The sequence below is a fragment of the Amycolatopsis sp. NPDC114504 genome (assembly GCF_055633595.1).
Genome location: NZ_JBVKDU010000006.1, coordinates 55,409 through 110,849 on the forward strand (window position 1 = coordinate 55,409; position 55,441 = coordinate 110,849).

57 protein-coding genes and 1 tRNA gene (1 of these 58 only partly in view) are annotated in these 55,441 nt (G+C 69.6%); 26 read left to right on the forward strand and 32 right to left on the reverse strand.

Annotated features, from left to right (window positions below; all coding sequences use genetic code 11):
* Positions 1-55 precede the first annotated feature (55 nt).
* Both ACZ7PG_RS41955 and ACZ7PG_RS41960 read left to right on the forward strand, forming a co-directional pair.
* Complete coding sequence (locus tag ACZ7PG_RS41955; RefSeq protein WP_470244786.1) at positions 56-268, forward strand: helix-turn-helix domain-containing protein; 213 nt, start codon at positions 56-58, stop codon at positions 266-268.
* On the forward strand, positions 268-1,428 hold the full coding sequence (locus ACZ7PG_RS41960; RefSeq protein WP_470244787.1) for a tyrosine-type recombinase/integrase: 1,161 nt from the start codon (positions 268-270) through the stop codon (positions 1,426-1,428). Before ACZ7PG_RS41955 ends, ACZ7PG_RS41960 begins: the two co-directional genes overlap by 1 nt.
* 58 nt (positions 1,429-1,486) lie before the next feature.
* Here ACZ7PG_RS41960 and ACZ7PG_RS41965 read toward each other — a convergent pair.
* The 3 genes from ACZ7PG_RS41965 to ACZ7PG_RS41975 all read right to left on the reverse strand — a co-directional run bounded on the left by ACZ7PG_RS41965 (position 1,487) and on the right by ACZ7PG_RS41975 (position 2,567).
* Positions 1,487-1,558, reverse strand: a tRNA-Val gene (locus tag ACZ7PG_RS41965).
* Positions 1,559-1,601: 43 nt separating this feature from the next.
* Entirely contained in the window at positions 1,602-2,063 is a 462-nt protein-coding gene (locus ACZ7PG_RS41970) for a peroxiredoxin (RefSeq protein WP_470244788.1), read from the reverse strand.
* Between the two features lie 72 nt (positions 2,064-2,135).
* The gene (locus ACZ7PG_RS41975) at positions 2,136-2,567 is read right to left on the reverse strand and encodes a DUF3052 domain-containing protein (RefSeq protein ID WP_470244789.1); all 432 of its coding nucleotides are present in this window, start codon (positions 2,565-2,567) and stop codon (positions 2,136-2,138) included.
* A 416-nt stretch (positions 2,568-2,983) separates the two neighbouring features.
* Here ACZ7PG_RS41975 and aceE point away from each other — a divergent pair, with 416 nt between their 5' ends.
* The gene (gene aceE / locus ACZ7PG_RS41980) at positions 2,984-5,779 is read left to right on the forward strand and encodes a pyruvate dehydrogenase (acetyl-transferring), homodimeric type (RefSeq protein WP_470244790.1); all 2,796 of its coding nucleotides are present in this window, start codon (positions 2,984-2,986) and stop codon (positions 5,777-5,779) included.
* 86 nt (positions 5,780-5,865) lie between these two features.
* Positions 5,866-7,077 (forward strand): alpha-hydroxy acid oxidase, encoded by a 1,212-nt coding sequence (locus ACZ7PG_RS41985; protein WP_470244791.1) that lies wholly within the window; start codon positions 5,866-5,868, stop codon positions 7,075-7,077.
* A gap of 4 nt (positions 7,078-7,081) precedes the next feature.
* Here the strand turns inward: ACZ7PG_RS41985 and ACZ7PG_RS41990 are convergent, their stop codons facing one another.
* Positions 7,082-7,825 carry an SDR family oxidoreductase gene (locus ACZ7PG_RS41990; RefSeq protein WP_470244792.1) on the reverse strand — a complete coding sequence of 248 codons (744 nt, stop codon included), beginning with the start codon at positions 7,823-7,825 and terminating at the stop codon, positions 7,082-7,084.
* An 82-nt stretch (positions 7,826-7,907) separates the two neighbouring features.
* On the opposite strand from ACZ7PG_RS41990, the gene ACZ7PG_RS41995 reads away from it, so the two are divergent.
* Entirely contained in the window at positions 7,908-8,498 is a 591-nt protein-coding gene (locus ACZ7PG_RS41995) for a TetR/AcrR family transcriptional regulator (protein ID WP_470244793.1), read from the forward strand.
* Between the two features lie 283 nt (positions 8,499-8,781).
* Positions 8,782-10,398: an L-lactate permease gene (locus ACZ7PG_RS42000; protein ID WP_470244794.1), complete on the forward strand. Its 1,617-nt coding sequence runs from the start codon at positions 8,782-8,784 to the stop codon at positions 10,396-10,398.
* Here the strand turns inward: ACZ7PG_RS42000 and ACZ7PG_RS42005 are convergent.
* From ACZ7PG_RS42005 to ACZ7PG_RS42025, 5 genes are all read right to left on the reverse strand, one after another.
* Positions 10,379-11,014: a nicotinamide mononucleotide transporter family protein gene (locus tag ACZ7PG_RS42005; RefSeq protein ID WP_470244795.1), complete on the reverse strand. Its 636-nt coding sequence runs from the start codon at positions 11,012-11,014 to the stop codon at positions 10,379-10,381. The genes ACZ7PG_RS42000 and ACZ7PG_RS42005 overlap by 20 nt on opposite strands.
* Positions 11,015-11,068: 54 nt before the next feature.
* Positions 11,069-11,785 carry an MOSC domain-containing protein gene (locus ACZ7PG_RS42010; RefSeq protein ID WP_470244796.1) on the reverse strand — a complete coding sequence of 239 codons (717 nt, stop codon included), beginning with the start codon at positions 11,783-11,785 and terminating at the stop codon, positions 11,069-11,071.
* Between the two features lie 71 nt (positions 11,786-11,856).
* Complete coding sequence (locus ACZ7PG_RS42015) at positions 11,857-12,633, reverse strand: mechanosensitive ion channel family protein (protein WP_470244797.1); 777 nt, start codon at positions 12,631-12,633, stop codon at positions 11,857-11,859.
* A gap of 317 nt (positions 12,634-12,950) precedes the next feature.
* Entirely contained in the window at positions 12,951-14,171 is a 1,221-nt protein-coding gene (locus ACZ7PG_RS42020) for an ABC transporter permease (RefSeq protein WP_470244798.1), read from the reverse strand.
* 73 nt (positions 14,172-14,244) lie between these two features.
* Positions 14,245-15,153: an ABC transporter ATP-binding protein gene (locus ACZ7PG_RS42025; protein WP_470244799.1), complete on the reverse strand. Its 909-nt coding sequence runs from the start codon at positions 15,151-15,153 to the stop codon at positions 14,245-14,247.
* A gap of 128 nt (positions 15,154-15,281) precedes the next feature.
* On the opposite strand from ACZ7PG_RS42025, the gene ACZ7PG_RS42030 reads away from it, so the two are divergent.
* From ACZ7PG_RS42030 to ACZ7PG_RS42050, 5 genes are all read left to right on the forward strand, one after another.
* Positions 15,282-16,496, forward strand: coding sequence for a PucR family transcriptional regulator (locus ACZ7PG_RS42030; protein ID WP_470244800.1), 1,215 nt, complete (start codon positions 15,282-15,284; stop codon positions 16,494-16,496).
* A gap of 183 nt (positions 16,497-16,679) precedes the next feature.
* Entirely contained in the window at positions 16,680-17,603 is a 924-nt protein-coding gene (locus ACZ7PG_RS42035; RefSeq protein ID WP_470244801.1) for an ACP S-malonyltransferase, read from the forward strand.
* Positions 17,600-18,583, forward strand: coding sequence for a beta-ketoacyl-ACP synthase III (locus tag ACZ7PG_RS42040; protein ID WP_470244802.1), 984 nt, complete (start codon positions 17,600-17,602; stop codon positions 18,581-18,583). Before ACZ7PG_RS42035 ends, ACZ7PG_RS42040 begins: the two co-directional genes overlap by 4 nt.
* Before the next feature lie 74 nt (positions 18,584-18,657).
* Entirely contained in the window at positions 18,658-18,903 is a 246-nt protein-coding gene (locus ACZ7PG_RS42045) for an acyl carrier protein (protein ID WP_004559006.1), read from the forward strand.
* Positions 18,904-18,930: 27 nt separating this feature from the next.
* Positions 18,931-20,181 carry a beta-ketoacyl-[acyl-carrier-protein] synthase family protein gene (locus ACZ7PG_RS42050; protein WP_470244803.1) on the forward strand — a complete coding sequence of 417 codons (1,251 nt, stop codon included), beginning with the start codon at positions 18,931-18,933 and terminating at the stop codon, positions 20,179-20,181.
* A gap of 59 nt (positions 20,182-20,240) precedes the next feature.
* Here ACZ7PG_RS42050 and ACZ7PG_RS42055 read toward each other — a convergent pair whose 3' ends face one another.
* A complete protein-coding gene (locus ACZ7PG_RS42055) occupies positions 20,241-20,834 on the reverse strand; it encodes a hypothetical protein (RefSeq protein ID WP_470244804.1) in 594 nt (197 codons plus the stop codon).
* Positions 20,835-20,939: 105 nt separating this feature from the next.
* Positions 20,940-21,443 carry a DUF3145 domain-containing protein gene (locus tag ACZ7PG_RS42060; RefSeq protein ID WP_155545434.1) on the reverse strand — a complete coding sequence of 168 codons (504 nt, stop codon included), beginning with the start codon at positions 21,441-21,443 and terminating at the stop codon, positions 20,940-20,942.
* Between the two features lie 272 nt (positions 21,444-21,715).
* Between ACZ7PG_RS42060 and ACZ7PG_RS42065 the strand changes: the two genes are divergently transcribed.
* Positions 21,716-23,866, forward strand: a complete 2,151-nt coding sequence (locus tag ACZ7PG_RS42065) for a hypothetical protein (protein ID WP_470245678.1) — start codon at positions 21,716-21,718, stop codon at positions 23,864-23,866.
* Position 23,867: 1 nt separating this feature from the next.
* Here ACZ7PG_RS42065 and ACZ7PG_RS42070 read toward each other — a convergent pair whose 3' ends face one another.
* Positions 23,868-25,262: a dihydrolipoyl dehydrogenase family protein gene (locus tag ACZ7PG_RS42070; RefSeq protein ID WP_470244805.1), complete on the reverse strand. Its 1,395-nt coding sequence runs from the start codon at positions 25,260-25,262 to the stop codon at positions 23,868-23,870.
* A 136-nt stretch (positions 25,263-25,398) separates the two neighbouring features.
* On the opposite strand from ACZ7PG_RS42070, the gene ACZ7PG_RS42075 reads away from it, so the two are divergent.
* Positions 25,399-25,857 (forward strand): Lsr2 dimerization domain-containing protein, encoded by a 459-nt coding sequence (locus ACZ7PG_RS42075; RefSeq protein WP_470244806.1) that lies wholly within the window; start codon positions 25,399-25,401, stop codon positions 25,855-25,857.
* Between the two features lie 54 nt (positions 25,858-25,911).
* Here the strand turns inward: ACZ7PG_RS42075 and ACZ7PG_RS42080 are convergent, their stop codons facing one another.
* The 5 genes from ACZ7PG_RS42080 to ACZ7PG_RS42100 form a co-directional block, all read right to left on the reverse strand.
* Entirely contained in the window at positions 25,912-26,643 is a 732-nt protein-coding gene (locus ACZ7PG_RS42080) for a lipoate--protein ligase family protein (protein WP_470244807.1), read from the reverse strand.
* Positions 26,640-28,028 carry an NAD(P)(+) transhydrogenase (Re/Si-specific) subunit beta gene (locus ACZ7PG_RS42085; protein WP_470244808.1) on the reverse strand — a complete coding sequence of 463 codons (1,389 nt, stop codon included), beginning with the start codon at positions 28,026-28,028 and terminating at the stop codon, positions 26,640-26,642. The genes ACZ7PG_RS42080 and ACZ7PG_RS42085 overlap by 4 nt, the downstream gene beginning before the upstream one ends.
* Complete coding sequence (locus tag ACZ7PG_RS42090; protein WP_470244809.1) at positions 28,025-28,339, reverse strand: NAD(P) transhydrogenase subunit alpha part 2; 315 nt, start codon at positions 28,337-28,339, stop codon at positions 28,025-28,027. Before ACZ7PG_RS42090 ends, ACZ7PG_RS42085 begins: the two co-directional genes overlap by 4 nt.
* On the reverse strand, positions 28,336-29,448 hold the full coding sequence (locus ACZ7PG_RS42095; RefSeq protein ID WP_470244810.1) for a Re/Si-specific NAD(P)(+) transhydrogenase subunit alpha: 1,113 nt from the start codon (positions 29,446-29,448) through the stop codon (positions 28,336-28,338). The genes ACZ7PG_RS42090 and ACZ7PG_RS42095 overlap by 4 nt, the downstream gene beginning before the upstream one ends.
* Positions 29,449-29,571: 123 nt before the next feature.
* Complete coding sequence (locus ACZ7PG_RS42100) at positions 29,572-30,234, reverse strand: TetR family transcriptional regulator (RefSeq protein ID WP_470244811.1); 663 nt, start codon at positions 30,232-30,234, stop codon at positions 29,572-29,574.
* A 93-nt stretch (positions 30,235-30,327) separates the two neighbouring features.
* Here ACZ7PG_RS42100 and ACZ7PG_RS42105 point away from each other — a divergent pair, with 93 nt between their 5' ends.
* The 3 genes from ACZ7PG_RS42105 to ACZ7PG_RS42115 are packed head-to-tail and all read left to right on the forward strand — an operon-like array spanning position 30,328 to position 32,723.
* Positions 30,328-31,395 carry a ferredoxin reductase gene (locus tag ACZ7PG_RS42105; protein ID WP_470244812.1) on the forward strand — a complete coding sequence of 356 codons (1,068 nt, stop codon included), beginning with the start codon at positions 30,328-30,330 and terminating at the stop codon, positions 31,393-31,395.
* A 10-nt stretch (positions 31,396-31,405) separates the two neighbouring features.
* A complete protein-coding gene (locus tag ACZ7PG_RS42110; RefSeq protein ID WP_470244813.1) occupies positions 31,406-32,515 on the forward strand; it encodes a fatty acid desaturase family protein in 1,110 nt (369 codons plus the stop codon).
* A gap of 7 nt (positions 32,516-32,522) precedes the next feature.
* Positions 32,523-32,723 carry a hypothetical protein gene (locus tag ACZ7PG_RS42115; RefSeq protein WP_470244814.1) on the forward strand — a complete coding sequence of 67 codons (201 nt, stop codon included), beginning with the start codon at positions 32,523-32,525 and terminating at the stop codon, positions 32,721-32,723.
* Positions 32,724-32,758: 35 nt separating this feature from the next.
* On the opposite strand, the gene ACZ7PG_RS42120 is transcribed toward ACZ7PG_RS42115, so the two are convergent.
* Entirely contained in the window at positions 32,759-33,139 is a 381-nt protein-coding gene (locus ACZ7PG_RS42120; protein ID WP_470244815.1) for a hypothetical protein, read from the reverse strand.
* A complete protein-coding gene (locus ACZ7PG_RS42125) occupies positions 33,136-33,483 on the reverse strand; it encodes a hypothetical protein (RefSeq protein ID WP_470244816.1) in 348 nt (115 codons plus the stop codon). The genes ACZ7PG_RS42120 and ACZ7PG_RS42125 overlap by 4 nt, the downstream gene beginning before the upstream one ends.
* 86 nt (positions 33,484-33,569) lie before the next feature.
* Between ACZ7PG_RS42125 and ACZ7PG_RS42130 the strand changes: the two genes are divergently transcribed.
* From ACZ7PG_RS42130 to ACZ7PG_RS42140, 3 genes are all read left to right on the forward strand, one after another.
* Positions 33,570-34,877: a sensor histidine kinase gene (locus ACZ7PG_RS42130; RefSeq protein ID WP_470245679.1), complete on the forward strand. Its 1,308-nt coding sequence runs from the start codon at positions 33,570-33,572 to the stop codon at positions 34,875-34,877.
* A 55-nt stretch (positions 34,878-34,932) separates the two neighbouring features.
* A complete protein-coding gene (locus ACZ7PG_RS42135; RefSeq protein WP_470244817.1) occupies positions 34,933-35,577 on the forward strand; it encodes a response regulator transcription factor in 645 nt (214 codons plus the stop codon).
* 87 nt (positions 35,578-35,664) lie between these two features.
* Positions 35,665-36,075, forward strand: coding sequence for a secondary thiamine-phosphate synthase enzyme YjbQ (locus ACZ7PG_RS42140; protein WP_364380539.1), 411 nt, complete (start codon positions 35,665-35,667; stop codon positions 36,073-36,075).
* On the opposite strand, the gene ACZ7PG_RS42145 is transcribed toward ACZ7PG_RS42140, so the two are convergent.
* Positions 36,013-37,017, reverse strand: coding sequence for a YhgE/Pip domain-containing protein (locus ACZ7PG_RS42145; RefSeq protein ID WP_470244818.1), 1,005 nt, complete (start codon positions 37,015-37,017; stop codon positions 36,013-36,015). The two genes, ACZ7PG_RS42140 and ACZ7PG_RS42145, sit on opposite strands and share 63 nt — an antisense overlap.
* A 105-nt stretch (positions 37,018-37,122) precedes the next feature.
* Here ACZ7PG_RS42145 and ACZ7PG_RS42150 point away from each other — a divergent pair, with 105 nt between their 5' ends.
* A complete protein-coding gene (locus tag ACZ7PG_RS42150) occupies positions 37,123-37,818 on the forward strand; it encodes a haloacid dehalogenase-like hydrolase (RefSeq protein ID WP_470244819.1) in 696 nt (231 codons plus the stop codon).
* A 111-nt stretch (positions 37,819-37,929) separates the two neighbouring features.
* A complete protein-coding gene (locus ACZ7PG_RS42155; protein WP_470244820.1) occupies positions 37,930-40,044 on the forward strand; it encodes a bifunctional lysylphosphatidylglycerol flippase/synthetase MprF in 2,115 nt (704 codons plus the stop codon).
* Between the two features lie 87 nt (positions 40,045-40,131).
* Here ACZ7PG_RS42155 and ACZ7PG_RS42160 read toward each other — a convergent pair whose 3' ends face one another.
* The 8 genes from ACZ7PG_RS42160 to ACZ7PG_RS42195 all read right to left on the reverse strand — a co-directional run bounded on the left by ACZ7PG_RS42160 (position 40,132) and on the right by ACZ7PG_RS42195 (position 48,253).
* On the reverse strand, positions 40,132-41,664 hold the full coding sequence (locus tag ACZ7PG_RS42160; protein WP_470244821.1) for a hypothetical protein: 1,533 nt from the start codon (positions 41,662-41,664) through the stop codon (positions 40,132-40,134).
* Position 41,665: 1 nt separating this feature from the next.
* Positions 41,666-42,538 carry a DNA adenine methylase gene (locus tag ACZ7PG_RS42165; RefSeq protein ID WP_470244822.1) on the reverse strand — a complete coding sequence of 291 codons (873 nt, stop codon included), beginning with the start codon at positions 42,536-42,538 and terminating at the stop codon, positions 41,666-41,668.
* A gap of 20 nt (positions 42,539-42,558) precedes the next feature.
* Positions 42,559-43,203, reverse strand: coding sequence for a non-canonical purine NTP pyrophosphatase (locus tag ACZ7PG_RS42170; RefSeq protein ID WP_470244823.1), 645 nt, complete (start codon positions 43,201-43,203; stop codon positions 42,559-42,561).
* The gene (locus ACZ7PG_RS42175) at positions 43,196-43,984 is read right to left on the reverse strand and encodes an SIR2 family NAD-dependent protein deacylase (protein ID WP_470244824.1); all 789 of its coding nucleotides are present in this window, start codon (positions 43,982-43,984) and stop codon (positions 43,196-43,198) included. Before ACZ7PG_RS42175 ends, ACZ7PG_RS42170 begins: the two co-directional genes overlap by 8 nt.
* A 73-nt stretch (positions 43,985-44,057) precedes the next feature.
* On the reverse strand, positions 44,058-44,699 hold the full coding sequence (locus ACZ7PG_RS42180; protein ID WP_470244825.1) for a class I SAM-dependent methyltransferase: 642 nt from the start codon (positions 44,697-44,699) through the stop codon (positions 44,058-44,060).
* Between the two features lie 232 nt (positions 44,700-44,931).
* Entirely contained in the window at positions 44,932-45,597 is a 666-nt protein-coding gene (locus ACZ7PG_RS42185) for a hypothetical protein (RefSeq protein WP_470244826.1), read from the reverse strand.
* 26 nt (positions 45,598-45,623) lie between these two features.
* A complete protein-coding gene (locus ACZ7PG_RS42190; protein WP_470244827.1) occupies positions 45,624-46,505 on the reverse strand; it encodes a DUF8017 domain-containing protein in 882 nt (293 codons plus the stop codon).
* Positions 46,505-48,253 (reverse strand): proline--tRNA ligase, encoded by a 1,749-nt coding sequence (locus ACZ7PG_RS42195; RefSeq protein WP_470244828.1) that lies wholly within the window; start codon positions 48,251-48,253, stop codon positions 46,505-46,507. The genes ACZ7PG_RS42190 and ACZ7PG_RS42195 overlap by 1 nt, the downstream gene beginning before the upstream one ends.
* 122 nt (positions 48,254-48,375) lie before the next feature.
* Between ACZ7PG_RS42195 and ACZ7PG_RS42200 the strand changes: the two genes are divergently transcribed.
* Positions 48,376-48,720: a VOC family protein gene (locus ACZ7PG_RS42200; RefSeq protein ID WP_470244829.1), complete on the forward strand. Its 345-nt coding sequence runs from the start codon at positions 48,376-48,378 to the stop codon at positions 48,718-48,720.
* Positions 48,721-48,769: 49 nt separating this feature from the next.
* Complete coding sequence (locus tag ACZ7PG_RS42205; RefSeq protein ID WP_470244830.1) at positions 48,770-49,672, forward strand: 2-hydroxyacid dehydrogenase; 903 nt, start codon at positions 48,770-48,772, stop codon at positions 49,670-49,672.
* Here the strand turns inward: ACZ7PG_RS42205 and ACZ7PG_RS42210 are convergent.
* A complete protein-coding gene (locus ACZ7PG_RS42210; protein WP_470244831.1) occupies positions 49,653-50,618 on the reverse strand; it encodes a GNAT family N-acetyltransferase in 966 nt (321 codons plus the stop codon). The genes ACZ7PG_RS42205 and ACZ7PG_RS42210 overlap by 20 nt on opposite strands.
* A gap of 157 nt (positions 50,619-50,775) precedes the next feature.
* Here ACZ7PG_RS42210 and yaaA point away from each other — a divergent pair, with 157 nt between their 5' ends.
* Complete coding sequence (gene yaaA / locus ACZ7PG_RS42215; RefSeq protein ID WP_470244832.1) at positions 50,776-51,522, forward strand: peroxide stress protein YaaA; 747 nt, start codon at positions 50,776-50,778, stop codon at positions 51,520-51,522.
* Between the two features lie 3 nt (positions 51,523-51,525).
* Here the strand turns inward: yaaA and ACZ7PG_RS42220 are convergent, their stop codons facing one another.
* A complete protein-coding gene (locus ACZ7PG_RS42220; RefSeq protein ID WP_470244833.1) occupies positions 51,526-52,596 on the reverse strand; it encodes an NAD(P)/FAD-dependent oxidoreductase in 1,071 nt (356 codons plus the stop codon).
* Between the two features lie 84 nt (positions 52,597-52,680).
* Between ACZ7PG_RS42220 and ACZ7PG_RS42225 the strand changes: the two genes are divergently transcribed.
* The gene (locus tag ACZ7PG_RS42225; RefSeq protein WP_470244834.1) at positions 52,681-53,235 is read left to right on the forward strand and encodes a suppressor of fused domain protein; all 555 of its coding nucleotides are present in this window, start codon (positions 52,681-52,683) and stop codon (positions 53,233-53,235) included.
* Here ACZ7PG_RS42225 and ACZ7PG_RS42230 read toward each other — a convergent pair.
* The gene (locus ACZ7PG_RS42230) at positions 53,205-54,062 is read right to left on the reverse strand and encodes a LysR family transcriptional regulator (protein WP_470244835.1); all 858 of its coding nucleotides are present in this window, start codon (positions 54,060-54,062) and stop codon (positions 53,205-53,207) included. The two genes, ACZ7PG_RS42225 and ACZ7PG_RS42230, sit on opposite strands and share 31 nt — an antisense overlap.
* Position 54,063: 1 nt before the next feature.
* The gene (locus tag ACZ7PG_RS42235; RefSeq protein ID WP_470244836.1) at positions 54,064-54,507 is read right to left on the reverse strand and encodes a cytidine deaminase; all 444 of its coding nucleotides are present in this window, start codon (positions 54,505-54,507) and stop codon (positions 54,064-54,066) included.
* Positions 54,508-54,607: 100 nt separating this feature from the next.
* Between ACZ7PG_RS42235 and ACZ7PG_RS42240 the strand changes: the two genes are divergently transcribed.
* Positions 54,608-55,441, forward strand: partial view of an MBL fold metallo-hydrolase gene (locus tag ACZ7PG_RS42240; protein ID WP_470244837.1) — the 5' portion only. It continues 63 nt past the right edge of the window; the window shows 834 of its 897 coding nt (coding positions 1-834); its start codon is at positions 54,608-54,610; the stop codon falls past the right edge of the window.

Sequence of the window (55,441 nt, forward strand, 5' to 3'; positions counted from 1 at the left end):
GCCGCCCCGTTCCGGCCATCTCGTCATGCCCGCACGATCCGAAAGGCCCATCACCATGAACACCGCGCCCTCACCCTCCGACAGCGACACCGTGCTGGTGCGTGTGGAAGAAGCCGCACGCCTGCTCAGCATTGGTCGAACACGGGTCTACGACCTGGTCCGCACCGGAGCGCTGGAGTCCGTGAAGATCTTCGGTGCACGGCGAATCCCACGCGCCTCAATCGACCACTTCGTCACCGCGCTAATGCAGGAATCGGAGGCTGCCTGATGCCACGCCGCGCCGCCAACGGCCTCGGAACCATCGTCAAGCGCGCGGACGGCCGCTACCAGGCCGCCGTGTACGTCTTGACCACCGCGGGGGACCGCAAACGCAAGTTCGTCTACGGGAAGACGTGGGACGAGGTCAACGACAAGCGGGTGGAGATGCTCGACAACAACCGCAAGGGCGTCCCGTCTGTCTCCTCGAATATGAAGCTCGCGGATTACCTCGACTACTGGCTTGAGGAGATCATCAAGGTCGACCGGGGGCCGTCGACCTACTCCGGATACGAGATCGTCGTCCGCCGCTACATCAAGAAGCACCTGGGCACCAAGCGGCTCAATGCGCTGACCCCGGCGCACGTTCGGGCGTTCGTGGCGAAGCTGCGGAAGGAGAAGACGGTCCTCGGCAAGCCGCTCTCGGACCGGTACGTGCAGAACGTGTTCGAGACGCTGCGCAGCGCGCTGAGCACCGCGGTGCGCGAGGAGCTGATCGGGCGCAACGTCGCCCGCCTGGTCGAGACTCCTGCTCGGGGGGACTTCGACGTCGAGCCGCTGTCCGAAGCCCAGGCGAAGGCGTTCGTGAAGGCGGCGGCGGAGCACTGGCTGTACGCGATGTGGCTGACCCTCATCACGACGGGGTTGAGGAAGGGGGAAGTGCTGGGACTGGCCTGGTCGGACATCGACATGGAGACGGGGGCGTTCCGTGTCCGGCGGACTGTGCAGCGGGTGCGCGGCCGGCTGGAGTTCGGGAAGACGAAGACGAAGAAGTCCACCCGTTCGCTCTACCTCGGCCGGGTGTGTCTCGCCGCGCTGGCCCGCCACCGAGAGGAGACCGCCAAGCGACTCAGCTCGCCGCTGAACCCCGCGCCAGGTCAGCCGGATGACCTGATCTTCGTGACCAGCTCCGGGCGCGTGGTCGAGCCGAGGAACGTCAACACGATGCTGCGGCGGCTGCTGCGACGGGCCGGACTCGGCCAAGCGCGAGTGCATGACCTGCGTCACACTGCGGCCACGCTGCTGCTGATGGACGGCGCCACGATGCGGGAGGTGATGGAGCAGCTGGGACACGCGTCGTACGGGACGACCGCCAACATCTATGGGCACGTCCTGGACGAGGCCAAGCAGCGGATGGCGGCCCGAATGGACCGGCTGGCGGACGACGACTGATGTCAATCGGTGATGTCAGCGGGGCCCCTAATGATCTTGGGGGCCCCGTTTCCGCAGGTGGGCGCAGCAGGGTTCGAACCTGCGACCGCTCGGGTGTAAGCCGAGTGCTCTTCCGCTGAGCTATGCGCCCCTCGGGCGGCGGCCCCCTGACCAGGAGCCGCCGTCCGGGGAAATCAAGCCAGTTCGGCCACAGCCTTCTTCCAGGCCTGCTGGTCGCGGGCCTCGCCCGGGGCGTTGACCTCGGCGAACTTGACCACGCCGGTGGTGTCGATCAGGAACGTGCCGCGGACCGCCAGGCCGGCCTGCTCGTTGAACACGCCGTACGCCTTCGCCACCTCGCCGTGCGGCCAGAAGTCGGACAGCAGCGGGAACTGGTAGCCCTCCTTCTCGGCCCACGCCTTCAGCGAGAACGGCGTGTCGACCGAGACGCCCAGTACCTGGACGCCCTTGTTGTCGTAGTCGGCGAACTCGTCGCGGAGCTGGCACAGCTCGCCGGTGCAGATCCCGCTGAACGCGAACGGGTAGAAGACCACCAGCACCGGCTTGTCGCCCCGGAAGGACGACAGCTGCACCGGCTGCTTGTTGTAGTCGTTGAGCGTGAAGTCAGGGGCCTCAGAACCGACCTCGACGGTCATACCGCGTTTCCTCTCCCGTACGGACACGTGCCTGCGACGACAACCCTATCGTGTCAGCCGGGCGGGACCTGTTCAGCGCTGCTTCGACTTCGACTTCGGAGACACCAGGCGCGTGCCGATCCAGTTCGCGCCCACACTCATGTTGGCGGTCTGGGCCAGCCCGACGACGGGCACCGCTTCGGCGATCTCGCTCGGCTCGACGTGCCCGGGCTGTCCCGTCTTCGGGGTCAGCACCCAGATCACGCCGGTCTCTTCCAGGGGGCCTCGGGCATCGATGAGCGCGTCTCCCAGGTCACCGTCGTCCTGGCGCCACCACAGCAGCACCACGTCGATGACCTCGTCGGCGTCCTCGTCGAGGATGTCCCCGCCGATCTGCTCCTCGATCGCCGCGCGGACGTCGTCGTCGACGTCCTCGTCCCAGCCGATCTCCTGGACCACCATCTCGGGCTTGATGCCGAGCCTCTCGGCGACGCTTGACTGATCAGCGTCTCCCGCGGCGACCACTGCTTTCACTCCTCCAACTACGACGGAGCGTGGCGTCCGACCCCCTTCGCGAGGGTACGGCCGCGCCACACTCGGCGACCCGGTTGCCGATAGCGAACACTGGTAGGGCCTCGCGCGCAACCGTCCACACCGGATCTTTGACAACTCGTGTCGCAGGATACGGCCCGCCACCGGCCTCCCGCGACGTCGTTTCGGGTGCCTCCCGGTACCGGTCCGCCACCCCTTCGGGGGGCGTCCCCTAGGGTGGGGAGGAAGAAAACGCGCGCGCGATACACCGCGCACGGGGAGTGGCTCGACCGGGTCGGCTGATGTTACCGCTCAGTAGCGGTGCGGAAGCCGGGACGGAAGACGACGATGGAGAGTCACACACCCCGAGTACGAGCACCACCGGCTGCAACTTTTCGCAAGGAGACCCCTTGGCCCCGCAGAACGACGGCGCCTCCGGCAAGGAGACCCCGGCACGCGTACGCGTCATCCGTGACGGATTGGCGGCGCACCTGCCCGACATCGACCCGGAGGAGACCGCCGAGTGGCTGGACTCCTTCGACGAGGCGCTGGCCAGGGGAGGTCAGCAGCGGGCGCGGTACCTGATGCTGCGCATCCTGGAGCGCGCTCGTGAACGCAACGTCGGGGTGCCCGCGCTGACCTCGACGGACTACGTCAACACCATCCCCACCGAGAACGAGCCGTGGTTCCCCGGTGACGAGGAGATCGAGCGCCGCTACCGGGCCTACATCCGGTGGAACGCCGCGATCATGGTGCACCGCGCGCAGCGCCCGGGAGTCGGTGTCGGCGGGCACATCTCGACCTACGCCTCCTCGGCCGCGCTCTACGAAGTCGGGTTCAACCACTTCTTCCGCGGCAAGGACCACTCCGGCGGCGGCGACCAGATCTACATCCAGGGCCACGCCTCCCCCGGCGTCTACGCCCGCGCGTTCCTCGAGGGCCGCCTGTCCGAGCAGCAGCTCGACGGCTTCCGCCAGGAGTACTCGCACGCCGGCGAGGGCGGCGGCCTGCCGTCGTACCCGCACCCGCGGCTGATGCCGGAGTTCTGGGAGAACCCGACGGTGTCGATGGGCCTCGGCCCGATGAACGCGATCTACCAGGCGCGGTTCAACCGCTACCTGCGCGACCGCGGCATCAAGGACACGGACGACCAGCACGTCTGGGCGTTCCTCGGCGACGGCGAGATGGACGAGGCCGAATCGCGCGGCCTGATCCACATCGCGGCCGGCGAAGGTCTCGACAACCTGACCTTCGTGATCAACTGCAACCTGCAGCGGCTCGACGGCCCGGTGCGCGGCAACGGCAAGATCATCCAGGAGCTGGAGTCGTACTTCCGCGGCGCCGGCTGGAACGTCATCAAGGTCATCTGGGGCCGCGAGTGGGACTCGCTGCTGCACGCCGACCGCGACGGCGCGCTGGTCAACCTGATGAACGTGACGCCGGACGGCGACTACCAGACGTACAAGGCCAACGACGGCGCCTTCGTCCGGGAGCACTTCTTCGGCCGCGACCCGCGGACGAAGGACCTGGTCAAGGACCTCTCCGACGCCGACATCTGGAACCTCAAGCGCGGCGGCCACGACTACCGCAAGGTGTACGCGGCGTACAAGTCGGCGCTGGAGCACCACGGCCAGCCGACGGTGATCCTGGCCCACACGATCAAGGGCTACGGCCTGGGCCCGGCGTTCGAGGGCCGCAACGCCACGCACCAGATGAAGAAGCTCACCCTCGACGACCTCAAGCTGTTCCGCGACTCGCAGCGGATCCCGATCAGCGACGAGGAGCTCGAGCGCGACCCGAAGCTGCCGCCGTACTACCACCCGGGCGCGAACTCGCCCGAGATCGAGTACCTGATCGGCCGCCGCAAGGCGCTCGGCGGCTTCCTGCCGGAACGCCGCCCGAAGGCCTCGAAGGCGCTCGTGCTGCCCGGCGACAAGGTCTACGAGGGCATCCGGAAGGGCTCCGGCAAGCAGGAGGTCGCCACGACGATGGCGTTCGTCCGGCTGGTCCGCGAGCTGGCGAAGGACTCCGAGATCGGCAAGCGCGTCGTCCCGATCATCCCGGACGAGGCCCGCACGTTCGGCCTCGACTCGATGTTCCCGACGGCCAAGATCTACAACCCGCACGGCCAGACGTACACGTCGGTCGACGCGAGCCTGATGCTGGCCTACAAGGAGTCCGAGAAGGGCCAGCTGCTCCACGAGGGCATCAACGAGGCGGGCTCGACCGCGTCGTTCACCGCCGTCGGCACGTCGTACGCGACGCACGGCGAGCCGATGATCCCGATCTACATCTTCTACTCGATGTTCGGGTTCCAGCGGACCGGTGACGGCCTCTACGCCGCCGCCGACCAGATGGCCCGCGGGTTCGTCATCGGCGCCACCGCCGGGCGCACCACGCTGACCGGTGAGGGCCTGCAGCACGCCGACGGGCACTCGCTGCTGCTGGCGGCGACCAACCCGGCGGCCGTGGCGTACGACCCGTCGTGGTCGTTCGAGATCGCGCACATCGTGAAGGACGGCCTGCGCCGGATGTACGGCGAGACCGGCCCGGACGGCAACGGCGAGAACGTCTTCTACTACATGACGATCTACAACGAGCCGTACCAGCAGCCCGCCGAGCCGGAGAACCTCGACGTCGACGGCCTGCTGAAGGGTCTGTACAAGTACGCCGGCGCGCCCGAGGGCGACGGCCCGGAGGTGCAGATCCTGGTCTCGGGCGTCACGATGCCGGACGCGCTCAAGGCGCAGCGGATGCTGGCCGAGGAGTGGGGCGTGCGGGCGTCGGTGTGGTCGGCCACGTCGTGGACCGAGCTGCGGCGCGAGGCCGTCGAGATCGACCACGACAACCTGCTCTACCCGGGCAGCGAGCCGCGCGTGCCGTACGTCACCGAGGCGCTGCTGGGCTCGAACGGCCCGGTCGTGGCGGTGTCGGACTGGATGCGCGCGGTGCCGGACCTGATCCGCCCGTACGTGCCGACCGACATGCTGACGCTGGGCACCGACGGGTTCGGGTTCTCCGACACCCGGCCGGCGGCGCGGCGGAAGTTCCTGGTCGACGCCGAGTCGATCACCGTCGGCGCGCTGTCGATCCTGGCCAAGCGCGGCGAGGTCGAGCAGGCGAAGGTCCTCGAAGCGGCCACGAAGTACCGGCTCGACGACATCGCGGCCGCCGGGCCGCAGACGTCGGAAGCCGGTAACGCGTGACCTGGTGCTAGAGACACCGTGCTAGAAAGGGACCCGGCAGACATCCGATGTCTGCCGGGTCCCGCTTGCTCAGGGAGTTGATGAAGGTGACGAAGCGCCGACTGCCCAAGCCGGACGAGCTGAAGCAGATCCTGCGGCCGAAGCCGATCGTGCTGAACCCGACCGACCGGCGGCTGGCGAACGCCCACACCATCGCCGACCTGCGGATGATCGCCCGCAAGCGGACCCCGCGGGCGGCGTTCGACTACACCGACGGCGCGGCCGAGCTGGAAGACAGCCTGCTGCGCGCCCGCCAGGCCTACCGGCGGATCGAGTTCCACCCGAACGTGCTGCGCGGTGTGTCCGATGTGGACACCACCCGCGAGATCCTCGGCAAGACGTCGGCGCTGCCGTTCGCCTTCGCCCCCACCGGGTTCACGCGGATGATGCAGCACGAGGGCGAAGCCGCCGTGGGCCGGGTGGCCCAGCGCAACGGCATCCCGATGGGCCTCTCGACGATGGCGACGACGTCGATCGAGGACCTCGCCGAGGCCGCGCCCGAAGCCCGCAAGTGGTTCCAGCTCTACGTCTGGCGCGACCACGGCGCGGGCGAAGATCTGATGAATCGCGCGTGGGCGGCGGGCTACGACACGCTGATGCTGACCGTGGACACCCCGGTCGGCGGCGCGCGCCTGCGCGACGTCCGCAACGGCCTGACCATCCCGCCGGCGCTGACGCTCAAGACGTTCCTCGACGGCGCGACGCACCCGGCGTGGTGGTTCAACCTGCTCACCACCGAGCCCCTGCAGTTCGCCTCGCTCAACCACTTCGGCGGCACGGTCGCCGAGCTGCTGAACAAGCTCTTCGACCCGACGCTGAACTTCGACGACCTGGACTGGGTCCGCCGGACCTGGCCCGGGAAGCTCGTGGTCAAGGGCGTGCAGAACGTCGACGACGCGCGGGACGTCGTCAAGCACGGCGCCGACGCGGTCCTGATCTCGAACCACGGCGGCCGCCAGCTCGACCGCGCCCCGACGCCCCTGGAGCTGCTGCCGGCGGTGCTGGACGAGCTCCAGGGCGGCGCCGAGGTCTGGATCGACACGGGCATCCTCTCGGGCGGCGACATCGTGGCGGCCATCGCCCGCGGCGCCGACGCGGTGCTGGTCGGCCGCGCGTTCCTGTACGGCCTGATGGCCGGCGGCGAGCGCGGGGTCCAGCGGTGCGTCGACATCCTGCGCACGGAGATGGTGCGCACGATGCAGCTGCTGGGCGTCCGGACCCTGAAGGACCTGACGCCCTCGCACGCCACCCTGCGCTAGACGCTCAGACCTGCGCCTGGCCGCCGTCGACGAAGAACTCGACGCCGTTGACGAAGCTCGCCTCGTCGGTGGCCAGGAACAGCGCCGCCGCGGCGATCTCCGACGGGTCGCCGAGGCGGCCCAGCGGGACCTGAGCCGCCATCCCGTCCACGAGCTGCTGCCGCGCGTCCGGCTCGGCTAGGCCGAGGAGGCCGGGGGTGAGCGTCGGCCCCGGGCTGAGGACGTTCACGCGGATTCCCTTGCCCTGCAGGTCGAGCGCCCAGGTGCGGGCGAAGCTGCGCACGGCGGCCTTCGTCGAGGCGTAGATGCTCATGCCCGGCGCCACGCGCGTCGAGGTCGTCGAGCCGGTGATGACGACCGACGCCTTCTCGTTCAGCAGCGGCAAGGCTTTCTGCACGGTGAAGAGGACGCCCTTGACGTTCGTGCCGAAGGTCGTGTCGAACTGCTCCTCGGTGATCTCGCCGAGCGGGGCCGAAATCCCGCCGCCGGAGTTGGCGACCACGACGTCGAGCCCGCGGCCGCGCTCGGCGATCACGCGGTAGACCTCGTCCAGGTCGGCGAGGTTCGAGGAGTCGGCGCGGATCGCCTGCACGCTTCCGCCGATCTCGGCGACGGCGTCGTCGAGGACCTCCTTGCGGCGGCCCGTGATCACCACGTGCGCGCCCTCCGCGGCGAACCGCTTCGCGATCCCCAAGCCGATGCCGGTCCCGCCGCCGGTCACCAGCGCTGTCTTGTCCTTCAGGTTCACGGTGCCCTCCGAGTTCTTGACTATCTCGTCCAGAACCTACGCAGTTCTGGACGAGATAGTCAAGAATGGATATCCTGAGCCCATGGCGAGACCCCGGAGCTTCGACGAGCGCGCGGTGCTGCGCACGGCCCGGGACCGGTTCTGGTCGACGGGCTACGCGGGCACGAAGATCGACGACCTCGCCGCGGCCACCGGCCTGGGCAAAGGCAGCCTCTACGGCGCCTTCGGGGACAAGCACGCGCTGTTCCTGCGCGTCTTCGACGACTACTGCACCGAAGCCGTCGAAGCGACGCGTCACAAGCTCGACGGCCCCGACGAAACCGCCTACCAGCGGCTGCGCGACTACGTCCTGGCCGACGCCGAAGCCGTCATCGCGGACGACATCCACCGGGGCTGCCTGATCGCGAAGTCCGCGGCCGAATGCGCCGAACACGACCCGGAGGTCGCGACGCGGGCCCGGCAGGCGTTCAGCGAGCTGAACGTCATGCTGACCGCCTGCGTCGCCGGAGCCCAGCGAGCGGGCGACCTCGCCCCCGGCCCCGACCCGGCCCGCCTGGCCGGCCTCCTGCTGGCGACCCTGCGCGGCATCGAAGCCCTCGGCAAGGGCAGCTGCGACCAGGCCGACCTCCGCGGCATCGCCGAAACCGTCCTCGCCGTGCTCCCGCGGCCGTAACCCGCGTGACCAGCGGGGCATCACACGTGACCAGCGGGGCATCACGCGTGATCCGGGAGGCATCACGCGTGATCAGACGGGCATCACGCCGATGCCCCTCCAGTCACGCGTGATGCCCGCCCAGTCACGCGTGATGCCTCTTTCCGCACGCGGCCGCGGCCGTGAAGCGCTGACTCGTTGGGCCAACCGGTCTCAAGTTCTTGACGGACCGACTGGTTTGTGACGAAGATCTCGGGCACTCGCCGAAAGGCCGTTTTCGCATCGTGGAAAACGGAGGTCGCCCGTGTTCGTGCAAGACGTGACTCCCCTCGGTTCGCTGGGCCTGTCGGCGCTCGTCGCCGTGCTGCCCCTCGCCACCGTTCTCGTGCTCCTCGGTGTCGTCCGGATGAAGGCGCACCACGCCGCCCTGATCGGGTTGGTCGTCGCGCTCGTCGTCGGGGTCGCCGCTTATGGCATGCCGATCGTCCAGGCCGTCTCCGGGGCGCTGTCGGGCGCCGCGTTCGGGCTGTGGCCGATCATGTGGATCGTCGTCAACGCGCTGTGGATCTACCGGCTCACCGTGCGGACCGGGCACTTCGACGTCCTGCGCCGCTCGTTCGGCCGGATCTCCGACGACCCGCGCATCCAGGCCCTGATCATCGCCTTCTGCTTCGGCGCGCTCATGGAGGCCCTCGCGGGCTTCGGCGCGCCGGTCGCGATCAGCGCCGTGATGCTGGTGGCCGTCGGCTTCCACCCGGTCAAGGCGGCGGTCGTCGCGCTGGTCGCGAACACCGCGCCGGTCGCGTTCGGCGCGATGGGCACGCCCGTCGTCACGCTGGCCCAGGTCACCGGGCTGCCGCTGCAGGACGTCTCCTCGATCGTCGGCCGCCAGACGCCGCTGCTCGCGCTGGTCGTGCCGCTGTTGCTGGTGATCATCGTCGACGGCAAGCGCGGACTGAAGGACACCTGGCTGCCCGCGCTGGTCTGCGGGGTCGCGTTCGGGCTCGTGCAGTTCCTCGCCTCGAACTACGTCTCACCGCAGCTGGCCGACATCGGTGCCGCGCTCGCCGGTGCCGCCGCGCTGGTCGCGCTCCCGCAGACCCGCCGCGCGGTGCCCGAAGCCGTCCGGACCAGCATCGGCACCGGCGGGACGACGACCGAGGAAGCGCCGCCGGAGGACTCGCGCAACGACGTCGTCAAGGCGTACCTGCCGTACGCGCTGATCATCGTGATCTTCTCCCTGGCCGTGCTGCCGCCGATCAAGAAGCTCTTGGACAAGGCGACCTGGAAGTTCCACTGGCCGGGCCTGAACGTCGCCGCGCCGAACGGGAAACCGGTGTCCGGCAACACGTTCTCGCTGCCGTTCCTCAACACCGGCGGCACGCTCGTGCTGCTGGCCGGCATCATCACGGCCGCGGTCCTGGCCGTGTCGGCGAGCGGCACCGTGCAGGAGTGGCTCGCGACGGTCAAGGAGCTGCGGTTCGCGATCCTGACCGTCACCGGGGTGCTCGCGCTGGCCTACGTGATGAACCTGTCCGGCCAGACCACGACGATCGGCACGTTCATCGCGGCCGCCGGCGCCGGCCTGGCGTTCCTGTCCCCGGTGTTGGGCTGGTTCGGCGTCGCCGTCTCGGGCTCGGACACGTCGGCGAACGCGTTGTTCGGCGCGTTGCAGGTGACGGCGGCGAACAAGACGGGCCTGGCCGCGGACCTCCTGGCCGCGGCCAACAGCTCCGGCGGCGTCCTCGGCAAAATGGTCTCGCCACAGAACCTCACGATCGCCTGTGTGGCCGCGAACCTGCCGGGCGAGGAGGGCAAGCTGCTGCGGAAGGTGCTGCCGTGGAGCCTGGGGCTGCTGCTGGTGATGTGCCTGATCGTGCTCGGGCAGAGCACGCCGGTGCTCAGCTGGATGCTGCCATGACCTGACGGTTCGCGACGCTCTTGGCCGAGCGGTTCCAGCTCCACCAGCCGTGCACGACGAGCCCGGCGAAGACGATGTAGATCGCGGCCGAGAAGTACAGCCCGGACGAGATCTGCAGCGGCACGCCGATCGCGTCGACGACCAGCCAGACCAGCCAGAACTCGACCAGTCCCGCGCCCTGCGCCCCGAAGGCGACGAGCGTGCCGACGAAGATGGCGGCGTCCGGCCAGGGCGCCCAGGACGCGTCGAGCGCGTCGAGGACCAGGGCCATCACGGTGGTGCCGGCGACGAAGGCGCCGAGCATGGCCAGCCGCTCGGCGAGCCGTCCCTGCCGGACGACGACGCCGAACACGGGGTCCTGGCGGCGGGTCCAGGCCCACCAGCCGTAGACGGAGATCGCGAGGATGGCGACCTGGCGGGAAGCGAGCCCGCCGAGGTGCGCGGAGGCGTAGACGGCGAACAGCAGCACGGTCGCGCCGACCTGCACGGGCCACGTCCACAGGGTGCGACGCTGCGCGAGGAACACCACGGCGAGCGCGAACACCTGCCCGGCGAGCTCCGCGACCGAGATCCACTGACCGAGCACCGTGATTCCGTGGTGCAGCAGGAAATCCACCTGACGCCCCTTTCGTCCTACCGCATCAAACATGCTCCGGAGGGGGTGAATTCCCTAGAGACTGTGAGCCGCGGAACATCCCACCTCGTGGACGTCGTCCCCGACGCGGACCGTGCCGCCGCGGACGACGCGGGTCTGCACGCCGAAGGTCAGGCCGTTGACGTCGGAGATCGTCTTGAGCAGCCCGGGCGCGGCCGGCAGCCCGTCGCCCGGCAGGCCGACCATCACGCAGCGCACGGCCTTGCGGAGGACCTCCAGCTCGATCTCGCCGATCCGGACGCGCTTCCCCACCCAGGCCTCCTCGGCGAGCTCCGGCGCCGATCCGGTGTCGAGCAGGAGGTTGGCCCGGAACCGCCGTTCGTCGAGCGCGACGCCGGGCGCGCGCTCGGCCAGCCAGGCCAGCGACGACGTCGTGACCAGGTGGACGGCCGCTTCGTCGTGGTGCGGGATCGCCGCTTCCTTCGCCAGCTCGACGCCCGGGAGGCCCAGCGCGGCGGCGATTTCTCCGCTCGCGGTGCCGCCGCGGACCTCGCGGCCGTCAGGGAGGGTAACCACTGGGACATCGCCGTCGTACCGCGCGGCGAAGGCGTGCAGGCCGGGCATCCGCCGGAACCGGCGGGTGTTCTTGCCGCTGCCGAACCTCCCGTCCTGATCGTGGACCGCGTAGAGGCGGTCACCGTCGAGGCCGCGCTCGCCGAACGTCGCCTCGGCCAGCCGCTCCCCCGCCATCGACTTCACCGGATAGCGCCACAGCGCCGCCACGACCCCCATCACCCCAGCGTAACGGGAAGAGACCCGGCGGCTTCCTCGTCCGCCGGGTCTCTTCCCGCTCCGATCCTCGCTCAGCCCTGCGCGCGCGGCATGCCCGCCGGCGGCGTCGGGGTGTTGTCAGCGCCGACCGTCGCGCGCGGAGCCGCGCTCGTGCCCATCTCGCCCGTGCGCTGCGCCGGCGTCTCGGCCAGCTGCTGCTGCATGTTCGCCATCCAGCCGCGCCAGCGGTCCTGCGCCGGCTTGATCAGGCCGCCGCCGAAGCCGACGACGATCACGCCGCCGATCGTCGCCAGCACCGCGATCAGCACCGGGCCGGTGATGGCCGTCGCGATGTTCACCTGGCCGAGCGCGGCGATGATGCCGAACGCCATGATCAGCCAGTAGGCGCCGGTGGCCAGGTAGCGGCCGGCCGGGCGGCCCGACATCGCCGACGACACGACGTCACGCACGACCTTCGCGATGGCCGCGGCGACCACGATCAGCACCACGGCGACCACGATCCGCGGGAGGAACGCGATGATGTCGTTGAGCAGCTGGCTGACCGGGTTGGTCGGCCCGAACACGCCGAACGCCAGCTGCAGCGCGATCAGCAGGACGAAGTAGTAGACCAGTTTCACGAGGATTCCGGCCGCGTCGATCTTCTGCTGGCCGATGCTGCCGGAAAGGCCGGTCTTCTCGATCAGCTTGCCGAACCCGACCTTTCCGAGGACGAGGCTCAGCCCTTTCGCGATCGCCTTCGCGATCAGCCAGCCGATCAGCAGGATGATCAGGAAACCGACGAGTTTCGGAACGAACGTGGCCACCAGGTTCCACGCTTGCCCGAGCCCGTCCTTAAGTTGCTGGCCCATACCGACTCCCTCTCCACGGTTTTTGCGCCCGAATCGCCACCCGCCGATTCGAGGTGGTGCGCTTGGTGCACCGGATCGTTGATCAGGTACCCAGCGTCGGCAACTCGTGCGCCCCACGATCGAGTGAGACGACTGGCGCGCGAAGATCAGCCACGGCCATACTGGTTCTACCGGTGGGGACCGGGGAGACGAGGCCGTCCGGCGCAGCGTAAACCGCAAGCGCCGGGCGGCCTCGAGCATTTGGGGGGATACGTGTTCCGGCCCCCGGACACCGAGACTCTGAGGCGTCCGAGGGCCGGATGAACGATCGGCGAACCTCAGGCGGCGCGCAGGGCGTCGCGCAGTTTCACCTTCGCGCCACTGCGCATGACCGCGTTCCGGTAGATCCGCGCGGCGAGCCAGATCAGCCCCGGGATCATCAGCACCACCAGTCCCACCGACAACACCGCTTCCCACACCGGCACCCCGCCCATCGCCAGCCGCATCGGCATCAGCGTCGGCGCGAACACCGGAATCACGGAAAGCACTTCGACGAACGTGTTCCCCGGGTCCGTCGGCAGCACGGAAATGCCGACGACGTATCCGGCGATCACGAACATGAGCGCGGGCATCGTCGCGCCGCCGACGTCTTCCTGGCGTGAGACCAGGGCGCCGAGCGCGGCGAACACGATCGAGTACATGAAGAACCCGAGCAGGTACCACACGATCAGCCACACGACCGTGCCGACGGCCGCCGAAACGGAGATGGTGAGCACGCCGGCCGCCAGTCCGGTGATCACCCCGCCGGCCCCGATCACGAGCATCTGGATCAGCCCGACCACGCCGATGCCGAGCACCTTCCCGGCCATCAGCTGCCACGGCTTGATCGTCGACAGCAGCAGCTCCACGACCCGCGAGGTCTTCTCCTCGACGACCCCCTGGGCGACGCTCTGGCCGTTGATCATCAGCGAGAGGTAGATGAGGATGCCGGCGGCGATGCCCAGCACCAGCTGCTGGCCGTTGTAGTCGTACGGCTGCTCCAGCGGCGGGTCCTCGATGAACTTCGCGGAGGAGACGGCGGCTTCGAACCGGGCCGGGTCGCCGCCGAGCGTGGTGATCTGCTGGTCGAGCGCGATCTGCCGGGACAGCAGCTGCAGGACGTTCGCGAGCTTGCCGTCGAGGTCCTTCTTCACCTGGACGTGCACGGTCTTGCCGTCGCCGGTCAGCAACGCGTCGATCGAGCCGTCGGCCAGCTTCGCGCGCCCGGCGGCCTCGTCGGCGACCTGGATCGTGTCGATGGACTCGTCGACCGCCTGGCCGCCGGCCTTCAGCGGCGCCGCGAACGGGGCGGTCGCCGGGGTGTAGCCGACGGTCGAGTCGGCACCGCCGCCGCCCGAGATGAACTTGATCAGCAGGATGCCGACGACGATCAGCAGCAGCATGACGACCGTGGCGACGCGGAACGCCTTCGACTTGACGCGGGTGCCGATCTCGCGGGAGGCGACCAGCCCGACCGCGCTCGCCGGGCTCATCCGCACGTCTTGGACCGGGGTGCTCATGCGCACACCTCGCTGACGCTCGGTGCGGCCTGAGCGGCCGGCGCAGTGTTGGATGATTCGCTCGCAGGCTCACTCATGCCGGGACCTCCTCGGTCGTGACGACGGAACGGAACAGATCGGCCAGCGACGGCTGTTCGCGGGCGAACTCGCGCACCGGCCCAGTGGCCAGCGCGGCCTTGAGCACGGCCTGGTCGTCGGCGCCCTCGCCGAGCTCGAGCTCGGTCACCGAGCCCTTCCGGCCCAGCACCTTCACACCGGGCAGACCGTCGGCCCAGCCGTCACCGGCTTCGGGGACGTCGACCCGCAGCCGGACGGCGCCGCCGGCCCGCAGCTCTTCGACCGTGCCGGCCTCGACCATCTGTCCACTCCGGACGATCCCGACCCGGTCGCAGAGCCGCTCCACGAGGTCGAGCTGGTGGCTGGAGAACACGACCGGCACGCCTTCGGCGGCCTTTTCCTTGAGCACCTGGCTCATCACGTCGACCGCGACCGGGTCGAGGCCGGAGAACGGCTCGTCGAGCACCAGGATCCGCGGCTCGTGCACCAGCGCCGCGGCCAGCTGGACGCGCTGCTGGTTGCCGAGGCTCAGCTTCTGCACCTCGTCGTCGCGGCGGCCGGCGACGCCGAGCCGTTCGGTCCACTTGTCCGCCGACGCCCGCGCGGCGGCGGCCGGCATGCCGTGCAGCCGCGCGAGGTAGGTGAGCTGCTCGGCCACCTTCATCTTCGGGTAAAGGCCGCGTTCCTCGGGCATGTACCCGATGTGGCGGCGCGTTTCGTGCGTCACCGGCTCGCCGTCGTAGCGGACTTCGCCGCCGTCGGCGGAAAGCACGCCCAGCGCGATGCGCATGGTCGTGGTTTTTCCGGCACCGTTGCTCCCGACGAACCCGAAAAGCTCGCCCGGCCGGACTTCGAATGTCATTTCTCGCAAAGCGACCACGTCGCCGTAGCGTTTCGAGACCCTGTCGATCTCCAAACCGGTCATTCCGGTTCCCCCGTTCATCACTGGCTGCCCCCGCTCGCGATCCTAGGCAGTTCGTACACGCACCGCATAGCACCGCGCGTTGCCGCCGGGGGCTACGAAAGTTGCGGGCACGTAGGATCGCGGGCGCCATGGATGGAACCACCACGCCGCGCCAGGTGCCGAAGCACCACGGACTCTCCGCGAAGACGCTTCGGCGGCTGGAGCACGCGTCCGGGAGCCTCGCGAGCGCGAGCATCGCGGTGATGGAGCGGCGGCTGTCGTGGTTCGCCCGGCTGCCCGCCGACCAGCGCGCGAGCGTCCTGCTGATCACCCAGGCGGGCGCGGCGGGCTTCGTCGACTGGCTGCGGGACTCGAAGGAAGCCCTGAAGCTGACGACCGAGGCGTTCCGCGACGCGCCGGCCGAGCTGTCCCGGTGGGTCAGCCTGCGCCAGGCGGTCGGCATGGTGCGCCTGGCCATCGAGGTGTTCGAGGAGCAGCTGCCGGAGTTCGCCGCGAACGAGGCCGAGCGGGCGGCGCTGATCGAGGGAATCCTGCGCTACGGCCGGGAAATCGCGTTCGCGGCGGCGAACTCGTACGCGGCGGCGGCGGAGGCCCGGGGCGCGTGGGACGCCCGCCTCGAAGCACTGGTCGTCGACGGGATCGTCCGTGGCGACGCCGAGGAGTCGGTGCTCTCCCGCGCGACGGCGCTGGGCTGGGAGCCGTCGGCGGCCGCGACGGTCCTGGTCGGCAATCCGCCGTCGGAGGACCCGCCGACGGTGGTTTTCGAGGTCCGCAGCCGCGCGGCCCGCGTCGGCCGCCCGGTGCTGCTGTCGGTCCAGGGCTCCCGGCTGGTGGTCGTGGTCGGCGGGCCGACCGAGGGCGGTGTCAAGGAGCGCGAAATCCTCGCCCGGATGTCGGTGGCGTTCGCCGACGGCCCGGTGGTGGCGGGGCCGACGGTGCCGACGCTGGCGGAGGCGCACCACAGCGCGACGGAGGCGTTGTCGGGGCTGCGGGCGGTGGTCGGCTGGCCGGCGGCGCCCCGCCCGGTCCGCTCGGCGGACCTGCTGCCCGAGCGCGCGCTGTCGGGCGACGCGGAGGCGGAGCGCCTGCTGGTGGACACGATCGCGCGCCCGCTGGAGGAGGCCGGTCCGACGCTGCAGCGCACGGTCGAGGCGTACCTGGAAAGCGGCGGGGTGCTGGAGACGTGCGCGAAGACGCTGTTCGTCCACCCGAACACGGTCCGGTACCGGCTGCGCAAGGCGGCGGACCTGACGGGGTGCCAGGCGACGGACCCGCGCGACGCGCTGGTGCTCCGGATCGCGTTGACGGTGGGCCGGCTGGCGCGCGCCCGCGGCCTCTGGTGACGGCTTCCCGAGACGGGCGTCACGTGATGGACTTAACAGCGAAAGGTGATTGAACCCGACAAGGCTTCCGGGTTACGCGCGAGGTTCTCCGGCGCGTCTTTGGAGGGTTCCGACAAAGACGCCGCGCAGACACTGTGAGCGTCGGCATCACGCCGAAGCACCGTGAACGTGTTGTCTTGGAGGGTGACAGCAGCAGTCCTCGCTCCCGGTCAGGGGTCCCAGGCCCCCGGCATGTTCACGCCCTGGCTCGACCTCGACGGCGCCCGCGAGCGCGTCGCACTGTGGTCCGAGCGCGCGGGGCTCGACCTGCTCCGCCTCGGCACCGAGGCGGACGCCGACGAGATCCAGGACACCGCGGTCGCGCAGCCGCTGATCGTCGCGCTGTCGTTGCTCACCTTCGAACACCTCCAGGCCACCGCGCCGGTTTCCGCGGACGCGCCCGTCGCCGGGCACTCCGTCGGCGAGCTCGCGGCCGCCGCGATCGCCGGCGTGCTGAAGCCCGAAGAGGCCGTCGCGCTGGCGGCCGTCCGGGGCGCCGAGATGGCGAAGGCGTGCGCGCTGGAGCCGACGTCGATGGCCGCGGTCATGCTCGGGGACCCCGAGCAGATCGTCGCGTGGCTCGAAGGACAGGGCCTGACCGCGGCGAACCGCAACGGAGCGGGGCAGATCGTCGCCTCCGGTGCCGCCGACGCCATCGCGAAGATCGTCGCGGAACCCCTTGAAGGCACGAAGATCCGCGCCCTCAAGGTCGCCGGCGCGTTCCACACGCAGTACATGGCGCCCGCCGAAGAGGCGCTGCGCGCCCACGCCGCCGAGCTGACCCCGGCCGACCCGGTCCGCCCGCTGCTGTCCAACGCGGACGGTGCGGTCGTCACCAGCGGGGCCGAGTACCTCGACCGCCTCGTCGCGCAGGTCACGCGGTCCGTCCGCTGGGACCTGACGATGGACGGCCTGGTCTCCCTCGGCGTCACCCGCACCGTCGAACTCGCGCCCGCGGGCACGCTGACCGGCCTGGTCAAGCGCCAGCTCAAGGGTGTCGTCACCACTACCACCGCGCTGAAGACGCCGGCCGAACTGGCGGCGCTGCGCCAGGAGGACGCCTCGTGACCGACCGACCCACCTTGAGCCTCAACCCCGGCTCCCGCGGCAGCCGCGTGCTGGGCATCGGCAGCGCGCAGCCGGACAAGATCGTCACCAACGACGACCTGTCGCAGATCATGGACACCAACGACCAGTGGATCCGCGACCGCGTCGGGATCATCGAGCGCCGGTTCGCGGAGAAGGACGAGACGCTCACCGACTTCGCCGTCGCCGCGGGCACCGCCGCGCTGGCCGACGCCGGCGTCGACCCGTCCGAAGTGGACACGGTGATCCTGCCGAACTGCACCATGCCGACGCTGATCCCGAACGCCGCCGCCCAGGTGGCCGCGCGGATCGGCATCCCCGGCCCCGGCGCGTTCGACCTCAACGCCGCGTGCGCCGGGTTCTGCTACGGCCTCGGCGTCGCCTCCGACCTGATCCGGTCCGGCTCGGCGAAGAAGGTCCTCGTCATCGGCGCGGAGAAGCTCACCGACTCGGTGAACCCGACCGACCGCGCCAACGCGATCATCTTCGCCGACGGCGCCGGTGCCGCGGTCGTCGGCGCGTCCGACGAGCCGCTGATCGGCCCGGTCTCCTGGGGCAGCGCCGGCGACCTCGTCGACCTGATCGGGATGACCGAGGACAAGTTCATCTACCAGGAGGGCCAGTCGGTCTTCCGGTGGGCGACGACCCAGATCGCGCCGATCGCCATGCGCGCGCTGGAGGTCGCCGGGCTGAAGCCGTCCGATGTGGACGTGCTGATCCCGCACCAGGCGAACCTGCGCATCGTCGAGGCGATCGCGAAGAAGCTGCGGGCCAACGGCGCCCGTGACGACATGGTCGTCGCCGACGACATCAAGTACTCCGGCAACACCTCGTCGGCGTCCATCCCCCTCGCGCTGGACCACATGCGCAAGGCCGGGACGGCGAAGTCCGGCGACGTGGTGCTGGCGGTCGGGTTCGGCGCGGGCCTGTCCTACGCCGGGCAGGCGTTCGTCTGCCCCTGATCACCGTTACGCTCCCCGCGGGCACTCGCCCAAGGGCAACCAGACCCAAGAAACACCGAGAAGGGAACTACCCCATGGCTGACAACGCTGAGATCCTCGCCGGCCTCGCCGAGATCGTCGAAGAGGTGGCCGGTGTGGCTCAGGACGACGTCACCGCCGAGAAGTCGTTCGTGGACGACCTGGACATCGACTCGCTGTCGATGGTCGAGATCGCCGTGCAGGCCGAGGACAAGTTCGGCGTCAAGATCCCGGACGACGAGCTCGCCAACCTCAAGACCGTGGGCGACGCCGTCAACTACGTGTCGGCCAACTCCAAGTAAGTCTGTTCCCTCCTTGAGGAGACTCCCATGAGCAACATCGACGTCGTGATCACCGGTCTCGGCGCCACCACACCGCTCGGCGGGGACGTGACGTCCACCTGGGACGGTCTGCTGGCCGGGCGGAGCGGGATCCGGGCGATCGAGGCCGACTGGGTCGAGGAGCTGCAGCTGCCCGTCAAGATCGGCGGCATGCTGGCCGTCGATCCGTCGGAGGTCCTCCCGCGGGTGCAGGCCCGCCGGCTGGACCGCTGCGAGCAGGTCGCACTGATCGCCGCCCGCCAGGCGTGGGCCGACGCCGGGTACGCGGAACCGACGGACGAGCACACCGACGTCGACCCCGACCGCCTCGGCGTGTCGATCGGCACCGGCGTCGGCGGCCCGGTCACCCTGCTCACCCAGAACGATCTGTTGCACCAGCAGGGTCTCCGCAAGGTGTCGCCGCTGACCGTGCCGATGCTGATGCCGAACGGCCCGGCCGCGCACGTGGGCATCGACCTGAAGGCGCGGGCCGGGGTGCACTCCCCGGCCTCGGCCTGCGCTTCCGGTGCCGAAGGCATCGCGAGCGGGGTGGAGATGATCCGCTCCGGTCGCGCCGACGTCGTGGTCGCCGGTGGGGCCGAAGCGTGCATCCACCCGATCACGCTGGCCGGGTTCGCCCAGGCCCGCACGGTGTCCACGCGCAACGACGACCCGGGCAGCGCGTCCCGGCCGTTCGACGCGAGCCGCGACGGCTTCGTCCTCGGCGAGGGCGCCGGCGTGGTCATCCTGGAGCGCGCGGACCAGGCGAAGGCCCGCGGGGCCCGCATCTACGCGACGATCGCCGGGCACGGCATCACCTCGGACGCCTACCACATCACGGGCAACCACCCCGAGGGCATCGGCCAGATCGCCGCCATGCGCGCGGCGATGAAGATGGCCGGTGTGACGGCGGCGGACGTCGGGCACGTGAACGCCCATGCGACGTCCACTGTGGTCGGTGACATCGGCGAGGCGGCCGCCATCCGCAAGGCGGTCGGCGACCACGCGGTCGTGACGGCGCCGAAGGGTTCGATGGGTCACCTCGTCGGCGGCGCCGGCGCGGTCGAGGGGATCATCACGATCCTGTCGCTGTACCACGGCATCGTGCCGGCCACGATGAACCTGACGGACCTGGACCCGCGGGTGCAGCTGGACGTCGTGTCGGGCGAGGCCCGCAAGGTCGAGCTGACCGCGGCGATCAGCAACTCGTTCGGCTTCGGCGGGCACAACACCGCGCTGTTGTTCACCCCGGCGGCCTGAGTTCGTCCGCACCACCCGGTTCGACGAAAAAGGGGCCCGGCTTCGGCCGGGCCCCTTCTTCAGCATTTTTCGTGCTCGGGCGGCGGCCCTGGGTCGACGGTGTCGATCTTCAGCCCGCCCCGCTGGACGATCATCGGCATGACCAGCCGCCACTTGATGCAGGGCTCCTTGAAGAAGTCCGGGGCGTCGGCCTTCTTCTGTTCGCTGGTGAAGCCGACCAAGACCCGAAGCGACGCGTTGGCGCCGCGCTCGATGCGGTAGACCAGCGCGTCGGTGTCCGTTGTGGACTTGACGCCGTCCTTCCACGCGCCCGGTGGCTGCTGCGAGATCCGGTCGCTGCTGACGGTCGTCGTCCACGGCTGGTACTGCTTGCTGTTGATGGCGTCGAAGTACGTCTTGAGGAGCCTGCGCACGGCCTCGGCCTGCGGGTGCGCCTGCGCGTCCTCGGTCATCCGGACGACGCCCGCCGCGGCCGGCGCCCCGCTGCTGGCCGGGGACTGCGCGGCGCTCGAGGAGGCGGTCTCGTCGGCGGGCTGGTCGGGGCGGCGGTAGATCTCGCGCGCGAGCAGGCCGGCACCCACGGTCACCGAGAGCACCACGGCCACGACGGGCACCAGCCAGCGCTGGCGGGAGCTGGAGGCGGGGGTGGTCACGCCGAAGAGCGTACCGGCCCGGCCGGGGTGCCCGGGTGCAGCAGGGGGCGCGGCGGGCGGCGCGCCCGGATCACCCCGAGGTCGCGCCGGCAGCCGTCCGTCCGGTCAGCCCACCTGGTGCAGCCAGGTCACCGGCGCGCCGTCACCGGCGTGGCGGTAGGGCTCGAGCGCCTCGTCCCAGCTCGCGGCGAGGAGTTCGTCGAGCTTGTGCGCGAAGGACTCACCCCCGCGGGTCATGGCCGCGAGCGCGCGCAGCTGGTCTTCGCCCACCACGATGTCGCCGTTGGCGCTGGTCCGCCCGTGCCACAGGCCGAGCCCGGGCGCGAAGCAGAACCGTTCGCCGTCGAGGCCCGCGCTGGGCTCTTCGGTGACCTCGAACCGAATCATCGGCCACGCCTTGAGGGCGGACGCCAGTCTGGCGCCGCTGCCCGCGGGCGCGCGCCAGCCGCACTCGGCGCGAAGCTGACCCGGGCTGGCCGGCTGCGCCGTCCACTTCAGGTCAACGCGGGCACCCAGGGTGCCCGAAATAGCCCACTCGACGTGCGGACACACCGCAGACGGCGACGAGTGGACGTACACCACACCTCGGGTGCTGCCACGGGTGCTCACTGCTACCTCCGCTTGTTGCTCGACGAGGGACGTCTTCCCCTACGCCCTGACTCGAGCTGCGGAACGGCTTCAGTGCGGCTCCCGAATGCCGCCTCCGATGCGTTGAAGCACATTCTGCACCCCAACCGTGCCGTTTGGCCACATGAACACCACAAGTCACCCGGGGCACCACTTTCGGAGGGCAGACGGCCGCGTCCTCCCCGTGTCGCACGATGGACAGGGCCACGCGCGCTAGCGTGATGACCCGGAACGACGAGCAGGGAGGGGTTTCGGTGCGACTGGTGCGCCTGCAGCGGCAGCAGTCCCGGGTGGCCGACGACGTCCGGGCGGCGCTGGCGTCCCTCGGTCGTGGCAGCACCGTCATCGGCGGGATCGCCCTGGTGGGCGTGGGCACGGTGACCGAGCGCCCGATCGAGGCGGTGGTCCTGCTGCCCCACGGCGTGATCATCGTGATCGGCGTGGACCTCCCGGACCCGGCCCTGCGGCTGGAGGCCCCCCTGGGAGCCGCGTGGAAGGCCGACGGCTGGCCCCTGGTCACCGACGACGACGCGGTCAACCCGGCGACGGAGGCCCTGGACATCTCCCAGGCGTGCGAGCGGCGAATCGCTTCCCTGGTCCCGGGGACGGGCCCGGTGGGGACGATCGTCGCGGTAGGACCGTACGTGGAGACGGTCGACCAGCCGGCGGGCGACCTGGCGGGCCCGGTCCGCGTCCTCCACCCGACCCCGACGACGATGCTGGCGGCAACGGTATCGCTGGCGACAGCGCACCGGCCCCGGTCGGTGGACCAGGTAAGGGCACTGATCCGGGGGTTGGCCCCGGAGGCACCGGAGTTTTCGGACGAGGTGCTGGTGGGCGAGGGATTCAGCCGTTTCACGGACGATTCGCCACCGGAGTCGCTTTGGGACAGTGGGCCCTCGGTGCCCAGCCAGGTGCGGACAGCTGCTGGCGCGGGTGCGGGTGCCGCGGGTGTTGCGGCGGGAGCGGCCACTTCGGACACCGCGGGGTCGGCCGCAGCCAGTTCGAGCACACCGAGCTCACCCGCAGAAGGATCAGGCCCGGCCGCGGCGGACGCACCTGCCGGCGACTCGGCCGCGCCGAGCTCGCCCGCGGCGGATTCGCCTGAAGCAGGTTCACCTGCCTCGGACACGGCAGAGGCAAGCCCAGCCGCGACGGGCTCGCCCGCCGGCGACTCGACCGAGCCGAACTCGCCTGCAGCGGAATCGCTGGCGGAGTCGAGCGCGCCCAGCTCACCCGCGGCAGGAACGCCCGCTCCAGACACCGCAGGGTCAAGCCCAGCCCCCGCCGGCGACACGCCCGCAGCCGGTTCGGCCTGGTCGAGCCGACTCGACTCCGGCTCGCCCGCGGCAAGCCTCGCCGAACCGCCTTCACCCACCGCAGATTCGCCCGGCGCGCCCGCGACAAGCCTCGCCGAACCGCCCTCACCCACCACAGATCCGTCCGGCGCGCCCGCGACAAGCCTGGCCGAACCGCCCTCACCCACCGCAGGTTCGTCCGGCTCCGCCGCTGCGGACTTGGCCGAACCGCCTTCACCCACCGCAGACTCGGGCGAAGCACCCACCGCATCGGACGTCACGACTCCCGCCGACTCCGAGCGCACCGAGGTCCTGCCCTTTCCCACCCGCGACAAACCCCTCCCGCAGTTCCCGGGCTCCACTCAACGAACCGAAGCCACCCCGGCCAAGCCCGCCCCCCAAGCTGTCACCCTCAGCCAGATCAACCTGCAACCTGCAACCCCCACCCCACCCCGCCCCTTCCCCACCCTGCGGCCGGTCCCCCGCGAAGCCGGAACCTCTCCAAGCTCGAAGACCGTCCGCTGGCTCCCCCTCGCCGCCATCGGGCTGCTCGTTGCCCTCGTCGTTGCCGCCATCGCCGTGGCCACCTCCGGGGAGGACACCGTTGCCGCCCCCACTGGGCCGCCCACTCCCGCTACCCAGTCGCCGCCCGCGAGCAGTGGGGCTCCCGTGCAAAGTCTTCAGTTCGCCCTGCGGGCCGCCGATCGGGACCAACGGTGCGCGTCCCATGCCTTCGGGGATGCTCAGGCCAGCCTGCAGCAGACCAGCTGCTCCGGCGTCCGGCGCGCGTCCTACGCCGCCTCCGTCGACGGGCGGGAGGCCGCCGTCACCGTCGGGATCGTCGAGTTCCCCGATGCCGCGCAGGCCCAGGCCTTCAAGGCCGTCGCCGACACGCCCGGCGGGGGCGGGATCCTCGACCTCGCCTCCGAGACCGGCAAGTGGGGTGCCACTCCACCGCCCCAGTTCGAGAACGCCGCCTACACCTCGCAGCTCGAAGGCACGTCCGTGCGGGTCGTCCAGGCGGTCTGGGCACCGGGACCGTCCACTTCGGACGATCCCGGCCTGGCCAGGGCCGCGAAAGCCGCCCTGGGCCTGCCCGCCCAGTGACTCAGAGCCCGTAGGCCTCCAGCAGCCGCAGCCACACCTCGCTGATCGTCGGGAACGACGGCACCGCGTGCCACAGCCGGTCGAGCGGCACCTCGCCGACGATCGCGATCGTCGCCGAGTGCACCAGCTCCGAGACGTCCTGGCCGACGAACGTCACGCCGAGCAGGACGTTCCGCTCGGTGTCGACGACGATCCGGGCCTTGCCGGTGTAGCCGTCGGCGTGCAACGACGAGCCCGCCACCGCGATGTCGACGTCGACGACGCGGTCGGCCGAACCGGGCCGCGCGTCCGCCAGGCCGACGGCCGCGACCTCCGGGTCGGTGAACACCACCTGCGGCACCGCGTGGTGGTCGGCCGTCGCGGTGAACTTGCTCCACGGCTCCGCCGACGAGAACGTACCCGCCGCCAGCGCCGCGACCGTGTCGCCCGCCGCGCGGGCGCCGTACTTGCCCTGGTGGGTCAGCGGGGCGCGCCCGGTGACGTCGCCCGCCGCGAACAGCCAGCCACCGTCCACTGCGGACACCCGGCCGGTGTCGTCGGTCTCCAGCGCTCGACCCGCTTCGACGCCGAGCGCCTCGAGGCCGAGCCCGGCGGTCGCGGGCCGGCGCCCGGTCGCCACCAGGAACTCGTCGACGACGACCACCTCGCCGTCCTTCAGCGTCAGCTCGGTCCCGCCCGAACCCGCGGCGACCCGCTCGACGCCCGACTCCGTGTGCACGTACACGCCGGCTTCGCGCAGACCGTGCAGCACGAGGTCGCCGGCGAACGCGGCGTTACGCGGCAGCGGGCGCTCGCCGGTGATCACCAGGTGGACCTCCGAGCCCAGCGATGCGAACGCCTGCGCCATCTCGACGCCGACCACGCCGCCGCCGAGGACGCCCAGCCGCCCCGGCACGGACTCCGCCGACGTCGCCTCCCGCGAACCCCACGGCCGGATCGTGTCGAGACCCGGGATCTTCGGCGTGCTCGGCACGCTGCCGGTGCACACGATCACCGCGTGCCGCGCGGTCAGCACGCGGTCGCCGTCGAGGGTGACCTCCCGCTCACCGGTGATCTCGCCGTGCCCGCGGATCGGCTCGATGCCGGCGCCGCGAGCCCACTCGACCTGGCCCGAGTCGTCGCCCTTGCCCGTGAACCAGTCACGCCGCGCGAACACCGCCGCGGGGTCGAGCCGGTCGCCGACCGGCACGCCGGGGATGCGCTTCGCCGCGGCGAGCAGGTTTCCCGGCCGCAGCAACGCCTTGCTCGGGATGCACGCCCAATAGGAGCACTCGCCGCCGAAGCGCTCGTGCTCGACGAGGGCGACCTTCAGGCCGCCGCGAGCCGCTCGTTCGGCGGCCACCTCCCCCACCGGACCCGCGCCGATCACCACTACGTCAAAAGTCTGTCCAGACATGGCTTCAGCGCACACCACCACGCGGGATCGCGCAAGCCAGCGGCTATCCTCGTCTTCGAAGCTGCAAGTCATCGGCGGCCCGGTGCCGTCGGCCCCGGTGCGCGCGCAATACACGTTCGAGCACGGGAGGTTTGTCGTGGCCAAGAACACGGCTGTGCGGGTCCTGGATGATCTCACCGGCGAGCCCGCCGCCGAGACCGTCGGGTTCGGGCTCGACGGCATCGACTACGACATCGACCTCTCCTTCGCCAACGCCGACGCCCTGCGTGAGCTGCTCCAGCGCTACGCCGACGCGGGTCGCCGCACCGGCGGCCGCAAGCGCCGGCCGAGGATCGTCCCGGGCGCGAAGCGGCCCCGGGCGAAGGCGGCCCCGAAGACGACGAAGGCGGCGAAGCCCGTCGCCGGCCGTCGCACGGCAACCGCCAAGACCACAGCCGCCAAGACCGCGAAGACCGAGCCCGCGAAGACCACTGCGAAGGTCACGAAGGCGAAGGCCGAGCCGGCCAAGACCACGCGCAAGGCGGCGGCGCCGAGGAAGACCACGCGCGCGGCGGCGCGGAAGGTGCCGGGCATCACGTTCTCGGCGGCCGAGTAGGTCCACAGTAGGTCCACAGTGGACTGACGGGCCGCGGGATATCCTCGCGGCCCGTCAGCCCGCGCGCTGGGAGCCGTCCGCGTGCCAGGGCGGGTACCGGTACCGCGTGTGCAGCAGCGCCCGCTGCCGCGTCAGCTCGGCCGCGGACGGCGGGCGCGGCACCAGCGTCCCGAGGAACTGCGACGCGGCCGCCCGCACCGCCGCCTCGACCGACGGGAACCCCGGGCGCAGCCCGTGCTCGGCCAGCGACGCCACGGGACTGCGGTGGGAATCGAGCGGGCGCGGGTCCGCCGGGGCGCTGGTCAGGTAGCGGCCGACCAGCGCGGCCGACGTCTCGACCAGCAGCGTCGAGTGGGCCAGCAGCCCACCCTTGGTGCGGAACACCGCGAACCCGCAGAGCTTCGCGTCCTCGACGAACAGGCCGCGGTCGCCGATCCGCGGCACCAGCCCGAGCTGGTCGACGGCGGCGCTCATCACCTTGCCGAGCGTCTCCAGCGGCCGGTCGGTGGGCCCGGGCAGGACCAGCGTCACGTTCAGGTTGCCCGGGTCGTGGAACACCGTGCCGCCGCCGCTGGCCCGCCGCAGCACCGGGACGCCGTCCCGGGCGCACTCCTCGGCCCGCACTTCGCGGGCGATCCGCTGGCCGCGGCCCACCACGACGCAGACCGGGTTGCGCCAGAGCCACAGCACCGGTGACGCGGGCGCGACCCGGAGGAGCGCTTCGTCGAACGCCAGGTTCTCGGCCGGATCCGTGAACGCGGCACGGACGTCCGACCCGGTCGTCATAGCGCTTTGAGTTCCTCCACGATCTCGCCCACCGACGACTTGGCGTCCCCGAAGAGCATGCTGGTCTTCGGATCGTAGAACAGGTCGTTGTCGATCCCGGCGAACCCGGAGGCCATCCCGCGTTTCAACACGATCACGGACCGGCTCTCGTTGACCTTGAGGATCGGCATCCCGTAGATCGGCGAGCTCGGGTCGGTCTGCGCGGCCGGGTTCGTGACGTCGTTCGCGCCGATCACCAGCGCGACGTCGGTCTGGGCGAACTCGGAGTTGATCTCGTCCATCTCCTTGAGCTGCTCGTACGGCACGTCGGCCTCGGCGAGCAGCACGTTCATGTGCCCGGGCATCCGGCCGGCCACCGGGTGGATCGCGTAGGCGACCGTGATGCCCTTCTTCTCCAGCAGCTTCGCCATCTCGCGGACGGTGTGCTGCGCCTGCGCCACGGCCATGCCGTAACCCGGCACCACGACGACCTTGCTCGCGTACGCCATCTGGATCGCGGTGTCGGCGGCGCTGGTCGCGCGCACCGGACGAGCTTCCTTCGCGCCGCCGCCGGCCGAGACCGCCGGCCCGCCGCCGAAGCCGCCCGCGACGATCGCCGGGATGGACCGGTTCATCGCCTTGGCCATCAGGTTGGTCAGGATCGAGCCGGACGCGCCGACGATCATGCCGGCCACGATCAGCGCCGTGTTGTCCAGCGCGAGGCCCATCGCGGCGGCCGAGAGCCCGGTGAACGCGTTGAGCAGCGAGATCACCACCGGCATGTCCGCGCCGCCGATCGGCAGCACGACGGTGAGGCCGAGGATGCCCGCCGCGACGAGCAGCCCGACGATCAGGAAGCCGGAGTCGCCGCCGGCGACGATGGCGACCGCGCAGCCCAGCGCGACCAGCAGGAGCAGCGCGTTGACCGGCTGCTGCAGCTTGCCCATGGTGATCGGGCGGCCGCTGATCAGCTCCTGGAGCTTGCCGAACGCGACGTTCGAGCCCCAGAAGGAGATCGACCCGATGATCGCGGCGAACAGCGACGCGATGGCGATGTACGCCGGCTCGTGCGCGTAGCCGTCGGTGGAGTTGAACTCGACCCAGGCGATGAGCGCGACCGCGCCGCCGCCGACGCCGTTGAACAGGGCCACCATCTGCGGCATCGCGGTCATCTTGACCTTGCGCGCGGACGGCACGCCGACCACCGCGCCGATCGCGACACCGAGCACGATGAGCAGCCAGTTGCCCATGCCCGGGGTGAGCAGGGTGGCGATGACGGCGATGCCCATGCCGGCCGCGGCGATCCAGTTGCCGCGGACCGCGGTGCGCGGGCCGGTCAGGCCCATCAGGCCGTAGATGAAGAGGGCGAACGCGACGATGTAGAGGATCGCGACGAAGTCGGTCACTTCCGCTCCTCCTCGTCGGCGGGAGCGGGCTTCTTGCCCTTGAACATCGACAGCATCCGGTCGGTGACCAGGAACCCGCCCACGACGTTGATCGTGCCGAAGGCGATCGCGATCACCAGCAGGAACTTGTTGAAGACGCCGTCGACGCCGAGACCGAGCACGACCAGCCCGCCGAGCAGCACGATGCCGTGGATGGCGTTGGTGCCGGACATCAGCGGGGTGTGCAGCGTGTTGGGCACCTTGGAGATCACGGCGAAGCCGACGAACCCGGCGAGCACCAGCACCGCCAGGTTCTGCACCAGGGGACTCATGCTGGGCTCCCTTCGCGCCCGGCCACGCAGGCGCCAGCGACGATCTCGTCTTCGAAGTTCAGCTCCAGCGCGCCTTCCTTCGTCACGAGCAGCTCCAGCAGCTCGGTGACGTTGCGCGCGTACAGCTCGCTGGCGTGCGAAGGCATTTCGGCGGGCAGGTTCAGCGGGGACGAAATGGTGACGTCGTGCTCCACGACGTCCTCGCCCGGCTTGGTCAGCTCGCAGTTGCCGCCGGTCTCGCCCGCGAGGTCGACCACGACCGACCCGGCCGGCATGCCCTTGACGGCGTCCGCGGTGACCAGCGTCGGCGCCTTGCGGCCCGGCACCAGGGCCGTGGTGATGACGACGTCGAACCTCGTGATCGCCTCGGTGAGCCGCCGCTGCTGCTCCTCGCGCTCTTCCGACGTCAGCTCGCGGGCGTACCCGCCTTCGCCGACCGCCTCGATGCCGAGGTCCAGGAACTGCGCGCCGAGCGACTTGACCTGCTCGCCGACCTCGGGCCGGACGTCGTACCCGGTGGTCTGCGCGCCGAGCCGCTTCGCCGTGGCCAGCGCCTGCAGACCGGCGACGCCGGCGCCGAGCACCAGCACCTTCGCCGGCGGCACGGTGCCCGCCGCGGTGGTGAGCATCGGGAAGAAGCGGGGCAGCTTCTGCGCCGCGAGCAGCACCGCGCGGTAGCCGCCGATGCTGGCCTGCGACGACAGCGCGTCCATCGCCTGCGCCCGGGAGATCCGCGGGACCGCCTCCATCGCGAACGCCCGCAAGCCCGCTTCTTCGAGCTTCGCGAGCCCGTCCGGGTTGCCGCGCGGGTCGAGGAACCCGAGGAGGACGGTGCCTCTGGCCAGCTTCGCGACCTCGTCCGGCGCGGGTGGGTTCACCTTCACGACGATGTCGGCGCTCCACGCGTCGCCGAGCTCGGCGCCCGCCTGGGTGTACGCGTCGTCACTCAGGTGCGCGCGGGACCCGGCGCCCGGTTCGACCAGGACGCGCAATCCGCGTCGCGCGAGCCGCCCGACCAGTTTGGGCACCATCGCGACCCGGCGCTCCCCGGGGCGTGACTCGGTCACCACACCCACGGTGAGCTGCTGACTCTGTTCGCTGTCCGCCACACGACCTCCTCATCGGCGAGGCACGATCCGTGGGTTGTACCACGCCGGACCGACACTCCCCAGCGACATCGGTCGCAAGTCCCGGGGTTGTGCCAGAAGATACGAGCGCCGCGGGAGGAGCGTTCAGCTCGTTTTCCACTGGGGGATGCCGAGCAGGATCAGGCGCAGGCGTTTTTCCGCCGTCGCGGTGATTTTCGCGTCTTCACCCGGTCGTGCTTCCAGCAGCTCGACGGTGGTCGTGATCATCGCGGCGACGATCAGGTCCGCCAGCATGTGCAGGTCTTCGGTGCTCCACGCGCGCAACGGGGCGAACCGGGCGAGGTCGATCGCGAGGTCGCCGGAGAACATCCGCAGTTCGACGGCGATGGACCGGGCGAGCGGGCCGCCGCCGTAGCGTTCGCGCGTCAGGAACCGGAAGTGGTCCTCGTTCGCCCGGACGAACTGGTGGACCGTGGCCACCGACGCGCTGATCATGCCGCGGTAGGTGTCGGGATCGGTGCGCGCCGACCGCATCATGCCGCGCAGCGTGCGCGTCGCTTCTTCGACGAGCGCGACGCCGAGCTCCTCCATCGAGGCGAAGTGCCGGTAGAACGCCGTCGGCACCAAGCCCGCGCCCTTCGCGACCTCGCGCAGGGAGAGCGTCGCGAACGGACGGTCGGCCAGCAGGTCGAGGGCGGTGTCCAGCAGCGCCTGGCGCGTGCGCTGTTTGCGCTCTTGCCGGCTCACCGGCGTCAGCGAGTCTTCGGACACGTCTATCAGCGTACGGATGTCCACCGCGTTGCTCACGTCACATCCTCCGCGTTCCGCGTTGACAGGCAGTCCACTCCTGCAGTGCACTGTTGAGTGTACAGTCGTTCACTGTAATCGAGGAGGTCTCCGATGACGGCGCTCATCCCCCGGAGGGTGCGCAGCCTCGCCTCGCTGGCCGAGGCGCTGCTGACCCCGCACGGGATGGACCGCTACCTGGAGCTCGTCGACCCGATGCTGGTGCGCCGCGAGATCCGCGGCCTGGTCACGGCGGTGCGCAAGCAGACGCCGGACAGCGTGACCGTCACCGTCAAGCCCAGCCGCGCGTGGCCCGGCTTCACCGCCGGGCAGTACGTCCGCCTGCAGGTGGAGATCGACGGCGTCCGGCGCACCCGCTGCTATTCGCCGTGCGGTTCGCAGTACGACGGCGAGCTCGAGTTCACCGTCAAGGAGCAGGGCCTGGTCTCCGGGCACCTCAACCGCGCGCTCGGCGCCGGCTCGGTGGTCGGTCTGTCCACTCCGGACGGCACGTTCACGCTGCCCGCCACCCGCCCGGACCGCGTGCTGCTGATCAGCGGCGGCAGCGGTGTCACCCCGGTGCTCGCCATGGCCCGCACGCTGGCCGACGAAGGCCACGCCGGCGAGATCGTGTTCCTGCACTACTCGAACGGCCCGGCCGACGCGCTCTACCGCACCGAACTGGCCGAGCTCGCCGCCCGGCACCCCGGGCTGAAGGTGGTGCACGCCTACACCCACACCAAGGGCGGCGACCTGCGCGGGTTCTTCTCGCCGGAGCACCTGGCGCAGGTGGCGCCCTGGTACCGCGACGCCGAAGCGTTCGTCTGCGGCCCGAAGCCGCTGATGGACGCCGTGCGCGCGGAGTTGGGTGAACGTGCGCACACCGAAGAGTTCACCCCGCCGGCGCTGACCTTCGACACGGCGAACGCCGAGGGCCAGGTCCGGTTCAAGCGCAGCGGGCGGGAGTGCACCAACTCGGGGAAGCCGTTGCTGGAGCAGGCCGAGGAAGCGGGCCTGTCGCCGGAACACGGCTGCCGGATGGGCATCTGCTTCTCCTGCACCCAGCTCAAGACCGCCGGCCGCGTCCGCAACGCCAAGACGGGCGAGATCTCCGGCGAAGAAGACGAAGAAATCCAGCTCTGCATCTCCGTCCCGGTCGGGGACGTCGAGATCGACGCGTAGGGAGACTGCCATGACCGGCCTGCAGGACCGCCTGACCCCGGAACAGGTCGAGGAGTTCGGCCGCGAGCTCGACGCGCTGCGCCGGCGGACCGTCGACTCGCTCGGCCAGGAAGACGTCGACTACATCCACAACATCATCAAGACGCAGCGCGGCCTGGAGGTCGCCGGGCGGGCGCTGCTGTTCGCCGGGTTCTTCCCACCCGCGTGGGTCGCCGGCGTCGGCGCGCTGTCGGTGGCCAAGATCCTCGACAACATGGAGATCGGCCACAACGTCATGCACGGCCAGTACGACTGGACGCGCGACCCGGCGCTGAGCTCGCAGCGCTTCGAGTGGGACAACGTGGCGCCGGCCGAGAACTGGCGGCACTCGCACAACTACATCCACCACACGTACACGAACATCCTCGACAAGGACCGCGACATCGGTTACGGCGTCCTGCGGATGGACACCGCCCAGAAGTGGCACCCGTACTACCTGGGCAACCCGGTGTACGCGACGCTGCTGGCGCTGTTCTTCCAGTGGGGCGTGATGCTGCACGACCTGGAGTTCGACCGGATCGTCAAGGGCGAGCGCAAGTGGTCGGACACCACCGAGGTCGTCCGCAAGATGGTCAAGAAGGCGTCCCGGCAGGTCGGCAAGGACTACCTGCTGTTCCCGCTGCTGACCGGCCCGCTGGCGCCGCTGACCTTCGCCGGGAACGCGACCGCGAACCTGGTCCGCAACCTGTGGTCGTTCTCGATCATCTTCTGCGGCCACTTCCCCGCCGACGTCGAGAGCTTCACCGAGGCCGAGACGGCGTCGGAGTCGAGGGGCCAGTGGTACCTGCGGCAGATCCTGGGCTCGGCGAACATCACCGGCGGCCCGCTGTTCCACATCATGAGCGGGAACCTGTCGCACCAGATCGAGCACCACCTGTTCCCGGACATCCCGGCCCGCCGCTACCCGGAGATCGCCGGCGAGGTGCGCGCGATCTGCGAGAAGTACGGGCTGCCGTACCACACGGGCCCGCTGCACAAGCAGCTCTGGTCGGTGGCGAAGAAGATCGTGAAGCTGGCTCTCCCGCAGAGTTCGCCGTCGCCGACTACCGTGGAACCCGACCGGCAGCTCCGAGCAGCGTGAGGGTGACATGGTGGGCCAGTTCGAACGCGAGAAGGACACCCTGCAGGTGATCACCGAATCGGCCGCGACGCACGTCGGCAACATAGCGTCGATCATCACGGGCGCGGTCCGCGACATCGCCCGCGAGACGGGCGACTGGCTGACGGACGTCATCGAGATGCGCGAAGCCGCGCAGAAGGCCCGGGAGGACGACCCGGACAGGCCGTAGGTCTCGGCGGTGATGGCTATCTCGCGAGGTGGCCATCACGCCGCCGGGTTGGGCCGTCCCTCCAGGTCCTTCGTCTGCCAAATCCGGAACCAGGCGAACTCGGCGATCAACGCCGCCTCCACCGCGAGCGTCCAGTAGGGCGAGGGGACGGACAGGCGGACGGCCGGCCACCCGGCCAGGGTCCCCATCATGGTCCAGAAGATCACGCCGTACCGGCCGCGACTGGTGGCCCTGTAGTTCCAGCCCACCACCGCGACGATCCCGGCGAACAGCGCACCGGCGGCGGCCAAGTGCCCGTGCGCACCGAAGTGCACGGGGAACGCGTAAGCCCAGAACGCCGCCCCGGCCACCAGAACCAGCGTGGTGACCTGCACCGCCTTGGTGACACCGTTCGTCCTGGCGCGCGGCCACTTCACGATGGTCCAAACGCCGGCCCCGATGGCCGCGGCCAGAAGCAAAGGTGCTTCACCACCCCGGACGTCCCGGCGATCGCCAGCGCCCCTCGTGCGGGTGCCGGGAACTCTTGGAGTGCGGCGAGAACGCCGAAGTCCTCCGCGAAGTCGGCGAAAGCCCCGATCACCGGCATCACCGCGAGGCTCCTTCTCCCGGACAACGCGAAAAGCCCACCGGACAAGGTCGCCCCGTAAACCACCGCGAATCCCAGATCGGCCCACTGGTAGTAGCCGTGGTGCCGCCGGCCGGTCTCGCCGAGCTCCGCCAGAACCGCGGCACCTTCGTCCGGGCCGAACGCGAACCGCACGCCTGGACGCGCTTCGTCGAAGCCCAGCGGAGGTAACGGTCATGGACACCGGGGGCGTTCCGGGGCCGGCCCCGGGGGAAAACCGGATGGGCAGCGGGCCCGGACCAGGCGAAACTGAATCCGTGACCAGCCTCGACGTCCCTCGCCCCCGCTCGCTGCGCCGCGTCTTCGGGCCCCTCGGCGCGCGGGACTTCTGGGCCGAGTACCTCTGGCTCTGGCTCTCCGGCCCGCTGACCTTCTTCTCGCTGCTCAGCTTCCTCTTCGTGCTCGCGTTCGGGCTCGGGCTGACGCCCGTGCTGCTCGGCTTCCTCGTGCTCGCCGGTGCCATCTCCTACGTGCGCGGCCTCGGTGCGCTGCACCGCGGGCTCGCCAAAGCGCTGCTCGGTGTGAGTGTGCCCGCCCCTCGGCGGCCCGAGCTCAAGCCCGGGCTGTGGGCCTGGGTCCGGGCCCGCGTCGGCGATCCCGCCGGCTGGCGGACCGCCGGCTACCTGCTGCTGCGGCTGCCCCTGAGCTTCGCCGGGATGATCACCATGGCCTCCGCCACGGTCTACGCCGTGGCCGCGACCCCCTTCGCCTTCCTCTGGTGGCCGCTCGGCGCGGAACGCCTGGACGTGTTCGACATCCAGGCCGCGAACTGGGCCGGTGCGCTCGCGTGGTCGGCGTCGGGGCTGCTGGTGCTCGTGGCGCTCCCGTGGGTGACGCACGCCTTCGTCGCGCTCGACCGGCTGATGGTCGTCGGCCTGCTCGGCACGCGGGTGCTCTCCGAACGCGTCCGGGACCTCGAAGCGAGCCGCGCGACGGCGGTCGAGGACTCCGCCCTGCGGCTGCGGCGGATCGAGCGCGACCTGCACGACGGTGCGCAGGCCCAGCTCGTCGCGCTCGCCATGAAGCTCGGGCTGGCCAAGGACGAGCTCGAAGACGTCGACCTTCCCCAGGTCAAGCAGCTGGTCACCGCCGCACACACCAACGCGAAGCAGGCGCTGACCGAGCTGCGCGACCTCGCCCGCGGCATCCACCCCGCCGCCCTCGACGCCGGGCTCGACGTCGCGCTGGCCACCCTGGTCGCGACGTCCGGGATGGACGCGCGGGTCGCCGTCGACCTGCCGCGCCGGCCACCGCCGTCGCTGGAGACGATCGTCTACTTCAGCGCCGCCGAGCTGCTCACGAACGCCGCGAAACACAGCGGGACGACGACGTACGTCGAAGTCACCGAAGAGCGCGACGTCCTGTGGCTGCGGGTGCGCGACCGCGGCCCGGGCGGCGCCCGGCTCGTCCCGGGCGGTGGGCTGGCCGGGGTCGCCGAACGCCTGCGGACGGTCGACGGCGAGCTGACCGTCGCGAGCCCGCCGGGCGGGCCGACCGAAGTGACCGCGCGGGTACCACTCCCCCGCTAGGCGCGACCGGCCGAAGTGACCGCGCGGGTGCCGCCGTCCCGATAGGCTCGCCCGCATGCGGATCGTCATCGCGGAGGACTCCACCATCCTGCGCCAGGGTCTCGTCGAGCTGCTGACCTTCCGCGGCCACGAGGTCGTCGCCGCGGTGAAGGACGGCGACGCGCTGCGGTCCGCCGTCGAGGAGCACACTCCCGATGTGTCCATTGTGGACATCCGGATGCCGCCGACGCACACCGACGAGGGCCTGCGGGCAGCGATCTCGCTGCGCCGGGAATCGCCGGGGCGCGCGGTCCTGCTGTTCTCGCAGTACGTCGAGACCAAGTACGCCGCCGAGCTGCTGGCCGACCGCGCAGGCGGGGTCGGCTACCTGCTCAAGGACCGCGTCGCCGAGGTGTCGGACTTCCTCGACGCGCTGCGCCGCGTCGCGGACGGGGAGACGGTGCTCGACCCCGAGGTCGTCAGCCAGCTGTTCTCGGCGACGCGCCGGACCGACGCGCTCGGCGGGCTCACGCCGCGGGAGCGGGAGGTCCTGGGCCTGATGGCGGAAGGCCGGTCGAACTCCGCGATCGCGGCGGAGCTGTTCCTCTCGGCCGGCTCGGTCGAAAAGTACGTGACGTCGATCTTCGGCAAGCTCGGCCTGCCACCGTCCGAAGGGGACAACCGCCGGGTGCTGGCGGTGTTGCGCTACCTGGATTCCTGAGCCGGCAACCCGTCGACGACGCGGTCGTGATGACCGCCGGGACGCTCGTGGTGGCCGCCGGTTCGAGCGCTCCCTAGGCTGGGGCGCATGTACTCCACCGAGATCGAGGTCCGGACCGGCTCCGAAGCCATCGTCCACGACCTCACCCACGAGGCCGAGTCGTTCCTGCGCGACGCGGACGCGGCGGACGGGCTGCTGCACGTCTGGGTCCCGCACGCCACCGCCGGGCTGGCGATCCTCGAGACCGGTGCCGGCAGCGACGAGGACCTGCTGACCGCGCTCGACGCCCTGCTCCCCCGCGACGGCCGCTGGCGGCACCGGCACGGGAGCCCGGGTCACGGCCGTGACCACGTGCTCCCGGCGCTGGTGCCGCCCTACGCGACGATCCCGGTGCTCGGCGGCGTCCTCGCGCTGGGGACCTGGCAGTCGATCTGCCTAGTGGACACCAACCTCGACAACCCGGTCCGGAAGGTGCGGTTCAGCCTCCTCGCGGGCTGACCGGCCGGGCCACAGCGCCAGCAGGAGACCCGCCGCCAGCAGCGCGCCGAGCACCCAGACGCCGGTCGTGACGTCGGGCGCCCCCGGCACGCCCTGAAGCAGGCTTCGCAGGCCTTCGGTCGAGAAGCGGAACGGCGTCCACGACCACAGCAGCGTGCGGTAGGCCGGGTTCAGCAGCTCCGGCACCTGCCCGGCGACCGCGGGCGCGACCAGGTAGAGCGGGCCGAGTACGGCCATCGCGCGCAGCCCGAGCAGGCGCAGCAGTCCCGCCTGCAGGGCCGCGAACGCCGTCGCGGCGAGGAAGACGAACCCCAGGACGCCGACGTCGAGCGGCAGCGCCGCGTCCCACAGCGCGAAGAACCCGGCCACCACCGCCGTCACGAGCACCCCGGCCCCGACGACCTGCAGGAACCGCGCGCCGGCGCCGACCGTGCGGCCGGTGCGCTTGGCCAGCTGAGTCAGGGCGAGCCCGGCGACGAGCGCACCGATCCAGGCCAGCGCGGACGCGGCCAGCGGCGCGGTCCGGCCCGCGACGGTCACCGGGTGCAGCACCTCCTGCTTCGGGGCGCCGGCCAGCGCCGACGCCGCTCCGGTCAGGGCCTGCTGCGCGACCTGGGTCCCGGCCGGGTTGACCGCCCCCGACGTCACGACGGTCGCGGACGGCCCGGGTCCGATTTCGAGCACGCCGTAGACCTTCTTGTCCTCCAGCAGCTGCCGCGCGTCGGCCGGGGACGCGACGGTCCACTCGAGCGGGCCACCGCCGTGCGCCGCGATGCGCTGGGCGACCTCGGGCGGGCCCGCGACCGCGACCGGGACGCCGTCCGGCGCGGCCGTGGCCTGCGCGCCGAACGTGAGGAACCCGAGCACCACGGCCACCAGCGCGCCGGCCACGGCGGCGACCAGGGCGAGCGCCCCGGCGGGGCGCCGGACGGGAGCGGTCATGACAACCTCCAGTTATTCGTCGCTTGTTGAATTAATAGCCAAGGTACGACCGCGTCCCCAGAAAGTCAACGCGTGTTGAATAGCACCGCCGGTAGCCTCGGTCCCGTGACGAAGAAGCGGCTGCTGCTCTGGGACATCGACCACACGCTGGTGGACTTCGCCCGGCTGGGCGCGACCTGGTACGCGGCCGCGTTCACCGCCGCGACCGGCGCGACCCTGCGGGTCGACCCGGTGTTCGGCGGCCGCACCGAACTGGCGACCACCACCGAGCTGCTCACCGCGAACGGCTTCGACCCCGCCCCGGACACGATCCAGGCGATGTTCAAGGCACTGGTGGCGGAGTCGGAACGCGCCGCGCACCGCTTCCCCGTGGAGGCCCGCGCGCTGCCGGGCGCGGCCGAAGCGCTGACCGCGTTCGCCGGGGACGAGGGTGTCGTCCAGTCGCTCGTGACCGGCAACCTGCCGGAGATCTCGCGGCACAAGCTCGTCGCGTTCGGCCTGGACGAGCACCTCGACCTGGACATCGGCGGCTACGGCACGCTCTCGGTGCACCGGCCCGACCTGGTCCCGCACGCGGTGGCGCTGGCGGCGGCCAAGCACGGCACGCCGTTCGGCGCCGACGAGATCGTCATCGTGGGCGACACCCCCAACGACGTCAAAGCCGCGCTCGCCCACGGCGCGCTCCCGATCGCGGTGGCGACCGGGCTCTACAGCGCCGATGAGCTGCGGGCGGCCGGCGCGCGGATCGTGCTGCCGGACCTGGCCGACACCGACGCCGTGCGGACCGCCGTGTTCGGCTGAAAGTCGTCCTCGGGTGGGGATGTCCCTCATTCGAAGGGAGGACCCCTTAGGGGTAAATCTCCTTCCTTCGCCTGATGTGGACGGAGACGGCGGTTCGCCAGACTTCCGGGCATGACTGAAGCAGCGTCGGCGGCCGGGCCCGCCGGAGGGGGACGCATCCGCGGCACGGTCGCGGTGCTCAGGCAGCGCCTGCCGTTCACCAGCAGTGTCGTGGTCGCGATGCTCGTCCTGGCCGTCGCGACCGGGGCGCTCTGGAACGCCGCCGAAGACCGCGCGGCCTACCCGTTCATCGCCTACGGACTGCCGTCGCTGGAGACCGGCCGGTGGTGGACCATGCTCACCGGGCCGTTCTTCGCCGTCGTCCCCTGGTACTACCTCCCGATGGTCGGCAGCTTCGCGCTCTTCGCCGGCTTCGCCGAGTGGCAGCTGGGGACGCGGCGCGCGATGGCCGTGACCATCGGCGGCCAGTTCGTCTCGGTGCTCGTCGCGACGCAGTTCCTCGCGCTGTGCGGCAACTCCGGCTGGGTGTGGGCCGAGCGCATGGCGGGCAGCCTCGACGTCGGGTTCTCCGGCGGCGCGCTCGCCGCGGTCGCGGTCGCCAGCGCGACGCTGCGGCCGCCGTGGGCGCTGCGGCTGCGGGCCGGGCTCTGCGTGTACGCCGGGGTCGCGATCGTCTACGTCGGCACGCTGGCCGACCTCGTGCACTTCTTCGCGCTGGTGGCGGCGATCCCGCTGGGCAACCGGCTCGTCGGCTCGCGGCGGGTGCCGTCGGCGGGGCCGAACCTGCGCGAGTGGCGGCTGCTGACCGTCGCCGGCCTGCTGCTGCTCACCATCGCCGAGATCGTGATGTTCCTGGTGCCCGGCGAAGGCCCGTTCGGCTCCACCGAAGCGGTTTCGCTGTCGGCGCCGGAGCTGGCGTTGCTCGTGCTGATCGCCGTGCCGATGGTCAACGGGCTGCGCAAGGGCGGCCGCGTCGCGTGGCGCTGGGCCGTCGCGCTGTCGGTCTTCGTCACCCTGCAGGCCCTCGGCGACGCCACGCTCTACGGGCTGGCCGACGTCTTCGGCGCGGACTACGACACCACGGGCCTGCCGCTGTTCTTCGTGGACAATCTCCTGTGGACGGTCCTGCTGGTCGTGCTGATCGCCGGGCAGCGCGCGTTCCGCGTCCCGTCCCGGCGGCGGCTCCGGCGGCACGCGCAGGGTCCGGGGGTGGCGCTGGCCCGCACGCTGCTCGGGCGCCACGGCGGCAGCACGCTGTCGTGGATGACGACCTGGCCGCGCAACACCTACTTCGTCCGCGAGGACGGCCGGTCCTACCTCGCCTACCGCGAGCACGCGGGCGTCGCCGTCGCGCTGGGCGACCCGATCGCGCCGGACGGCACGGCGGCGGCCACGGTCACCGAGTTCACCACGATGTGCGAGAACTCCGGCCTGGTGCCGTGCGTGTTCTCGGCGACGGAAGAGACGGTCGCGGCCACGCGCGAACAGGGCTGGCAGCACGTCCAGGTCGCCGAGGACAACGTGCTCGACCTGGAGGGGCTGGAGTTCCGCGGCAAGGCGTGGCAGGACGTCCGCTCGGCGCTCAACAAGGCCGCCAAGCAGGACATCGACTTCCGGCTGGTCCGCTTGGCCGACCAGCCGGAACCCATCCTCGCCCAGGTCCGGGCGCTGTCGGAGGAGTGGATGTCGGGCAAGGGCATGCCGGAGATGGGCTTCACGCTCGGCGGCCTCGACGAGGCGATGGACCCGGCGACGCGGGTCGGCCTGGCGGTCGACGCGGAGGGCACGGTCCACGGCGTGACGTCGTGGCTGCCGGTCCACACGGGCGCGGGCAAGGTGGGCGGCTGGACGCTGGACGTCATGCGCCGCAGCCCGCACGGTTTCCGCCCGGTGATGGAGTTCCTGATCGCGTCGGCGTGCGTGCAGTTCCGCGAGGAAGGCGCGCGGTTCGTCTCACTGTCGGGCGCCCCGCTGGCCCGCAGCGGCGACGACGGCCCGGCCCGCACGGTCGACCGGGCGCTGGAGTCGCTGGGCCGGGTCATGGAGCCGTACTACGGATTCCGTTCCCTGCACGCGTTCAAGGCGAAGTTCCAGCCCCGGCACGTGCCGCTGTACCTCGCTTACCGCGACGAGGCGGACCTGCCGCGGATCGGGCTGGCGCTGAGCCGGGCCTACCTGCCGGACGTCCGGCTGCGCGAGCTGGCGAAGCTGGCTCGAAAGCGGTGAAGTAACGGCTCCCGCTCAAACACAAAGGGCTCACTAAATCACGAGATAGGATCACGACCGAAATCGTCAATGAGCCCCCTAATTGACTCATTTCGGCACAATCTCGCACATGAATTCATGCACCATTGAAATATAGTTCTCAATGCCACGACCCCAATTGTAAATGACCGCATCAGCCTCACTGAGGAGAGTTGAAATATCGGCCTCCACCGAAGATTCCCAAACTTCGGCAAAGCTGAGGAAATCGATCGAAGGATCCTCTCGTGCCTTGTATTGCTTAAAAGCGACATCAGGAGGGGTGTAAATGTACACCACATTAACGCGAATAGAAATATCTTCCCGGAGTTGATTTAAGGTACTACGATGCCTCAACCCGTCGAGAATAATTCTCGACGAAGGCGCTCGAGAAATCTTCTCGGCGATAGCCGCCGACAACGTCCTTGGTCCGCTCGGATGCGAAATAAAGGACAATGCTAGTTCTTGAAATGCCTGTCGCGGCGTCTCAGGAACAGGAGGAACACCAAGCAGCGATGCAAGAATTTTACCGCTATTAAGCTCGAAATAATCAAACTCATCTTTTATCAGGTGCACCGCCTCCGTTTTGCCGCTACCGATTGGGCCAACAACACACATCACGTGCGGCTCTTTGAACGCATCCCTTCGAACGATTACCTTACTCGGGTGCGCTCGAACGACACGTGGCGCAAATGCGCGCAAGGCAAGCTGAGACCAATACTCAAACCGCTCAAGGCTCACCTTCTCTCCTGGAGCACCGACCCAACGCAACTTGTTTATTGACTTCTCGCCCTTAGATGGGGAATCCCACCCAGCGTCGTCTGAGACATCATATCGCAGCAGTACAGCAAAGTGCCGACGGCCGACTGGCGAAGAATCATCATTCAAAAGTCCAACTACCTGCAAACCTTCCCCTCTGGCAAGCCGTTCCTTGTCCACTTCTGGCAAGGTCAACTCTTCTGCAAGTTCGCGGACTGCAGCACGGAAAATCCCGACATCATCCCCCGCGAATAGATCGAAGTCCTCAGCGTTAACATGCCCACCGAAGCCGACGCAGCTGAGACCTCTGAGCATATCCTCAGTGCGATTATAGGTACCACGCTCGTAACATAGGTAACGTGTACCTCTTCGCACCAGAATATATGTCAAAACCTGCTTATATTCGTTATTTGTTTCAGCTTCTGAGCGATCCATAGATTGACAAACGCCCGCCCCAAACAAGCCATTGTAGGTTCTTAAGTAATCTTGCCTGATACCTTGAAACCTGCCGAAACCGTCCAGTTCAGAATTATGAAATACCGTCACAACCTCGCGCGAAGGCGGTGGCTTCCACGGCTTACTTTCATAAGGATCGACTCCAGTATCGAGAAGTTCTCGTAAGTAAAACTTGCCCGGAGCAGTCCTCACGAAATTCGAAGATCGTCCCAGCCGTCTAATATGAACACTCAATTTAGACTTCATCGTTTGAACCGGCGAACGTCCATTTAGAGAGTCGGAGAATAAGCCATTATCGCGACCGTATGCATACATTTCACGAGCCGATAGCGGCCGACCGATATTCCGAAGCGCCTGCTCCGCAACTCGAAGAAACTGACTTTTGTACATTCTAAGTCCTCATCCGCAGCCGCGAAGGCGGATGAGCGGGGCGCCTGATACAATCCTCAATCAGACTAACCTTGCCCAACGACCTTGAGACTAAAAGAAGTTCATCCCGCCGGCTTCTGAACTCAGATTTCGCCGCGAGGTTCGAAGGTCTAGCGAGAGAGTAGCCTCGAAATGAGCCCTTGTCATATAAACTAATAACGTCAGGATGCGCCGCATTCGAGACGACGCTAACTCTTTTTTGCGCAAGTTCGTTGCAGAGTTCAGCCAGGCAACACTGATCCTGCCAGGAAAATATCCGCTCATTGTAGCAAACAAATCCATTATTATTGTGGGCCACGGTATACGGTGGATCACAATAAACGAAGTCGTTCTTCTCGACTCCCCCCAGAGTCAACTCGAAGTCGCCGAACTCAATTTTCGCGTTGCGCAAAATTCGACCATATTCAGCAAGTGACTCGTACCCCGGAAGCCTAGTCTCAGGCTTACAACCAAACGGCACATTGAATTTTCTACTTTGATTAACGCGCCAAATGCCACCAAAAGCGGTTCGATTTAAATATATCATCCGACAAGCTCTATCAATCGGATCCATCGGATTATCCGCTCGCAGCGAATAGAAAGTGTCCGGACAGATCATGAGACTTTGAAGTCTCACACTAACCTCAGCAGCATTATGCACTAACGTCTCATAAGTGGTCACTAGGTCCGTATTAGTTTCACCTAGAATCGCATGATGTGACTCCAGGAAAAAGAACAGCGACGCACCTCTCGCAAATGGCTCAATAAGGCGCCCGTGTTCGCGCACAGAAAATAGCTTGCTTAACACAGGAGCAAGCCACTGCTTTCCTCCCGCCCACTTCGTTAGCGGCTTCATCGCCCTGATACTTTCATACTTTAGTAAGTAACGTTCCAGAGATCGGGCTCATTAGCCCTCCGCCACTCAAGGAACGAAAGCATTGCCTTGGAGGATTGAGAAATTCTGATTTTATACTTCAGCCCCAACTCTGCATTGTCGACAATTTGTGCGTACGTAAGACGATCTGGGTTTTGATCGTCTGGTATGAAAACCGTATCCCAATAGAATTTGCGACTACCCCGTGGCTCACTGCTGATAGTTCCAGGTGTCTCACCTACGAATGTCTTCACCGACTTTCCATCGCAGTATGCAACTACCGCCCGAGCGACCGAACGACGGTTTGCAGAGTGCGTCTCTTGCACAAAAGCGCCGGCTAGCGTATTCCACATCGGCTTCGTAAGTCCACCAGGATAACCATGGTCGCGGTAGTCGTCGAAAATCAACCCAGCGTGCTCGACAATGCACGGAATTTTCAGTCGCGCATATGCCGACTTCACCTCTTCTGCAACCATGACGCTTATATCAACCTCAAGCGTTTCACGAATAGCCACCTCCGTGATATCAAAATCGAAAATGTTATCGACAGGCGTACCGTCTCCGAGCAACATTGACGAACGAAATTCGTCATTCTCCTCTTTTTTATACGAACTGGATGTCACATATGTAACAAGGGTTTTAGGCATCTGCCAACTCCTCAAGAATTTGTGATATATCTTGAGTTCGATTGGAGGTCCTTATGGGGACTACCTCAATGTTGCGCGCCCGGAAGAGTTCATATTCGAAGTCGGAGGGGTCAGAGACAGCGATATATGCACGTCGACCCGTTGGCGCACTGGGGAGGTCGCCGAACTGTTCATTGACCAGACGAAATAGATAGGATACGTTCCAGTCGCGAAAGCTATATCCCAGAAACAAAAGAGCGCGACCGAGCATATCGGACCGCAGACGCTGATCCTCTACCTCGGCAAACCTCAGCCTACGTTCATAGTCAGACTCGGATAGCACCATCCTCGATGGATTAGACAAATCTCCATGGAATTTCACGACTTCAGTGGCGCTCGCAACTTCTCCTTTAGTTCGACTCTTGAGCAGATCTGCAATATGCGCCTCAACGGCGACGGTGTGACAAGGTCGATTATTTAAATTTAGACTGCGCTCTAGAAAATCGTCGTAGTTGGTTGTGTAGAACAGGTTACATCTAGTCAATTTTGCCAAGCCGGTGAAAATTGGCGACGAAGTAAGGGCGTCATCTGGGGCTCTAAGTTCTGAATAGAACCAATTTCGCAAGTCAGCGAACTCATTATGCTTCTTAAGCCTATAGTATTCGAGAATCTGCAGATCATCTCCTCTCACACGAAGAAGCTGCGGATCGTCAAACCCCAGCATCCTCGCGGCCTGACCAACAAGCTCAGACCAGGAGAGACCACGCCTAAGCTTACCTTCGACTTCCCACGACACAGCCATAGAGAGCCCTGCTCCAACGAACGGAACGAGTCGCCCCTCTCGATATCTCGCCAAGAGATCTTTGGGTAGGAGGTTACTCATTTGGCCTCCGGGCAACGATTCGCGTCATCGAATGATGATGCCGGATATTGTTGTGAGGGTGGGCTTCGTAGAGTGTCAAATCGGAGGCCAGTAGAATCTCCCAGGATTCAAACTGATCCAAGTAGTAATCATGGGCAAGAAGCGCGGGAGCGAATCCTGGGTGACCACTGAGGTCCTGATCTCGATCATTGAAACAAGCAATGACGTTGAATCCGCCTGGCCGCGTTGCGGCTTTAATCTTCTGCAGAGCCGAATCGATTTCGGAAGCAGACAGGCAATGAAGCAGTCCGTATGCGATAATCAAATCGTAGACACTTGAGCCAATCGACAGGCTGGTAACATCACTTACCATCCATTGAATGCTGGCATCCCGCCAGAACTCGCGAGCATGGGCTATGGCCTCTGCAGATACGTCGACCGCTACCACGTCGCAAGATCGCTTTTCCAGCCATGCCGCGTTCGTGCCCTCTCCGCAGCCAAGATCAAGAACGCGCAAGCCGTCCAGGGAGTGACGTTCAGCTAGCCAACTAAGACTACTCGCAGGTAACTGCGGCCAGAAGCGTGCACACGATCGGTAGCCGTCGTCGTAGCCACCGCTACGAGACGACTTTGGCTCGCCATCATCGCTGCCCATGCGCCGTTCTACCACACATGGACATCGCCCGCTTGCGCTGAGTCGTAACAGTGTGGCTTAGCGTCCGATATCCAGTTAGTTTCGTTGTTACGGGCGGGGTGATCGGCGGCGGAATGGGCGCGCTCCGATCACGGCCTACGCAACCGTACCTCTGGCGAGGCAGTGCGGATCGGGCTGGCGCTGAGCCGGGCCTACCTGCCGGACGTCCGGCTGCGCGAGCTGGCGAAGCTGGTCAGTAGCTCTCGGGGACGCTGATCCGCTGCGGGAACTGGATCTTCCGGCGGCTGACGACGTTCTGGGTCTTCTCGATCAGGGTGCCGTCGGTCAGCCGGAGCCAGTGCCCGTTGCGGGAGTCGGTGAAGGCGAGCATCACGCCGGGCGTGGTGTGCTCCATCCGCCGCCCGTCGCGCACCGGCATGCGCCACTTCCCCGGCGGGAGCACGGCGTAGAGGTACTCGTCCGGTTCGATCCGCGGCCCGCGGTGCAGGGTGGACCCGGTCATCGGCAGGCTGCGCACGAGGTCGAACGAGACGACGACGTGGTGCACCGCCTCGGAGTTGGCGTTGGACACGATCATGTGGACCTCACCCGCGTCCGTGGTTTCGATCCACGCGGTGACCTTCGCGGCCTGCTCCTGCCACTCGCGCCGCTCCCGCTTCGCCCGGTCCGCCCGCGCGACCCGGCCGTCCCGGATGGCGATCCACAGGGCGACGGCCACGGCCGCGACGGTCCCGACGGCGCCCGCCCACTGCCCGGCCGCGCCCCACCAGTCCGGCTCCCGCGGCTCGACGAGCCAGCGCCAGGCCTTCGCCAGCAGCGGCCCGAAGAGCAGCAGGACCCCGGCGACGCCGAGCACGGAGAACGCGGCGGTCCGGATGCGCGCGAGCCGTTCGTCCATGGGCCCAGCCTGCCGAACCCCGGCGCTCAGCGGTAGGTGGTCGGCGGCGGGGTCGTCGTGCTCCGGTCCGCGGCCGGCACGAACCGGTAGCTCTTCACGATCCCCAGCAGGTCTTCGCGGATCGCCGGTCCGGAGCGGTCACTGTCCGCGTACGCCACCACCACGCCCGACGCGCTCCCGGTGCCGAACGCCATCGCGGCGACCAACGCGTGCTTCGCCGCGCACTCGCCCGTTGCCGCGGGGATCACTTCGGCGACCACGATCCGGGCCGGGGCCTGGGTGCCGTCCGCTTTCGTCAGCTGGGCGTCCGTGCCCGGTCCGACCTGGGACGTCCCGCCGTACGCGCCGGTCGCCAGGTCCGTCGCGACCTTGCGGGCCGCCGCCTCGGGGTCGGCGAGCGGCTCGGTGGTGACGCCCGCGCCGCCCAGCGTGTCCCGGGCGCAGAAGTCCTTGCCCAGGAACGCGCTCGTGATCAGCCGGATCGCCGGCTGGTCCCAGCCGTGCTGGGTGGTCGGCGCCGGTTCCCAGGACGGCGGGACGTCGTAGGCGTACGACCCGTCCCGGGCCGCGACGGACTGCCAGCCGCTCGTCACCGCGGGGACGACCGTCCGCGGCGCCGGCGTCTCCACCCGCGGCGGCCGCGATGTCGGCGTCGACGACGTCTGGTGCGCCTTGCCGACGCCCAGCGCGTTCAGCACGCCCGCGATCAGGGCGATGAGCACGAGCCCTAGCCACGGCGCCCGCCGCCACTTCAGCGGCTTCGGCGCCGGGCGGATCCGCTTCGGCCGCGCACGCGGCGGTTCGGGAGAAGGCGCGTCCGCGGGTTCGTAGCCGCCGAACCCGCGGAGCGCCTCGTTGTCCTCGTATCCCGGCGTCGGGTCTTCGGAACGCCGGGAGAACCGGCCCATCAGGACCGGACGAGCTTGACCAGGTGCTCGACGACGGCGTCGACCGCGATCTCCTCGCGCTCGCCCGTGCGCCGGTCCTTGACCTCGACGACGCCGTTGGCCAGGCCGCGCCCGACCACGAGGATGGTCGGCACGCCGACCAGCTCGGCGTCGGCGAACTTGACGCCCGGGGTCGCCTTGCGGTCGTCGAGGATGATCTCGAGACCGGCGGTGTCCAGCTCGGCGGCGAGCTTCTCGGCGCCGGCGCGCACCGCGTCGTCCTTGCCCGCCATGACGATGTGCACGTCGAACGGCGAGACCTCGCGCGGCCAGATCAGGCCGAGGTCGTCGTGGTTCTGCTCGGCGAGCACGGCGACCAGCCGCGAGACGCCGACGCCGTAGGAGCCCATCGTGATCCGGATCGGCTTGGAGTCGGGGCCGAGCGCGTCGAGCTCGAACGCGTCCGCGTACTTGCGGCCGAGCTGGAAGATGTGCCCGATCTCGATGCCGCGCGCGGCGACCAGGGTGCCGTGGCCGTCCGGCGACGCGTCGCCCTCGCGGACCTCGGCGGCCTCGATGGTGCCGTCCGGGGTGAAGTCGCGGCCGGCCAGCAGGTCGACGACGTGGTGGTCGACCTTGTCGGCCCCGGTGACCCAGGCGGTGCCGGGCACGATCCGGGGGTCGGCGAGGTAGCGCACGCCGTTGTCCTGCAGCGCCTTCGGGCCGATGTAGCCCTTGACCAGGAACGGGTTCTTGGCGAAGTCGGCCTCGTCGAGCAGCGCGACCTCGGCCGGCTCCAGCGACGCTTCGAGGCGCTTCATGTCCACTTCGCGGTCGCCGGGGAGCGCGACGCAGACCAGCTCCCACTCCTTCGCGCCCGGCTGACGCGCCTTGAGCATGACGTTCTTCAGCGTGTCCGCGGCGGTGAACTCGCGGCCGAGCCCGGCGGCGTTGAGGAAGTTCACCAGCGACTCGATGGTCGGGGTGTTCGGCGTGTGGTGCACCTGCGCCTCGGGGCGGCCCTCGACGGGCTGCGCGGCCGGCACGGGCGTCACGACGGCCTCGACGTTCGCCGCGTAGCCCGACTCCGTGCTGCGGACGTAGGTGTCCTCACCCGTCTCCGCGACCGCGAGGAACTCCTCGGACGCCGAGCCGCCCATGGCGCCCGACGTCGCCTTCACGACCACGTACTCGAGGCCGAGGCGGTCGAACAGCTTCGTGTAGGCGGCGCGGTGGGCCTGGTAGGAGCGCTCCAGGCCCTCGTCGTCGAGGTCGAAGGAGTACGAGTCCTTCATGACGAACTCGCGGCCGCGCAGGATGCCGGCGCGGGGACGCGCTTCGTCGCGGTACTTCGTCTGGATCTGGTACAGCGTGACCGGGTAGTCGCGGTAGGAGTTGAACTCGCCCTTGACCGTCAGCGTGAAGAGCTCTTCGTGCGTCGGGCCGAGGAGGTAGTCGGCGCCCTTGCGGTCCTTCAGGCGGAAGAGCGCGTCGCCGTACTCGGTCCAGCGGCCGGTCGCCTCGTAGGGCTCCTTCGGCAGCAGCGCGGGGAACTGGATCTCCTGCGCGCCGATGGCGTTCATCTCGTCGCGCACGATGTTTTCGACGCGGCGAAGCACGCGCAGGCCGAGGGGCAGCCACGAGTACCCGCCCGGGGCGACCCGGCGGACGTAGCCGGCGCGTACCAGGAGCCGGTGGCTCGGTACCTCGGCGTCCGCCGGATCCTCGCGCAAGGTGCGAAGGAACAACGACGAAGTCCTGGTGATCACTGCGAGCTCCCTGCTCCGGGCGGGTGTGAAAGTCCCGCTCAGGGTAGTCACTCCCCCGGCCGTGACTCCAACGGGTTACTCGGCGGCCGGTTTTTGTCGGTGGTCGCCGCTAGCTTCGGGGCATGGCGATCCACATGGGCATGATCACGATCGACTGCGCGGATCCGCGCGGTCTGGCGGAGTTCTGGACGGCGGCACTGGGCACGACGGTGGCGCAGGATTACGGAGGCGAGTTCCTGGTGCTGGCGCCGCCGGAGGGCGGGCTGCCGCTGGGGTTGCAGCGGGTGCCGGAGCCCCGCGCGGGGAAGAACCGGGTCCACGTCGACTTCGGCGGGGACGATCGCGGGGCGGAGGTGAAGCGACTCGTCGGGCTGGGGGCCACGGAGGTGGCGGAGCACGAGGTGCCCGGGCTGGCGTGGACGGTGCTGACGGATCCGGAGGGCAACGAGTTCTGCGTCTCGGGGTGAGCCGCCGACCTGCGGGGACACCACACGCGCCAGCGGGTAGAAAGGCGGCATGAGCGCTCGCGTACTGCTTCCGTGGACCGACATCGAGGTACCGGAGGGGCTCGAAGCCGCCTATTACGACGGTGTCGAGCCTCCGCCGGCCGGGCTGGACGACGTCGAGTTCTACGTGCTGCCGTACGACCGCGGGGCCGAGCCGCCGAAGCTCATCGGGGAGCTGCCGTCGCTGCGGGTGGTGCAGTCGCTGTCGGCCGGCGTCGAGACGCTGGTGCCGCTGCTGCCCGAGGGGGTGCGGCTGGCGAACGGGCGGGGGCTGCACGACCTGAGCGTCGCCGAGCACGCCCTCGCGCTGATCCACGCGGCGCAGCGCGACCTGCCCCGCTGGATCGCGCAGCAGGCGCGCGGCGAATGGACCCGCGAGCACACGCGGTCGCTCGCCGACAGCCGCGTGCTCCTGGTCGGCCACGGCTCGATCGGGCGGGCGATCGAACGTCAGCTCGTCGCCGCGGAAGCGGTGGTGACCCGGGTGGCGAGCCGCGCGCGGCCGGACGAGGACGTCCACGGCGTCGCCGAGCTACCGGACCTGCTGCCCCGGGCCGACATCGTGGTGCTGATCCTCCCGGACACCCCCGCGACGCGCGGCCTGCTCGACGCGAAGGCCCTGGCCGCGCTGCCGGACGACGCCCTGGTGGTGAACGTCGGCCGCGGCACGGCGATCGACACCGGCGCCCTCCTGGCGGAGACGCGCACCGGACGCCTGCGCGCGGGACTCGACGTCGTGGACCCGGAACCACTGCCCGCGGACCATCCACTGTGGACGGTCCCGGGGGTGGTGATCACCCCGCACATCGCCGGCGGGTCGGCGTCGTTCTACCCGCGCGCGAAGAAACTCGCGGCGGAGCAGCTGCGGAGGTACGCGAAGGGCGAGGAACTGCTCAACCTCGTGGCGGAGTGAGCACGTACACGTGCCACTCGTCGTCGACGCGGTAGCCGCACCGCTCGTAGACGCCGAGGGCGCGGTGCGCGTTGTCGACGTCGACGTTCAGCGCCGACCGGTCGAACCCCGCCGCTTTCGCCGCGACGAGCGTGTGCCCCAGCAGCCCCGACGCGACGCCGCGGCCGCGCAGCACCGCCCGCGTTCCCACCCAGCTGGCGTAGTGCTCGCGGACGCCCGTCGCCTCGGCTTCGGACGCGTAGAAGTGGCTCAGCACGAACGCGAGGACCTTGTCGCCGTCGAGGACGAGGTACGACAGGTCGGGCCGGAAGTCCTTCGAGCCGGTGACCAGGTGGCGCCAGGCGTCGGGTTCGTAGCGCGTGCTGCCCCAGTGGTCGCCGAAGGTGTCGTTGCGGGCGTCGAGCACGGCGAGGTCGTGCTTGAAGTCGAACGGGACCACCTCGATGCCGTCGGGCAGCGGCGGCTGCGGCAGCAGGTCGGCGAGGCCGACGCGCATGTTGACCATCGTCCGCGCGTGCGTGTACCCGGCGCCGGCGAGCACGCCGGCGATCCAGCGCTCGTTCTGGTGCTGGCCGTGGTGCAGCTCGAACGGTGCGTCCGGGAAGGTGCGCTCGTTGACCTCGCGGCCGGTGCGCGAAAACCACTCGACCAGGTGAGCGCCGACGGCGGCGGCCCGGTACTCCGGGCGCACGACCGACTGGAGCCGGAGCATGTGGACGGGGTTCGCGGCGTCGCGGCGGCGGATCAGGCCGTAGCCGACGAGCGTCTCCCCCGCCCAGGCGCCGATCGTGGCGCGGGCCAGGTCGATGTTGGGCCCTTCGAGCTCCTCGCGGAGGTCTTCGTCGCTGAAGTGGTCACCCGTCTTGTCGACCTCCTCCGCGGCGGCGTAGAGCCGGGCGAACGCGGGGACGTCGTCGAGGGTCAACGGGCGCCAGGTGAGGTCCATGGCGCGAGGCTAGGCCGGACGGCGGCGTCCGCGCACCCCGATTTGCCGCTCCGGCCAAAAGCAGGCCGCCCCCGGTACGTCAGGTGAACGTTGATACGAGACCATTCGGCCGTAGCTGTGGCCGGAGTGGCAAACATCGGCACAGTACGCTCGGTATGTGCTGGTGCTCCTTCCTCCCTCCGAGACCAAGGCCGACGGCGGCCGCGGCGGCCCCCTCGACCTCGGCGCGCTGTCGTTCCCCGAGCTCAACCCGGCACGCGCGAAGCTCGCCGACGCGCTCGCCGAACTGGCCCGTGACGTCCCGGGCAGCGTCGCGGCCCTGGGCCTCACCGAGCGCCAGTCCGGCGAGGTGGCGCGCAACGCGGAGCTGTTCTCGTCGCCGACGATGCCGGCGCTGCGCCGCTACACGGGCGTGCTGTACGACGCTCTCGACGTGAAGAGCTTCACGAAGGCCGGCCTGGAGAAGGCGCACCGGCGGCTGGTGGTGACGTCGTCGCTGTTCGGCGTCGTGTCGGCGACCGACCCGATCCCCGCGTACCGGCTTTCGGGCGGGAACTCGCTGCCGGCTCTGGGGACGGTCCGCGGGCACTGGAAGCCGGTCCTCGAACCGGTGTTGCAGCAGGTGGAGGGCCTGGTGGTGGACCTGCGCTCGGGCACGTACTCGGCGTTCGCGAAGCTGCGCCCGGACGCGGTGACGGTCCGCGTCGTGACGGAGAACGCCCGCGGCGAGCGCGTGACGGTCAGCCACTTCAACAAGGCGTACAAGGGCCGCCTGGCGCGCGAGCTGGCGGTCACGCGGGCCGAACCGTCCACTGTGGACCAGCTGGTGAAGGTGATCCGGAGGGCCGGCCTGGTGGTGGAACGCACCGGCGAGCACGCGCTGGAGCTGGTCACCGAAGGCTGACGGTCAGAAGCGGTCCGGGGCGAACGGCGTCAGGTCGAACCCCGGGTCCTCCCCCAGCGCGATCGACGCGATCAGCTTCCCCGCGAACGGCGCGTTCGTCAGCCCGCCGGCGCCGAAGCCCGTCGACACCGCCAGTCCCGGCCGCAGCGCGCCCAGGATCGGCAAGCCGTCCGGGGTGCCCGGGCGGAAGCCGACGCGGGTCTCCGCCAGGGTCGCGTCCGCCAGGCCCGGGGCCACCGTCAGCGCGTTGTCCAGCACTTCGCGCTGGCCGGCTGCCGTCACGCGGTAGTCGAAGCCGGCCTCCGCCTCGCGCGTCGCGCCCGCCACCACCCGGCCGCCGGCGAACGCCAGCAGGTAGTGGCTCGTGCGCGGGAGCACCACCGGCCACGCCGACGTGTCCGTGTCCGGCAGGTCGAAGTGGCTGATCTGGCCGCGGTGCGGCGTCACCGGCAGGTCGATCCCCAGCGGTGCCAGCAGTTCCCGGCTCCACGCGCCGGCCGCGACCACGACGCTGTCCGCCTCCAGCGGGCCCGCCGCGCCCGCGACCGTCCCGTCGGCCCGGAACGCGACCTCGCCTTCGACGAACTTCGCGCCCCGGCGCTCGGCGGCCGCCAGCAGCGCCCGGCGCAGCCGGTGACCGTCGACGCGGCCCGCGCCCGCCAGGTGCACCGCGCCCAGCCCGGGCGCCAGCGCCGGGAACAACTCGCGTGCCTGGACCGGGTCGAGCCGCCGGATCTCGCCGATCTCGGGTGCGTCCGCGGCCCGCGCGGTCAGCCGGTCCCGCGCCTCGGCCAGCTCGGCGTCGTCGGCCGACACGATCATCCCGCCGACGACCTCGAACGACGAATCCTCGAGCTCCGCCGTGAACTCGCGGTAGTACCGGCCGGCCGCCGCCGCGAGCGGGTACAGGGCGTCTTCCCAGCGCGACGTCCACGGGCTGACGATCCCGGCGCCGGCTTCGGTGGCCGTCCCCGGCCGGGCCGCGTCCGCCACGACCACCTCCGCGCCCCGGCCCGCCAGGTGCCAGGCCGTTGCCGCGCCGCCGATTCCACTGCCGATCACAAGCACTCGCATGTCCCCCACCCTGCCCGACCGTGCCGCGCCCGGGCCACCGAGATTGCCCGACGCCACCGGGTGACCGGTCGTATGCTGCGCGCCATGCCCAGCCGTGCCGAGCGGTATGTCGCCCATCTCGACACCGTGACCGGGAGCGCCGAACCCCGGCTGCAGCCGATCGCGTCGACCCACGCCGGGCTCGACGACGTCATCGCGTTCGTCTACGCCGACGAGCCGGAGCCGAGATACCTGACCGGGGTGACGTACGGCCTTTCGCTGGCCGACCACGACGAATGGCACGGCGTGAAACCGGAGCTGTGGATCAGCGTCCGGTCGGACGACCCGGTGTGGGCACTGGCCATCGGCTACCTCGCCGAGCAGCTGCGGGGCACCTGCCCGTTCGTCTACGGCGACACCATCGACTTCGGCGAGCCGATCGCGCCCGAGTCCTCGATGACCGCTTTCGCCGTGTCCGCGCCCGCCGGGCTCGACGCGCACCAGTACACGCTGATCGACATCGGTGGCGCGCCCATCAGCATCGCCGGCTGCTACCCGGTGTACGACACCGAGCGGAAGTACATCCGCGAGCACGGCATCGACGCGTTCTGGCAGCTGGACTGGGACCTCTACGACGTCCGGCGCCCGCCGATCGTCTGATACGCGGCGGTCGCGAGCCCGACGAACGACCGGACCAGCGGGCTCGCCTCCTTCCAGGCGACGACCACCGGGTTCGGCGCCAGATCGGTGAGCGGCACCACCGTCAGGTCGCCGGGCGGCCGGTGGCCGAGCGGCATCAGCCCGACGGTGCCGTTCCAGAGCACGGCCTGCAGGCATTCCTGGACCGCGCGGACCACCGGTCCCTCGCGCGGCTCGCCGCCGTGCCAGTACGCCTGCCAGACCGGGTCGGTGCCGTCCGGGAACCGGAACCAGCGCCGATCGGCCAGGTCGGCCAGCTCCAGGTGGTCGCGGCGGGCCAGCGGGTCGTCGGCGCGCAGCACCGCGCCCACCGGGTCGGCGCGCAGCCGGTGCACGGTCAGGCCGGTCTCGTCGAACGGCCCGCGGGTCAGCGCGACGTCGACCAGCCCGGCGCGCAGCCCGCACGTCGGGTCGGTCAGGTCCGTGTCCCGGACGCGGACCTCGAGGCCCGGGTGCTGCCGGCGGTAGGCGTCGGCCAGCCGCGTGGCGTCCGGGTCGGCGCTGTCGGCAAGGAGGCCGACGGTGATCGTCGCGGCGCCGGCCACGCGCGCCCTCGCCCGTTCGGCTTGCTCCAGCAGGGCACGCGCCTCCTCGAGCAGTGCCGCGCCGGCCGGGGTGAGCGCGACGCCCGCGGCCGAGCGCACCAGCAGGACGGCGCCGACGTCGGCCTCCAGCTGCTTGATCGCCCGGCTCAGCGGCGGCTGGCTCATGTGCAGCCGCGCGGCGGCCCGGCCGTAGTGGAGTTCCTCGGCGACGGCCACGAAGTACCGAAGCGTGCGCAGCTCCATCTCAGTGTGGTTGCTCGGCCTCGAAGGGCCAGACGTCGTCGGGGAACACGCGCGCGAACCAGTGCGGCTGGACGTCCCGCAGCCGCAGGGCCCGCCACCGGCGCGGATCCGCGGGCTCGGGCACGGCGACCTCGACGTCCGGGCCGTGGGCGAAGAGCCGTTCCTGGCAGACCCCGCAGGGGGCCAGGACCCAGTAGCCGCGGTCTTCGTCCGCGGCGGTCACGCACACCGAGCCGGTGACGCGCCTGTCCAGCTTGAAGGCCTCGCAGATCGCGCCGGTTTCGTGGCACAGGCTGACACCCTGGTTCGGGAATTCCGGGGCCGTGCTCGTGAGCACCGTGCCGTCGTCGAGGCGCAGCGCCGCCGCCCCGGACCACGGCGTGCCCCCGAACCGGGTGCGCGCCAGCGCGATCGCCGCGTCCACGAGTTCCTGATCCACTGCCATGGGCCGAACAGTAACCCCGACCGGCGACGATGTCCGCCGGGTATCGGCACCACGCGATCGGTCTTGGACGGCGGTCGTGTCCCGGCGGTGGAATCGGGGCATGACCGACATGACCGATCCCGCCGTGCGGGTGGCCGGCGCCCGCGAGCTCGCGCCGGACCTGCTGCTGATCCCGAACGCCCGCGTCGACCTCGTGCCCAACATCGGCGTCATCGGCGGCACGGAGGCCGTCCTGGTGGTCGACACGGGCCTGGGCACCGAGAACGCGTCGGAGGTACTCGCGTTCGCGACGTCGGTGGCCGCGGGCCGCCGCCTCTTCCTGACGACAACGCACTTCCACCCCGAGCACGCGTACGGCGCGCAGGTGTTCGCCGGCGAGGCGACGTATCTGGTCAACCGCGCCCAGGCCGACGACCTCGCGACGAAGGGAGCGGGCTACCTCGAGATGTTCCGCGGCCTGGACCCGGCGATCGCGGCCCGGCTGGAGGACGTCCAGGTGCCGGTGCCGGACGTTGTGTACGAGGGAACCCACGAGCTCGACCTGGGCGGCCGGACCGTCCGGCTGCGGCCCACGGGCCGTGGCCACACCCTCGGTGACCAGGTAGTCGAGGTCCCGGACGCCGGCGTGCTGTTCACCGGCGACCTGGCCGAGACCGGGCAGTTCGCGATCCTGCCGTGGTTCCCACCGCATGACACGGACGTCACTGGCATCGGCTGGCTGGAGGTCCTGGACCGGCTGGTGCTCGACGGGCCCCGGGTGGTGGTGCCGGGGCATGGAGAGGTCGGTGGGGTTTCGGTGCTCACCGATGTTCGTGACTATCTGCGCGAGCTGCGGGATGAGACGTGGCGTCGGCGGGACTCGGGGCTTGGCGTGAGTGAGATTGCTGCGGAGGTGCGTTCGCTGCTTGTCGGGCGCCATCCCGAGTGGGCTGGG

Bases quoted from the DNA above. Each gene is read 5' to 3' on its own strand.
- ACZ7PG_RS42030 (WP_470244800.1), top strand. From the start codon at position 15,282: ATGGATGGAACCACCACGCCGCGCCAGGTGCCGAAGCACCACGGACTC.
- ACZ7PG_RS42235 (WP_470244836.1), bottom strand. From the start codon at position 54,507: ATGGCAGTGGATCAGGAACTCGTGGACGCGGCGATCGCGCTGGCGCGC.
- ACZ7PG_RS41995 (WP_470244793.1), top strand. From the start codon at position 7,908: ATGGCGAGACCCCGGAGCTTCGACGAGCGCGCGGTGCTGCGCACGGCC.
- ACZ7PG_RS42070 (WP_470244805.1), bottom strand. From the start codon at position 25,262: ATGTCTGGACAGACTTTTGACGTAGTGGTGATCGGCGCGGGTCCGGTG.
- ACZ7PG_RS42105 (WP_470244812.1), top strand. From the start codon at position 30,328: ATGACGGCGCTCATCCCCCGGAGGGTGCGCAGCCTCGCCTCGCTGGCC.
- ACZ7PG_RS42080 (WP_470244807.1), bottom strand. From the start codon at position 26,643: ATGACGACCGGGTCGGACGTCCGTGCCGCGTTCACGGATCCGGCCGAG.
- ACZ7PG_RS42165 (WP_470244822.1), bottom strand. From the start codon at position 42,538: ATGAAGCCGCTAACGAAGTGGGCGGGAGGAAAGCAGTGGCTTGCTCCT.
- ACZ7PG_RS42135 (WP_470244817.1), top strand. From the start codon at position 34,933: ATGCGGATCGTCATCGCGGAGGACTCCACCATCCTGCGCCAGGGTCTC.
- ACZ7PG_RS42010 (WP_470244796.1), bottom strand. From the start codon at position 11,785: ATGGGGGTCGTGGCGGCGCTGTGGCGCTATCCGGTGAAGTCGATGGCG.
- ACZ7PG_RS42025 (WP_470244799.1), bottom strand. From the start codon at position 15,153: ATGACCGGTTTGGAGATCGACAGGGTCTCGAAACGCTACGGCGACGTG.
- ACZ7PG_RS42190 (WP_470244827.1), bottom strand. From the start codon at position 46,505: ATGGGCCGGTTCTCCCGGCGTTCCGAAGACCCGACGCCGGGATACGAG.
- ACZ7PG_RS42110 (WP_470244813.1), top strand. From the start codon at position 31,406: ATGACCGGCCTGCAGGACCGCCTGACCCCGGAACAGGTCGAGGAGTTC.
- ACZ7PG_RS41970 (WP_470244788.1), bottom strand. From the start codon at position 2,063: ATGACCGTCGAGGTCGGTTCTGAGGCCCCTGACTTCACGCTCAACGAC.
- ACZ7PG_RS42225 (WP_470244834.1), top strand. From the start codon at position 52,681: ATGCCCAGCCGTGCCGAGCGGTATGTCGCCCATCTCGACACCGTGACC.
- ACZ7PG_RS42155 (WP_470244820.1), top strand. From the start codon at position 37,930: ATGACTGAAGCAGCGTCGGCGGCCGGGCCCGCCGGAGGGGGACGCATC.
- ACZ7PG_RS42020 (WP_470244798.1), bottom strand. From the start codon at position 14,171: ATGAGCACCCCGGTCCAAGACGTGCGGATGAGCCCGGCGAGCGCGGTC.
- ACZ7PG_RS42090 (WP_470244809.1), bottom strand. From the start codon at position 28,339: ATGAGTCCCCTGGTGCAGAACCTGGCGGTGCTGGTGCTCGCCGGGTTC.
- ACZ7PG_RS42185 (WP_470244826.1), bottom strand. From the start codon at position 45,597: ATGGACGAACGGCTCGCGCGCATCCGGACCGCCGCGTTCTCCGTGCTC.
- ACZ7PG_RS41960 (WP_470244787.1), top strand. From the start codon at position 268: ATGCCACGCCGCGCCGCCAACGGCCTCGGAACCATCGTCAAGCGCGCG.
- ACZ7PG_RS42140 (WP_364380539.1), top strand. From the start codon at position 35,665: ATGTACTCCACCGAGATCGAGGTCCGGACCGGCTCCGAAGCCATCGTC.
- ACZ7PG_RS42145 (WP_470244818.1), bottom strand. From the start codon at position 37,017: ATGACCGCTCCCGTCCGGCGCCCCGCCGGGGCGCTCGCCCTGGTCGCC.
- ACZ7PG_RS42180 (WP_470244825.1), bottom strand. From the start codon at position 44,699: ATGGGCAGCGATGATGGCGAGCCAAAGTCGTCTCGTAGCGGTGGCTAC.
- ACZ7PG_RS42210 (WP_470244831.1), bottom strand. From the start codon at position 50,618: ATGGACCTCACCTGGCGCCCGTTGACCCTCGACGACGTCCCCGCGTTC.
- ACZ7PG_RS42170 (WP_470244823.1), bottom strand. From the start codon at position 43,203: ATGCCTAAAACCCTTGTTACATATGTGACATCCAGTTCGTATAAAAAA.
- ACZ7PG_RS42160 (WP_470244821.1), bottom strand. From the start codon at position 41,664: ATGTACAAAAGTCAGTTTCTTCGAGTTGCGGAGCAGGCGCTTCGGAAT.
- ACZ7PG_RS42050 (WP_470244803.1), top strand. From the start codon at position 18,931: ATGAGCAACATCGACGTCGTGATCACCGGTCTCGGCGCCACCACACCG.
- ACZ7PG_RS42015 (WP_470244797.1), bottom strand. From the start codon at position 12,633: ATGGGCCAGCAACTTAAGGACGGGCTCGGGCAAGCGTGGAACCTGGTG.
- ACZ7PG_RS42205 (WP_470244830.1), top strand. From the start codon at position 48,770: ATGAGCGCTCGCGTACTGCTTCCGTGGACCGACATCGAGGTACCGGAG.
- ACZ7PG_RS42045 (WP_004559006.1), top strand. From the start codon at position 18,658: ATGGCTGACAACGCTGAGATCCTCGCCGGCCTCGCCGAGATCGTCGAA.
- ACZ7PG_RS41955 (WP_470244786.1), top strand. From the start codon at position 56: ATGAACACCGCGCCCTCACCCTCCGACAGCGACACCGTGCTGGTGCGT.
- ACZ7PG_RS42230 (WP_470244835.1), bottom strand. From the start codon at position 54,062: ATGGAGCTGCGCACGCTTCGGTACTTCGTGGCCGTCGCCGAGGAACTC.
- ACZ7PG_RS42175 (WP_470244824.1), bottom strand. From the start codon at position 43,984: ATGGCTGTGTCGTGGGAAGTCGAAGGTAAGCTTAGGCGTGGTCTCTCC.
- ACZ7PG_RS42115 (WP_470244814.1), top strand. From the start codon at position 32,523: ATGGTGGGCCAGTTCGAACGCGAGAAGGACACCCTGCAGGTGATCACC.
- ACZ7PG_RS42200 (WP_470244829.1), top strand. From the start codon at position 48,376: ATGGCGATCCACATGGGCATGATCACGATCGACTGCGCGGATCCGCGC.
- ACZ7PG_RS42130 (WP_470245679.1), top strand. From the start codon at position 33,570: ATGGGCAGCGGGCCCGGACCAGGCGAAACTGAATCCGTGACCAGCCTC.
- ACZ7PG_RS42220 (WP_470244833.1), bottom strand. From the start codon at position 52,596: ATGCGAGTGCTTGTGATCGGCAGTGGAATCGGCGGCGCGGCAACGGCC.